Source organism: Tatumella ptyseos ATCC 33301, assembly GCF_000735525.1.
In the GTDB taxonomy this organism is placed as follows: domain Bacteria; phylum Pseudomonadota; class Gammaproteobacteria; order Enterobacterales; family Enterobacteriaceae; genus Tatumella; species Tatumella ptyseos.
Genome location: NZ_JMPR01000038.1, coordinates 169209 through 221858, shown reverse-complemented (window position 1 = coordinate 221858; position 52650 = coordinate 169209). Strand labels below are relative to the sequence as shown.

The window sequence follows — 52650 nt, the reverse complement described above, 5'->3', positions numbered from 1 at the left end:
ATTTTTGTACTTTATTGCCGACTGCCGTCGGATCTCCCGCTTATTTCAGCCGTCCGTTGAGCCGTGAACTTCCGTCAGGTCCGTATCATTCAGTAGCGTCGCGCTCAACGGGCTCGCCTGTCTGTATAGCCACCGAAACACCTGTGGCCCTGCGTTTCTGAGCTTAACCGGCGACACTCACTATCGTTTCTGTGTTAGCCAGTCCGGAATAACCCTGTAGTAGCTCCCGGGTATCTCAGAAGCCGCCCGCCTGTATATCATCATTTCCGGACCGGAATACCTCCCCGTGTTTGTCAACAGGACCGCAGCGTTTCGTTGCCGGGCTTTTATAGTCTGACCCATTTGTACAGACCTGCCTGTGGATCGTTGTTGAGCACTTATCTGCCCCCGGCCGTGCCCCCGGAGACCTGGCCTGCGATGGTACTACAGGAGTAATGCACTCTGGCCATCTGGCCACTGTGCACGTTACGATGCTTACCGGGTTAAGGCAGCCCGCATGTATGCAGTCAGTGTCTTAGGGCGGAGAAATGGTGTGTTTTGTCTGAGATGACCGGAACAGGGAAAAACAGAGACTCTTCGCCCGGAACTGATTGAATATACGCCATTAGCTTCACGCTGACGGGGCTCTTTGTACGGTGTGCTGTTGACGTGTCCGGGAGCAGGGGAGTAAAGCTCAACGGAGAAGGGGTTTACCGTCTGAGTGTGGGGCTGTCAGTACCCTCTATGCCCAAAGTTTAGCTCTTTATCTCTTTAAATCAGTTGGTTAGTGGTGATAAATTCAACATCTCAGCGCGAATATGTTCGCTCACTGAACAGGTTGATGAATTTTCAGTCATTCAGTCGGTTTTATTAGAAAAAATAGGGGATAGCACTTGCCAAGGCCGGGGAACCAGTCCATAATAGCCGCCATTCCGGAGACGAAAGAGAAATTAAGTCTTTCGGAATCAATAAGTTAGGCCGGCGTTTTGCCGGTGCTAAACAAAAAATCAGAAAGATAACATCTTTTAAGGTGTTGTGATTCAAAGAATTAAAGGCGCGTTGGCAGAGTGGCCATGCAGCGGATTGCAAATCCGCCTACCTCGGTTCGACTCCGGGACGCGCCTCCAGATTTGCCCGGGTGGTGAAATCGGTAGACACAAGGGATTTAAAATCCCTCGGCTGTAAGGCTGTGCGGGTTCAAGTCCCGCCCCGGGCACCACCGATTCAAATGAACAAAAATAAGCACTTATGTGCAATGTCGTTTAACCGCCGTCAGGCGGTTTTTTTATGTCTGAAATTCATGCCCTGTGCCCACAGGTAGCAATAAGTTGATCCTACCCACGTAATGTGTAGACAGCTCTAAGTGGATGGTGATGGCTGAAAAACCAAAACCTCAAAAAGTATCCGGAACTCATACAGATATGCTTATACTGCCAGTGACGTATCTGCGTGTCCGTCCGCGCTGGACTCAGGACGATAGTTACCGGATAGGGGGCAGCAGTCGGGCTGAACAGGGAGCCTGCACACAGCCTGGCCTGGAGCGAACTGTCGAAACGGAATCGCGGTATCCTTTTCCCATGAACCGGTAACGCTCGCCGCAGCCTCATGACTGAACCTGAGTGATCGGATGAGCGGGGAGGTGTCATTTCATCTGACCGTACAGAGTACTGCGGTCACTCCTGAGCTACATATCACAACTGCCACATGAAGCACTTTACTGACTTCTGCCCCCATGCCAACATATTAAGCAATGATACACACCGTTAGTGCTACCTGACTGGTTCAGGGCTGCGCACCGAAACCCGCTAAAACCACTGACGCACAAGTGCCTTGTTTCTTCCCACCCGGCGCGGTGTTATCAGGGGGCCTGATTTCCGGGAAATGTACCCAAATGCTCACCCTGTGGGTGACTGAAGACGAGCACCGACGGCTGCCTGAGCGCTGCGACGGTAAACAGCTTGCAGCCGCGATGTGCCAGACTTACCTGGCCGCGAAACCGGTCCGTGCAGGCATACTTCCCTCGATCTCGCCGGCGTTGCTGCGTCAGCTGATCGGGGGGCGGAACAACCTCAATCAGACAGCCCGCAGAGTGAACCGCGGGCAGTGGTCCGGAAACGCGCGTGTGCAGGTGTTGCATGAGCAACAACAAAAGGATCGGGTTAAAGGCGGGCGCATCCGTAGCTGTAGCGGACGGATTTAGGTTAAGTTTCGTTCGGCATATGATGCTGACATTAACTTTTTAACATGCAAGGGATTAGCATGGAAATTATTGGCGACAATACCTGTTTCACCAGTATCAGGCCTAACAATAAAGTCGTTCAGTGTCGCGGAGAACAGCATAAATACTGGCTTGAACTTCGGTTCGTTGATGAAAACAATACCCCGGTTTCCGGGCTAAACGTGAGGCTGGAGTACCATCCGCTGGCGTCAGCCCGGGATGTGGAGATGTGGCGGCAATCCGGCTACGACTATAATCCGACACCGCCGCCCAATCCTCCGGGGGGCATGACCGATAGTCAGGGCGTGGTGCGCTTCGATAACCTGTACTGGATAGCGGTTGACGTGAAGACCGACGCCCGGCAGCTGGCAGATGAGATGGAAAAGCGCCCGCTGGGCCTGCGGCGTAACCCGAACAGCCAGCCGGTAAGCAACAATATATTCCGGCCGGAAACCCGCGACCCCAAATGGCGCTCAGACGTGCAGGAAAAAGCCGGGATAGCCGGATACATCCATCACTATGTGACCATCGGGGAGCTTTGCGACCGGCTTCCGGAGATCGATGGCTGGGCTGAGCCGGAGCCGCCGAAGTTTCATTTCCCACCGGGACGGTCACTGAAAGGCACCGAGATAGCGCGGGAGGCGCTTGATAAGCGGCATGTTATCGAGATCTGTCCGTTCCGCGCGTGGGTGCTGTCGCTGCACGACACGAAAGAGTATGACCTGGCGAACGCGCTGAACCTGGGCATTATGGCCGATCTGGTGTATGCCGCCGAAGCGAAGAACCCGACCATCGATTACTTTTTCCGGCAGAAGTGTCAGGATCTGTCCTGTCTCCCGCAGCTTGCAGAATTCCCGAATTATTTTCATACGCTGGCGGTGGACGTGCCGTTCCGGGAGCGGTATCAGCCTCCGCTCTATATGAATACCGGGGAGGGGGCGCAGGGAGAAGGTGATACCCGCCTGTTTACGGTGGAGTGTGCCTCGCACGTTCTGGTTGCCTGGTGCGGTACCGACAGTCTGCTGAATTTCCGGACCGACGTGTCCTTCGGCCCGAAACGGTGCCCTGCAGAGCTGGGCGGGATGGGGAATGTGCACGGCGGTTTTCTGGAAGCGTATCAGCTGGCTAAACGGAAGTTCGGGGATAAGTTTAATCTTCGGGCACTCAGAACATCTTTAGACAATAGAAAGTCATTATTTATTTGCGGCCATAGTCTGGGAGGCGCGCTGGCGCTGCTGTATGCCGCGGAGATGAAGGCATTTAACCCGGTGCTGTCCACCTACGGAATGCCGCGAACGTTCAGCCGTCTGGCCGCGTACATGCAGAGGGACATCACCCACTACCGTCACGCCAATGATAATGACATGGTGACACAGATCCCGCCGGAGGTGGATCTCGACAGCGAGCTTTACGAGAAACTGGGGTGGCTGGGTGACAAACTGGGCTTTGACGGGGTGATCACGTCGGCCATCGGTCTTTTACCGCGAACCTTCGGGGGAAATGCGGGCGTGGATATGGGGATTACACAGGAGAGAGATCCCTACTGGCATCACGGAAAAACGGTCCTGTTTTTACGCGCGGAACAGAGCGTAATGAAGTCCGGTGAGCGAAATACGCTGTGGATAGGGGGCGGAACGGTAAGCTATACGGAGAAGGCGGCGGTCAAACTGTATCTTGTGCCTGCCCTGAATGAAGAATACCTGATATCCACCAAAGAGCATCAGGCGGCATTCATACAATGTCTGGCGCCGGGCGAGCTGGAGAAGCGGTTCCCTAAGGGGGAAAATACGGCATCATCCGGCTGGTTCAGTAAGCTATCAAACCACTCGATGGCGCACCGCTACCTTCCCTATATTCATAATCAGGTGCTGGAGCTTGCCGATCCGGCGCGGGATATGGACCGGAAAGCCATGCGGGCTCGGTTCCGGAAGGGCGTTGAACAAAAGGCGAGCTTCAGTCATCCGGATGAGGTTGAACGTAATCGTGAGTTTCTGGCCCTTCAGGACATGCTGCCGGTCGCTCTGAGGCTGACACAGGCAGAGGAAACCGGGAAAAATGCCCTGCTGCGCTTTTCGGCGGTAACGGAGGAAGAAGTTGAACTTTCTCAATAAAACCACCGTCATTGCGTGTGCGGTGACGCTGCTTTCCGGGTGTGATAACCGGCCTGACAAGACGCTGTCTCCTCCGGCTGATGCAAAATGGTTGGACGTCACTTTCCGGGTACCGGAAGGGATTACGCTGCAGCCCGTCGGGTTGCTGTACCGTTCGGCACAGTGCAAATCTGTGCGCTACAACTCAAGCAGTGAACCGCATGATATACCGGGCTACAACGATATTGAGCAGCTTAAGGAATGCCATAAGTCTGTTTAACCGGCTCCACAGAAAGGGCCGCCCGCAGCCGGGCCGGTGAAATGACAAAAAAGGCCTGACAGATCTTAATCCGGCGATAGGGTGATTCAGTAATATTATCGGCTGTTATTTCTTATGCTCATCAGGTCATAAATATAAACCGCTATTTTTCACCACTCACCCAATAAGTATCTGTTCCTTTCCTAACGCCTTCTATGAATAAATAATCACAATCCGGACGCTCCTGATATTGCATAATATCCATAATAACAACGCGGAATATTCAATCCTCAATAAAGAGAATCCCGAAAAATAAGGCCCTGTTTTTTTCGGGGTTGTCGTTATTTTTTGATGACTATTATTAATCACAACGATCATTTTTTTAAATGGCAGGGGCGGTATTATTTATTCATTGTCATGAAGATGTAATAAAAATGATTTAACAGCAGTTAAATATACTTTGGTTACAATTTATCCCGAAAGGAACTGTTAGTTAACTAACATAGTATTAAATTTTGTATAAGGATCGTTATGTGATCCTTTTCTCTGGGTGAAGTTGATAAATTACAGTAATTAAGTATAAATCACTTAATTTCCTCTCGTAGTAAAGATTACGTAAATTTCTGTTTGCTTAAGTAAATTCATCTCTCTATGATTAATCTCATTCGTTAGCATTTAGTGCTATTTAATAAATCTACCGATAAGAGAAAATAATAGGTGGCCAGAAAAATATTATATTGCCTGGTGTTATTGTTTGTATTTTCAAGGCAGGATTTGGCGGCAGAGGGTTTTCTGGCTTCCCGGGCAGGCAATTCACCGGAAAACGGTCTGTCTCAGATTTATGAAATATCGTCAGGCACAACGTTGAAGGAGGGATTACAGCAATGGTCTGCCACGAGCGGGTGCAACCTTGCAGGTATTCCTCACTGGAAATTGATTTGGGAAAGCCATGTTAATTATCCGGTTGATGCCCCCCTTATTTTCCATGGGGATTATCTGTCGGCTATCGCAAAGGTCATCGATTTGTACTCAGCGGCTCAGATCCCGCTCTATGCACATATTTATCGCAACCAATGTCTGGTGGTCATCGATACCCGTTAAAGGATGACTTATGTATTACTGGTTACTGTCATTTTTTATCGGTGGATTATTATTTATGGGGCTGTTTCCTCAGGCGCAGACTCAGCGTCAGATTGATGATGAAAACTGCCAGCGAGAGGCGATATTTTTTCTGAACAGCTCAGTCAGGTGGCAGCATTCAGACCAGACACTGCCTGCCAGTGCCGGATATTCTGAAATCCCGTTACATTTTGAACGGCGGGGGTCACAACATTATATCTGGACTGCTGAAAAGCCGGGACTGGCAGGTTGTCTGATGGTGGTTAGCGAACATAGCCGGTTATTTTATATTTTTCGGCATCACCGCTTGTATGACATGTACGGTACAGCGGTAAACATAGAAATTCCTAATGACATGACTGACGACAGTATTCTCTATTATTACCAGGGATAAGATGGTTTATGAAATTCAATAAAAACACCACGCTGAGCCTGTTATCATTCATCTTTATTCAGATATCAGGATGCAGTAGCTGGCAGAGAATTAATGATATTGAAAAAGATAATAGTCAGCTGACATCACAGGCAGATGCCATGATGCCATTCAATAAATCACATCCCTATGTTATTAACGAAAAAACACAATGGATCAATCCTGAGCCGATAAGCCGCGACTTACAGAAGGAGCAGGATGAACTGCCATCCTGTAATATGACATTGAACCATCCGGGAAATATCAGCCTTGAGGCGGTTGCTTCACTGATTACTTCTCAATGTCATATTCCGGTGAATATCAGTCAGGATGCACTCAGTCAGCAGGAAAATAACCCTGGTTTCAGTAGTCAGGACCCGTCAATGAATGACCCTTTGCCGGGGAACGGCGCGCCGGTGAATACCGTTTCCTCCGGTACATCACTGAATCATCTTTTCTGGCAGGGGCCGGTTGCTGGTTTGCTGGATGATATTACCGCACGTCAGGGCCTGAGCTGGGAATATCAGGATCACCGGGTCATTATTTCTTATATGACCACGAAAACCTTCCCTGTTTTATTTATGGATAATAATGCCAGTTTTTATTCCCGTACGGTCAGCGGTACAACTTCTTCGCAAAACCAGAATATTAACGGCGTAGCAGGGGGCCAGAGCGCGTCTGACAATAGTGATAAAAACTCAGGCACGACTTCTCAGGCTACCACGATGGAAATAAAGTCCGGACTGTACCGTGATATCGCCAGCACCATCTCTATGATGCTGACTCCGGGTAAAGGACGGATGGATCTGACGAACGGAGAATTGACCGTTCGGGATACACCGCGAGTATTGAGTGATGTGGCGCGATATATCGATGATCGGAACACTCAACTAAACCGGCAGGTTGTTCTGAATGTGCAGGTTTACAGCATCGATAACAAAGATAACGACCAGCTAGGTATCGACTGGAAAGCGGTATTCAACAACAGCAACCTGGGGTTATCACTGACATCGCCGTATGCGGATGCGGCCAGTGAAATGATGAGTAGCGGTATCTCTATTCTGGACGGGAAAGGGCAGGGCAGTACGGCATTAGTGAAAGCGCTGGCAGAACAGACGCATCTGACCGTCGTGACCCAGCTCTCCAGCATGACGACTAACCTTTCAGCGGTTCCGGTTCAGGTAGCGTTACAGCAGGATTATGCCTCTGATACCAGCACAGAGAATACTGCCAATGTCGGTTCTTCCAGCAGTATCAGTAAGTCCACCATCACCACGGGCCTGAATATGACGATCCTGCCATATCTGATGCCGGACTCAACCCGTATGCAGTTGCAGTTTGCCATCAATATGTCCGATGACCCGACCTTCAGAACCTTTACCAGCCAGAATGCGTCGATTGAACTGATGAAAACCAGGATGAAAATTTTCACTCAGCGGGTATTGATGAAATCCGGACAGACGCTGGTGTTAAGCGGTTATCAGTCGGTAAGTAACAGTGATGATCATCAGGGCGTTGACCACTCTCATTTCTTCCTGTTCGGCGGGGGTGACGGCGGCAGCCGCGGGAAATCGGCGCTAGTGATCCTGATCACCCCGGTTCTGATGGGATAACGGTAATGCAACAGAACAGACCCTACAGCATCCGTCAGGGCGGTCGCCAACTGGTGGCCGGGCTTTCCTGGCGCTATCTGCCGGTCCGTGGCCGCAGGAAGATCCGCCAGCGCTTACCGGCGGTTCAGCACACTTACCATGTTGTGCTGACAAATGACCGCACGGGTGATCCGGGATGTCTGCTGGGCAGCGTACAGCTGCTACCGGCAAAACAGGGGCGAGAGAAACGTTATCCGCTGGCCCTGGTGGCTCTGCAGAAAATGCCACCAGACAGCTACGCCGTCTGCCGGCTGGAAGAAGGACTTTACTGGTTTATAGCCAAAGAAGGTCACGGGCTATCACCGTTCAGCGATATTCCCGGTACCCGTGAGGAAACAGAGCACTATCTGCAGCAGTTTTTGTTACTCCACCGCTCAGATAGCCAGTGGCAGGAATTTCGCAGCACCAGCGCGTCAGAAAAAAAAGAGACTTTCGCTGGCCTGACGCTGGACGAGTTGCTGCAAGATACGCCACCGCTGGCCCGTAAATACCGGCTGAAAGGAACAGATAACCGTTACCGGCTAAGGCTGGCCGGCGGGCTGCTGGTGGCCGGGGCTGCACTGCTTTCAGCCGTTATGTGGCGGAATAACTACCAGCAACAGCAGCGTATTGAAGCGGCCCAACGCTATTTGTTACTAAAGCAGCAAAGTGCGGCAGCCGATGCGGCTCCGCCCTGGTCCCGTCAGCCTTCCCTTAGTGAGGTGTTGTCTGCCTGTCAGCAGCGTACCGGTGTTTTACCGATTATGATTGCCGGCTGGGGATTAAGTCATGTGAGTTGTACGGCTGATCCCGCCAGGATAACGGCGAAATATAGTCTGCAGGGCAGCGGAACGGTCGATGATTTTTCCCGCCAGCTAAAAGAGCATGGTTTGTCCGGGCTGCCTTACCGGTTCAATCTTCCGGGAGCAGGCGATGAAGCTGAGCTGCTCTTGCCTTTTGTTATGCAGAAACGCCCTGGCCCTGGTGTGGCCTCAGAGCCTGCGTCGCTCACCTCGCTGGCGAGTCTGGCACAACGGACGCACAGTGAATTACAACTTTCGGACGTCGCCGGGACCGGGTCAGATCCGTTCAGTGTGCGGACATTTACTCTGGTGACGCCGATCAGTCCGCGTTTATTACTCTCAGGCCCGGTCATGCAGGCCCGGAACCTGGGGTTTACTCGCCTTGACATCAGCCTGACCGCGGGCCGGTTACTTTTTACGCTTGAGGGACGCTTATATGAAAAGCAGTAATTTCAGGGGAGGTTATCTGTTGATCCTGCTCACCTGTAGCCTGAGAGCGGTAGCCGGAAGTCAGGATGACGGATTTACCCTTGGCTCTCTTGAAAAGATCCAGGAAGAAACCTTATTTGACCAGGCTCAGCTGGAACATGTCCGGGCACGGAATGAGCTGGATAAATACCGGCAAACGGCTCAGCCACAACCGGCAGCAGAGCCTGCAGAAATCCCCGGCCATCAATCGACGGGTATGCACGGCGGGGCGGCTTATGCTCCGGCGCCTCTCAGCACGCCATCAGAAAGTACTCCGCCGGCAGAAGCCGCTCTGCCGATGGTTATCCAAATCTGGGGGAGTCGCCGGCATCTTAATGCACAGTTGCAGATGCCGGATGGGAAACGACTGACGGTGGATGAAAACACGATCCTGCCCGGCGACTTGTATCGCGTCATCGCGATCACTCCCCGTGAAGTCAGGATAAGTACCGGCCATGGCTCACCGAAGAACCTCGCATTTATCGGGGGGAGTGATGATTAATCGTCAGGACAGTTCGGCATACATTTATATTGACCGTTCTGCGGATGAGCCCACGGTTTACTTCTCCGAAGCTCACCGGCATGACCCGTTAACGACCTCGGTGCTGGCCGGCATACTGCGACAGACACCACAGGCCAGGTTTGAACCTGTCCAGCTCGATGAGCTGCGTCAGTTACAGAGTGAACAACAGAGTGGCCAGGTCACTTCGGAGATCAGCCGCTCTGAGCAGCAATCAAGAGTGATCCGTTATTTCCGGCAGGCCGTGACTCTCGGAGCTTCAGATATTCATCTGCTGATAGGGTACCAGGAGGTCACTCTGGTGCAGTTACGTATCCACGGCCAGTTGCGCACCATCGCGCAACTGGAGCGCGAAGAAGGTATGCAACTGGCGGCGACCATTGTGTTATCCATGTGTGATGTAACGGAAAAAAGCTTTAATGCTAACCGTGCACAGGATGGCAGGTTACGCAGTGAATTTGTCCGTCAACTGGGGATTTTCGGTGCCCGTTATGCACATACGCCTGCCGAATTCGGGCTGTATGTTGTCATGCGCGTTTTGCCCGATGACAGTAGTTCATTACCCACCCCGGACCAATTAGGTTTTCTGCCGGTGCAGCAGCAACAGATCACCCGAATGCTGACCCGTCCCGAGGGGATCATCATTATTTCAGGGCCTACCGGCTCAGGAAAGAGTACCTCTCTGCGCTGTTTCAGCCGCTGTTACCTGGAACAGACGTTACACAGTAAACGGCTGTTCACCATTGAAGATCCTCCTGAAGGGATGATCCCCGGGGCGGTTCAGACGCCGGTGATCGCTGATCGCACCGATCCCGAAGCGCTGAGTCAGGCCTGGTCCAGAGGCATTTCATCGGCGTTACGTCTGGATCCGGATGCGATGATCATCGGTGAGATCCGCGATACTAACTCGGTCCGGGCCGCACTCAGTGCCGCGAAGTCAGGGCATCTGGTGCAGACCACTCTGCATGCTAACGATGCTATCGGTATTCTGGATCGCCTGACCGATACCCTGCAAATTCCGTTGCCGGAAATTGCTGATGCTCAGTTAGTGATTGGCCTGATTGCACAGCGTCTGGTCCCTGTGCTGTGTCCGTCCTGCAAGCTGAGCTGGCAGCAAAAGCTACCTTCCTTATCAGCGGAACAACGGGAATTTCTGACACGGCATTGTGATGCAGAAAAACTCTGTTTCCGGCATTCGTCCGGATGTTCAGCATGTTTCCATGGCACGGTTGGCCGGAAAATGATTGCCGAGGTGATCCGCCCCGATGCCCGCTTTATGGAGCTGTACCGGCACGAGGGTAAAATTGCTGCCCGCAGATACTGGCTGGATACCCTGAACGGCATTACCCGAACGGCGCACCTGAAAGACTATCTTCATCAGGGAGTTGCCGACCCGCTCGACGCCGATTTGATCAGCCCGCTGGATGAAGATGACCTGATGCAGCCTTCTCTAAGGAGTCAGGCATGACGGAGAAACGGACGTGGCGGGAATACAGCGAATCTCTCAGTCGCCAGCTGGCATTGAGAACCTTCTCAGGGAATGACCGGATCAGTTTGTATGATGACCTGGCTTTCCTGCTGGAGAATCAGTTCAAACTCGCAGATGCCATCAGCACGCTGATTATCAGCGATCGTTCGGCAAACAGCCCGCGGGTCTATTGTCTGCAGGATATTGCTGCCGCACTGACCTGCGGCATGTCACTGGATAAAGGATTACGTGGCTGGGTCCCGGAGCAGGAACTCTTATTGCTCGGTGCGGGGGTCAGTGACGGTGACCTTGCTGCCGCTATCCGACGCGCCATGACCATCGCGCGGGCCACAAAAGAGATGCGCTCAGCCTGCAGTGCTGCGCTGGCGTATCCGTGCCTGTTACTGATCTCTTGTCTGTTTATGGTGCAACTGGTCAGTCATCGCTTTCTTCCGCGACTGGCGGTTCTGGTCAGTGAAGACCAGTGGCAGGGCTCGCTGCAGGCACTGGCCATTATTTCCCGCGGGCTGAGTGAACACCTGATCCTGATCTCTGTCAGCGCTCTTGTGCTGACGGGCTGGACACTCTGGTCACTGCCTAATCTGACCGGACGTGTGCGTTGCCACCTGCTGGACCACATATTGCCGTGGAAACTTTACCGCGATATCCAGGGGGTGAGTTTCCTGCTGAATATCTCGGCACTGCTCCGTGCACAAGTGAAAACCGAACAGAGCATCAACCAGTTAATGCAACGCGCTTCGCCCTGGCTGTATGAACGGCTGGAGGCCACTCTGCAGCATGTCTGGCAGGGAAAGCATCTGGGGGCAGCATTGTTTGCCAGCGGATATGCCTTTCCTTCAGCGGAGACCGTTAAAAAACTACGGGTACTGACTGCCGCGGATAATGCAGAAAATATTATAGAAAATTTCGCTAATGACTGGCTGCAAAAAACCGTACAGCGGATTAAGCAAACCGCGACGATGGCCGGGTATGTCTGCCTGGGCCTGAACGCCGGTTACATGGTACTGATCCTGCTCTCCACGCAGGACCTGAATAACCTGATTTCCGTTCATCAATAACCCGAGGAAACTCATGACAACTGCAACACGAATACACCGGGGCGCTATCTCCCTGTTTGAAGCCGGTATCTGGATCACCATTTCCCTTATTGTGCTGGTGATTGGGATCAGTGTCGGAGGGGGATTATTCAGCCGTAATGATACCAGCACGGAGATGGGGAATATCAGTGAACTGATCACCAATACCCGTAATATGCTGAAAGTCGGCGGGAGTTACCAGTTTGCATCCGACCGGGAAATGACCGGGGCGTTGATCCGTTTCGGTGGCGCGCCGGGGAATATGACCATCCGCGGGGATAAAAACTCCGGTCAGGCCATCCTCAGTAATGTCTGGGGCAAAAATGTCACTCTGGTTCCGGATAACGTGCAGGGAGAGGGCAGCGACAGCGGATTCATACTGCGTTATGAGGGGGTCCCGTCGGAGGCTTGTACAACTCTGGCGACCAAACTGGGTAGCACCAGCCTGATCGATCATATCAGTATTAACGGTCACCGCTATACCAGCAGTCAGGGGGCGGGAGAGGCCGCTGCGGACTGCCAGTCCGCCGGGGGCGGTAAAGATGATAACCGTCTCGAATTTTTCAGTGCGAACTGACACGATGGATCGCGGGCTTCTTTGTTTTCTGCTGCTGTTATCGTGGCCAGGCTGTGCCGCAGATTGTTTTGAGCAGGCAGCCCGCCACTATCATTTGAATGCTGATCTTCTCAGGGCCATCAGTCAGGTGGAAAGTCAGGGAGAGGCGGGCAGTATCGGACTGAATCGTGATGCACAGGGGCGGGTGATCAGCAGAGACTACGGACTGATGCAGATTAATTCGACCCATATCGCCGCATTGATTCGTGAGCACCGGATACACCAGGCCACAGATTTATTGCGGGACCCTTGTCTGAATATCGATACAGGCGCAGGGATCCTGGCCCGTCATCTGAGCTATTGCGGAAATAACTGGGCCTGTCTGGCCACCTACAACACCGGTTTTCTGCAGGGCCGGGATCAGGCACGCCGCCGTTATATCCATAAGGTTTACCTGGCTTATATGATGTATTCGCAGCGGAAGGCAGGATGATGGCAGACAAGATAGTGCTGTTTATGGTCGCCGGAATGCTGATGGTCAGGCAGGCCTGTCAGTTTATCGGTGATCATCAGGGGAATACCCCGGGCAAGCCAGTGCCTGTGGCAATTATTCTGCTGGCCACAGCCGCTTTTGCTCTGGCACTGTGGGTGCCAGGCATGTCCGCACAGCCTGTGGTACTGGCAGCGTTTCTGTTATGGGGAATTTTATTCACCGTGATTGATATCAGCAATTTCTGGCTGCCCTGGCGCTTTACTCTTAGTTTTACAGTGACCGGTGCATTGATACTCTTTCTGATAAAGGGCAGTGCCGCCGTTATTACCGGAATAATTACCTGGGGTATTCTGTTTTTATTATTCCGGGGAGTCGAAAAAATTTCGCTGAGGATCTGCGGAACCTCGGTAGGTCAGGGGGATGTGTATTTTATCAGTGCATTGAGTTTCTGGATGCATTGGCAAGTCATTTGTCTGGTATCCGGCGTGGGTTTTTTATTATTATTTTGTCACGCACTGATAATAAATAAAAAAACATTACCGTATGCCCCTTATTTTTATGTAGCGTTCTTACTCTGTCAGGTAACGGATGTTGCCGGATTAATTTAACAATAGTGTACCTATGGAAAATATACATCGCGGAGATACGCTGTTTTCTCTGAGCCTGGTGCTGGCGTTAATATTAATTGCAGCGCCGATAGGGTATCAAAGATACAGTGACTATTTACAACTGCAGGAATGGACAGTCACCGCCAGAGAAACTGACATGTTTTCCGGTGCGGCTGAGCGTTACCTGAAAGATAATTATGGTGAATTACAGAAACATTTGCTGGCAGAGAAATTTATTGCGATCGATGCAGAGCAACTCCGGCAACAAGGGTATCTGGATAAAAATATCTCGCTTATTAATAACGAGGGGCAAAGCTATACCGCGTATTTCACTCTGGATAACCTGACGGATAAAAATATTACAGGGTTATTACTTTCCCGGCAGGGCACTGTTCTCAGTGAAAAAGGGATGCGTTATATCGCACGACTGATGCACGGAGAGTCCGGGTATATCAGTAAAGATAATCAGGCGACCGGGGTGGATGGCAGCTGGAAACTGAATACCACGGAGTCCGGCATTCCGGCGGCCCGTGGGCATCTGGTCACGCTGTTCTCCGCCGACACGATGCAGAGTGTATTCAGTGAAAGTGACCGCCTTTACCGTTATACGGTACCAGGCCATCCGGAACTGAATCAGATGCATGCCGATATGGATCTGACGCAGCACGGGATACGTAATGCAGGCGAGATCACTGGAAAAAACATATCGCTCAGCGGCAGTCTGGCGGCAGACAGCGTATCGGCCAAAGCCGGGCTGTGGAGTGACGGTACGATCACCGGTGAAACGGATATCCGTACCGTGACCGGGTCATTGGTGACCCGCGGGGATAAAGGATGGATCAACAGTACCCATAATGGCGGCTTTTATATGGATGATGACCAGTGGGTAAAAGTCTGGAAGGACAAAGGGATTGAAACCGGGGGTGAAATTAAAGGCGGGAAAATATCTTCAGATGGCCGCATGACGACCCGTGAATATTTGGAGGTTCAGGGCAGTGCCTCACTGAATTCTGCCTGCAATGAAGATGGCCTGATGGCTAATGGCGGCAATTCAGGGATTTTATTTTGCTACAACGGCCAGTGGACGGGATATATGAAAAATTCGGTTCAGCTTTCCAGCCTCGGTGGCAGAACCGGAAGCTATCAGGGCGTCAATGGCACGGGTGAAATGGTCTGGATGTCGGCAACCGGGGGGAATTCTTCACTGAACCGGAGTGCAGGAGATGGCTATTGTTATAATTTTGCGGATTTAAGCGCCGCAGTTAACGGAATTATTGTCGCTCACAATAGCAGTCAGGGTAAAAATATTACGCCTTCAACTTCGGTGTTATTTGCTATTCCGCCGGGAGCGAGTTTTTCCGTGTCTTCCCGGCCAGGCCAGTTATATGGCTGCGGATCCGGACAGTTTTCTGTTTCTGCTTATCAATAATCGTTATCGGAAAATCAGGAGGTGAATTAAAAACAAAAAACCGTGTGTATTCCTTATTAAATATAACTATGGAGTCTGTAATGAATAAAATGATGAAAAGCATTCTGGCTTTCCCGCTGGCAGGGTTATTTGCAGCTAATGTTATGGCAACAGATACACCGGCCGATCAGGAGCCGGTGACCACAGTCACCACAACGACCTATTATGCGTTAGGGGATACTGATGGTGGCGTTTTAAATTATTTTAAAACGAAATACACCGCCGGCAGTGCCAGTGATTACGATATTTTATTATTAGGTGATTCACTCAGTGCTGACGCGTCCTTAAAAGCGACTGTAACTCAGGCATTAACGCAGGGAAAAGAAGTGATTTTTGATGGCAGTGCGGGCGGTAAAAAAGCGGCAACACTGGCAGGAGAAGTCCTGGGTTCTTCGGTTCAGGCGGATGCTGTGATGTTTAAAACGGCACCGGAGGGTGATGGTTATCTGATGACCCCGGTGGATCTGAGCTCCGGGCAGTATTCCACAGAGTTATTCTCGGATGAAAAAACAACATCCGCTGTGAATTCAGACAATACGCCGGATCAGATCTTCCAATAATTCAGGGGACAGACAATGAAAAAGATTTCACTAACGTTGTTAGCGGCACTGATTCCGCTGTCGAACAGTTTTGCAGGCACCTGCCTGGTGGGCCATACCGAGGATGTTATATTAACCGGCAAATCTGCCGCCTTTGCCCAGACCCAGTCGCGTACGACCTGGGAAGACTGGATCTGGCGCGGACCTATCTATCTGTGCCCGCAAGGGTCCGGCGGGGTAACCAGCTGCACCTATATCTGGGGGCAGACTAAAACCACCGGGTATCAGTGGGGCGGCACGGTCGGTCTGAATCTGAGTAAAATTCCGGTGATCGGTGGGGCATTGAGCCTGTTCTCGGTAAGTGCGAACTATAGCCACCAGCAGAGCTTCAGCACTAACTATAACTGGAATATCAGCGTTGAGCCTGGCTATTACGCGCAGCCGATCCAGGTGGTAGTTCGTCGCTGGACTCAGGGCAGTTACCGCGGCGGATACGTTCATAACCCGACCACCAGTTGTTCTACCGGTATAGCCTCCACACCAGCACCTAACTGGTATGGCTGGGATAATAGTGTTGTTGCAGGACGCTGGACGGCGAATATCGAGCAATCACGTTACGCGAGTTATTACGTTCATAAATAATCCGCGTCACTGAAGTTAACCACCCCTTACCGGGGTGGTTTTTTACTTTTGGGTTACGCATAACATTTCTGTCTGCGGGGAGGCCCGACTTGCCGCAGAGCGGAAGCCCGTCACGGACGGCAGATCAATGGGTGACGGATTTGGAAAATAACTGGATGACTACCACGCCCATCACTATCAGCAGGATGCCGAGGATGGCTGCAAGGTCCAGCGTTTGCCGGAAAAACACCCAGGAAATCAGAGACACAAGACAGATGCCCACCCCGGCCCAGATAGCATAAGCTACCCCGACATTCATGACCCGCACCACCTGAGATAATCCCGCAAAAGAAATGATATAACCGGCGATGACTGCCAGGGAAGGGAGCAGGCGGGTAAAGCCTTCGGAGGATTTGATCATCGAGGTGGCAAAAGTCTCAGCAACGATAGAGACCAGAAGGATCAGCCATGTTTTTAACATAATATCATCCTTAAAGTGCACCCCGGGGAAGGACCTCTACGCAGCAGTATCAGGAAGCGTACCGGAGTGGCTAAAACCGAAGCCAGACAGAGAACAGGTTGTTTTAATCAGCAAAGACCTGGCGATAAGTCCGGCAAATTGTACCTTTTTTGTGCCGGAAATGACAGGTATCCTGCCTTTAACGGCTGTCGGTGATCATAGCTATTTATGGGGTCCGCGGATGCTGACTTTCCGGGGAAGGATCACCCGCATCCGGAGGTCCGGGAAAATGCTTGTTTGCCTGAGACACCGGGAATACTTAACTTCAGAAGTTTTAATGAGAAACTGCGTTAAAAGCAGCGATTCCGTACCTGTTACAATTTTAGTCGTTAGCGAGTGACCGGGTGTACTATACTCGCAATGCGAATCAGAGCTCCCCATAACTGACTGTAACCTATGAAATTTTTAACAAAAAGTGCGTTTACATTTTCATTAAAAACGGCACTGGCGGCTTTCCTGGCGTTGTATCTGGCATTAGAACTTAATCTGGAAAAACCCACCTGGTCATTAACGACAGTGTATGTCGTTTCACAGATCTATTCCGCCTCCACGGTGTCAAAATCCTTTTTCAGGCTGCTGGGCACTGTGCTGGGCGGTATTTTTATTTTTGTTATTTACCCGGCCACCGTGATGTCACCGGTGATGTTCAGTTTTTCTGTATCGGCCTGGGTCGCGGTATGTCTGTATCTGTCATTACATGACCGGACACCGAAAAGTTATATTTTTATGCTGGCCGGGTACAGTGCTGCGATTATGGGGTTTCCGGATGTGACGACGCCGTCAGCCATCACTTATACCGTGATCTCCAGGATCGAAGAGGTGGCGCTGGGGATCCTCTGCAGTAGTCTGGTGCACGTGCTGATTTTCCCGGTGAGTATGAAATCGCTACTGCAGAACAGTATCGATAACTGGTATCAGCAGGCAAAAAAAGTCTGTGCTTCTCTGCTTAGCCAGCAACCCCGGTCGGCAGAAATGCCCGAAAGAGAACAGATCCTGATCCAGATGGCGAATTACCCCGTGAGTGTGGAAGTCCTGATGACTCACTGTGCCTATGAGCCCGATCAGGTGAAGCGGCTGGTACGGATGGTATCGGCACAGTATCAGCATCTTTCCTATCTGGTGCCGACCCTGACGGCGATAGAAAAACGTCTGAGCCTGCTGTCTGCAGAAAATATCCTGCTGCCTGAAATCATGATGCATGCTATGGGCCGTTTTCTTGACTGGCTTGAACAGCCAGCCAGCACTGAAGATGTGGCTTCGGTGAATCGGTTACTGGAAGAGACGCAGCAAAATATCACAGAAAACTTCCATTCCGGTGCGTGGGGGACTGAAGAGTGTTTACTGTTTACCGGACTGACCCGACGGTTACAGAACTTTGTCCGCATTCTGAGTGCGTATCACGGGGTTGAGGTCAGGATCTCCCGGCTCAGAAGACGGGGTAAATCCTCCCCTGTGATGCACCGTAAACGCTACTTTGACCACGGAATGATCTCTCTGTCGGCGTTTACGGCGTTTGCCGCGACCTTTATCGCTTGTCTGTTCTGGATTGGCTCGGGCTGGAAAAGCGGCAACAATGCGGCAATGATCGCTGCCGTCACCTGTTCGTTTTTCGCAACCCACGACAGCCCCATTGGCGGAATGCGTGTATTCTTCAAAGGTATCGCCATTGCTATTGCCATCAGTATTTTTTATTCCCTGGCGATCCTGCCGGGCGCAATTACCTTTGAAGCCCTGATCATTTGTTTGTTACCGGCACTGCTGTTGATGGGGCTTATTATTGCAAACCCGGCCACTAATTTTATCGGGTTGATTGTCGCCACCCAGCTCCCTGCCTATATCGGCCTGAGCCATGATTTTGCGCCTAATCCTTTCGCGACAATCAACGCCGCGATTTCCACCTTTGTCGGGATTGTGATCTCTCTGGTGGTCACACTGATGATCAGAAATAAACGCCCGTCCTGGACCGCAAAAAGAGCACTGCGGGCAGGAATTAAAGAATTGTTACAGCTTATCAATGATATCCGGCTACAGAAAGCGTCATTATTGCAGCGTCAGCAGTTCGTGCAGCGAATGCTGGACCGAATCAACGTTATCCTCCCGAGGAATAAAGCCGACCCGGGGAACAGTCTGATCGTGGAAAATAATCTGATCACGGAAGTATGGCTGGGAGCAAATGTCTTCGACTTCTGCGCCCGTGATCCGGAAATTCTCCGTTTAAACGGACTACGGACAGAAGCGTTGCTTTATGAAATTAGTTTGTATCTTAAAAGGCGATTAAAAAATATCCATGAGCAACCCGGCAGCAGGTTGTTACATGAACTGGAGCAGTTGCTGTCCGTCATGGAGCCTATGGCGAAGAATAACCCGCAGTTATTTATGCCATTTTATTTTCTGTTCAACATCCGGTTATCCCTGTTTCCACGTATCCGCTGGAATACCGCGGCAGGGAAAGCCTGGTTTCCGGGTGATGACAGCTAAATGTTTACCGGAAGAAAAAGCAGCATAAGAGGAAAAAGAGTGAAAAAAGTACTGGCAGTGATCGGCGTATTTTGTATCTTTCTGATACAACCGGCGGTCCGGGCAAGTGAACTGACCTATTTATTTATGCCGGCCGTCCGGCAGGATAAACCGCAATCGATGCTGGTCATGATGCATGGTTATGGTGCGAATGAACAAGACTTTAACGATTTTCCGGTCATTGTCCCGGGCAATATGATTGTGGTTTCACTCCGGGCGCCGCTACCGGTCGCCGGAGACAGCTATCAGTGGTACCGGGGGTCAGATAAACAGAAGAATGTTGCCGCCGATCAGCAAAGCAGCAGTGATGCAGTGGTTTCGACGGTGAAAACCCTGCAACAGCAATACCACGTCGCCGCCAGCCATACCTATCTGGGGGGATTCAGTCAGGGGGCGGTGATGACCTACAAGGTCGCACTGATGTATCCACAATTGTTCCACGGTGTTGCTGTTTTCAGCGGCCATTTACCGGCAAATTTTTCAGTGAACAGTATTCCGCGTCATCAGGTCAGTCAGCTACATTTCTTTATCGGCCACGGGGATGCTGACCAAAGGATCCCGTTAGCGCTGGCAAGGCAGGCGGTGGATCAGTTAAGCGGCGTCACGCCGGATATCACCTTTAAGACGTATCCGGGCATGGGGCATACCATGAGCCTGGATGAAATTAAGGACTTCAGACAATGGCTCTTCAGTCAGGAAGTTCAGTAAGGCGGCTGGCGAAGCATAAAAATGTTTTTATATCACGGTGCCTGAGGAAATCATCGGTTATTCCCTGTGACAGGCTACGGGCCGTCCTGTGGCTATTTCGGTCACAGAGATCGTTTTGTTCTGCAGGATGACCGCCTGTTATCCGTGCTTAGGGTAAGGGATAATAACGGACTTCCGGGCATTAGCCCCTGAGTGCGCAGACAGGGTGGGTCAGACCGGCCGGGCGGCAGGACGCATTGAGTAGCTGACTGAACTCAGCCTCTGCCCGGGTTACGGCCTGGAGAAATTCCGCCGGTGACAGGGATTGTTGCTGACCATTGACGTAGGCCAGTGCCAGCTCTTTACTGTTAAAACGATTCAAAGAAAACATAGTGTTTGCAGACTCCGCAGAGAGATAAGATTCAGGGGAAACTATAACCCTGATGGCAACCGCCGTGGATCCGGAAATCTGTATCAATTCGATAGGTGATCCCGTTCCCGGAGATGTGGAATTGTCACTTTTTATTTCCCCTCTTGTCAGGCTCCGGTATGTCGTCCGGAGTGGTTCCGGTATCTTTGTGGAGTGTCGGGGCGGTCTCTTCTTCGGGCAAAGCCGTGTTATTGCGACGATATCGCGGTTGCGGAAGGGGATGATTTATTAACGTCACCCTTATGAATTATTGGCAACGGCGGATGACACGTCTGCTGAAATATGGCGTTAACGTTATTAACGCAGAGATATCCCCGTACAGATATATTGCGGGGATGAGCACGGGCATAACCTGAATCAATGCTCTATGCTTTTTTTATGTCAAAATTGCGGTTAGCGATGATGGAACACTTTTACTGTGCACAGGAGCAGTTTGCATGAATAAAAAAATAATACTGACTGTATTACTGATGATAGTGATTATTTCACTGGCTGTTTTCTTTCGTGCCAGTAATCAGGGATTGTTATTACAGGGCGAGGTGGATGCGCCGGAAGTTATCGTCACCTCTAAAGCGAAAGGCCGCGTTATTGAACGTGAAGCCCAGCGGGGCGATGATGTCCGTGCGGGTGAAGTGTTGATGAGGCTGGAGGCCCCGGAACTGATTGCACAGCTGAAAGCGGCTGAAGCTGCCCGTGACCAGGCAAAAGCCCGGCTGGATCTTTCCCTCAGTGGTACCCGCGAAGAAAGCCTCCGTAACCTTCGTGCCGTACTGGCCTCATCCACATCAGACTACCAAAATGCCCGGGATGAATATAACCGGCAACTGAAGATTGCAGCGAAGGGATATATTTCTGCGCAGGCGCTGGATGATGCGCGTAATGCCCGTAATACGGCATTGCAATCTATGCAAAGCGCGCAGGCCAACCTGGATGAAGGGTTACATGGCGACCGCGCACAGCAGCGGGAAATTTATGCCGCACAACTGGATGAAGCAGAACAGCAATTACTGGAAATTAAAGCTCAGACGGATGACCTGGTGGTCAGAGCCCCTGTGGATGGTGAAGTCGGCCCCATCCCGGCCGAGGTCGGTGACCTGCTGACAGCCTACAGCCCGTTGCTGACATTAGTTCGTCTGCCGGATGCCTATTTTGTCTTTAACCTGCGTGAAGATATTCTCGCTCATGTCAGAAAAGGTGACATTATTAACCTGCGGGTTCCGGCATTAAATAATGAGATGATCAAGGCTGAAGTGCATTATATCGCCCCTCTGGGAGACTTTTCGACCAAAAGTGCAACACGGGCAACCGGCGATTTTGACTTAAAAACCTTTGAAGTTCGCCTGCGGCCTCTGCAGCCGGTGAAAGGATTGCGACAGGGAATGAGTGCATTATGGCAATGGAAGTAAAATATGGACGTCGTTGCTTCAGGCAGGCATTTAACCGCGAGCTGAGAACGGCCTTCAGGCGGCCCATGATCCACTGGCTGACCTGGATTTTCCCGTTATTACTGTTCTGGCTGCTGAGCAGCAACTTTTCGGCCGGAACTCTTCTGAATTTACCGGTAGCGGTGGTGGATAATGACCACAGTGAGCTGTCACGGCAATTAATCCGCGACCTGGATGCCAGCCCCCATGCCTCACTGACGGAGTGGCCGGGCGGTCTTGAACAGGCGGAACAGAAATTACGTACTGCGGCAGATTACGGCATCGTTTATATTCCGACGGACTTTGAGGCCGATGTGCTGGCCGGTCGTCAGCCGCAGGTGGTTTTCTATTATAACGCGCTGTTTTATGCCTCGGGGCTTTACTCCACGCAGGACTTCACCGGCCTGATGACGACCTTAAACAGTCAGTACCGCAGTATTATGGCGGCGAAAATCGGTAAGCAGGTTCCGACGCTGGCTCAGGTATCATTAACCTACCAGAGCCTGTTTAATGCCAGTGGCAGCTATATCTATTATCAGCAGTTTGCCGCGACAATCCATCTGATGCAGTTGTTTGTCGTTGCCTGTATGATCTATGTGTTATCCCGCAGTAAACCGCTGATCTACTCTAATTCCTTCACGATGTCGTTACTGGGGAAGATGGCTCCCTATACTCTTATCTATACCACAGTGCTGATGGCGCAGATTGCGTTGCTGGTCTGGGCGTCAGATGCCAGAGTGGTGGGTAATGCGTTTTATATGTACTGTGTCGCTTTTTTCTACATCATGGCAGCGCAGAGTATCGCCGTGTTTTTGTTCACCTTTACCCGCTCGGCCATTACGGCCTATACGCTGATGGCACTACTGGTGAGTATTGCCATGACATTTTCGGGACTGGCGGTCCCTGAATTATCGATGCCGTTACCGGCTCAGATTATTTCTAATCTGGAACCCTTGACCCATGCATTGTATGCCATGTTCGATCTGTTCCTGCGACAGGCCCCGGCACAACCGGTTGCCAGTGTCTGTGCTTTATTACTGGTTTACCCGCTGGTGGTCGGTCTGCTGGTCCGGAAACGATTACCGGCCCGCCTGAAAGCACAGGAGGCGATGACATGACGGTTTTTTTTCAGACGTTCCGCAAAGTTCTGACCGGCATGTTGCAACGCCCGATGTGGGGGATTTTGCTGATATCGCTGTGTGTTATGAGCCTGGTCTATGCGAACCACACGGTCTGGAACCTGCCGGTGGCGGTGGTTGATCAGGATCACAGTACCGCCAGCCGTTTATTGATCCGTAACCTGGATGCAACTTCCAAGATTGATATGATCAACTATGCGGATCTGGAAACCGCAAGACGTGATCTGGGCTGGCGTAAGCTATTTGCGATCATTATTATGCCGGTCGATCTGGAACAGAAAATGCTGGCCGGAGAATCCGTGGCGATCCCGGTGTTCGGGGATGCGACAAATCGGTTGCCCAACGGGCAGATACAGCAGGCTGTGGTCGCCGCTTACCAGCAGATGCTGGCCCACTATAATAACGAAATTCTCCTGAACCACGGTTTTACCGCCCCGGAAGCCAGTGTGGTGTTAACGCCCATTAAGGCCGTGATACAACCGCTGTTTAACCCCGGCATTAGTTTTGCGGCTATTATCTTTCCGGGGCTGCTGGTCATGTTATTACAACACTCCCTTTTGATCGCCAGTGTACGGGTCAATCTGACCATCAGCGCCAGCGGTAAACCTTCGATGCCGGTCATTCTGGGGGCGTATTCAGCACTATTGCCTATCTGGCTTTTTCTGTCGATAGTCCTGTTTGTCCTCTGGCCGTGGGTCCTGGGCTACCGGCAAACGGCCAGTATGGCCGAAATATTACTGCTGACCTTTCCTTTCCTGCTGGCAGTGATCAGTCTGGGGAATTTACTGACGGAATGTATTCGCCGTGTGGAAATTGTTTATCTGACGCTGTCATTTATGACCATGCCGGTCTTTTACATTTCAGGCACCATCTGGCCGGTACAGGCGATGCCCTGGGGCGTCAGATTACTCTCTGACCTGCTTCCTTCCACCTGGGCCGTGAAAGCCATCGCCGGGGTAAATCAGATGGGGCTTTCCTGGAAAAATGCACTGCCCGATGTGGTGGTGTTGTTGTTACTTTGCCTGTTATTTAACTTGCTGGAGTTTCTGATTAACACTTTCCGCAACCGTCAACGCCGGGAGGCATTTCTCCGGTTTTTCCGCGTAAAACCGGCCAGTGCGGCTAAATAACCTGCCGGAGGCCCGCCGCTCAGCGGGCAACTCTCCGGCCGCATAAACCGTCACTGTTGCGGGCGATACTTCATCAGGGAATTTTTGCTGCCCGTGTTGCTCAGGATCCCGCGCAATGATCTGCGGGCAGGGCAGGCGGTAATACCCGGAGCTCATAAGGTAGAGCCACTCTCCTTCACAAATCTCTCTGCATCAGTCCGGGCCAGGCGGTTACGGATCTTCCCCTGAAAGAAAAGTAGTGGCTGAACAGACGGTTTTCTGAGGAACGCCGGGTTTCACTGCCTCCGCCGATCGGCAGCACTCTTTTTGCACGGTTGCGCCATTTTTTTACCTGTTGATCACACTCCTGCGGTGAGGCCGTATGACAGATGCTGATCATTCCGGCCATCAGGTCACCGGATCCTGACGGCCGTCATGGCCGGTATTCACCGGCGGCAAACGACGGTGGATAGGGAGTGGCGAGGTCACCCGCAGTATTTTTTGCCGGCTGAGGCAACCTGGCCTGAAAATTGTATGCTGATAACCGAAGAGATGAGTTTACCGGGTCACGAATGACCCACAGGTTACCTCAGAAGTACTTTTCAGCCCGCCTGTGTCAGCAGGTCTGAAGACAGGACAGACGCCGGAATATTGTATTTAATCGCTCCCGGTCACCGTCCGGGAGATAAAAGATGCGGAGCCGTATGAAAAAATTACTGACTTTTTCCGCACTGGCTGCCGGCACGAAAGCAGCAGGGGACGGACGTTACCCGGAAAAACAGGCTGTGGCCGCATTGCACCGCGCGATAGATTGCGGGATCACTACTCTGGATACCTCTGCAGTGTACGGGCGCGGCCGTGCGGAACGTATGGCGGGTAAAGTGATCGCGACACGCAGACGGGAGGTCTGTCTGGTGTCGGAAATTGCTTCCGGTGCGGCCAATCGCTTGTTATCCCGACGTTATTGCCAGGCATCTCTGAAGCGATTACAAACAGATCATATTGATTTTTACCTTCTTCACAAACGCTATCCCGGTCTGCTCGCGTCTGCGGTACGCAGCCTTGAAAAATTGCGCCAGGAAGGGCTGATCGGTGGCTGGGGTGTTGCGGATTTTGATGTCCGTGATCTCGTACAACTGCTTGCGTTGCCGGGCGGTGAAAACTGCGCTATTAACCGGGTGATGTACCACTGTGCGGCACGGGGAATTGAATACCGTTTACTGGATCAATGCCGGCAGGCCGGTATTCATATCATGGCTTATTCACCTTTCGGTGGCACCGGGGACCCGTTACTGACTGCCCCGGTACTGGAGATGATCGCCCGTGACCATCGCTGTCAGCCAGCGGAGGTCGCACTGGCCTGGATCCTCCGTCAGCCGGGGATGACCGCGATTATCGAAACTGACAGTCCGGTACACCCCGGGCACCTGGCCCGGGCGAAAACCCTGATGCTGACTGCGACAGACCTGGCTGCGATCAACGGCGTATTTCCTCCGCCGGTTATCCGTCAGCCCCTTTCCCGGCAGGGATAGACGGCCGGCGAAGCACTGGCAGACTGACGACATTGACATCACGGCGGATGCGCGCCTGACATCATAAGATGCACGGCGATACTCCTCTCGCGGGAAACCCGGCGGATGACCTGCCCGGGCATCCTTCCGGCTCCTCATTACAGACCTGGCGGTCAACGACTCAGTAATTCTCCCCGGTACTGAAGGAGCAGTTTTTGCAGGTCATTGACGACCAGGGTTATTTTTTCCGGGTCCGGCAGAATACGGATAACCAGCAGATATTCATGCAGCAATTGCTGAAGCTTCAGGTAGGCACGTTCCCGTTGTATAGCCATCCGCTGGTGAGACAGGTCATGAGCAGCCTCGCGGATTTGCTGGTGGAAATCAGAAAGTGTCTGCAGATTAGGAATATTCAGTGCGGTAATACGACGGTAAATAATGATCAGGTTAATACCCAGCCGGTAGCGCATCAGTTTACGGCTATCCATGGTGATCAGCAGCAGCAAATCATCATATAACGCACTCAGTCGGCTGATTTTACGACGTTTAGGGTTAGTCGTCAGCGTCTGTAATGACGTGGTCAGAATACTCCGCAGCAGGGCATTCGACAGGGTGCTCTTACTTAAATCCGGGATCAGCCAGATGATGGTCAGGGTCACTACCGCGCCAAGGATCTGCCCCAGAGCGCTGTCCATATAGTTATTAAAGTTGAATGTTTCCGGGTTAGTGATCGGGATCAGGTTAAAAATAAACATCAGGGAAGCCGCGCTGCCAGGAATTTTCCATTGTACGCAGAGGGAGAAAAAGAAAACCAGCAGACTGATGGCCATAATCAGCAGCAGAAAACTTTGCTGAGTGGACGGTACCACGACCAGGTAATAGAACAGGCTGACGGGCAGGATGTAAATCATGCCGTAGATAAAGTCCATAGCCAGTTTACGCGGGTTTTCGGCGCGCATCGCCAGGGTTGACACGATGCTCGAAATAATCAGAAATCCGGTGATCGCCGAAGAGGTAGTGGTCAGCCACAGGCAACATCCCACCAGTCCGGTCAGAAAGGTACGCAGACCGTTGACCAGTGCATGAGACTTCTGCACCGAGGCAGCGGCATTGATCGCATAGCGGCTGATGATCTCTTTTTCGACCTCATGCAACGGTACTTTCGACTGCACGCCGGTGCACAGAATACGTAACTCTTTCAGGCCTTTTATCCAGGAGGAGAGCGCATAAGGCGTCTGGCCGGGAGAAAGCTGAGGAATAAGCAGGCTGAACTGATGAATTTTTTGGGCCAGGGCAGCATTATTTGCGACGGGATGATTAAACAGTAAATACCAGCTGGTGCTGCGCTTTTCCGGCTGTTGCTGAAAGTATTGCCAGGTTTCATAGGTCAGGGTACACAGATGGAACATCAGACCATTAATGCCTTTTAACCGCTGATGCACTAACGGATTATTATGGGTCGACTCCATTTTTAAAACCTGGCGCATGGCATTAAATTTTTTGCATTCTTCCAGCATAAGTTTAAAACGCTCTTCAAACTCCTGCTCATTACTGGCAGTGAAGCAGCAACTCATTAAGCGGAATAAAGCCAGCGGGCATTCATCAATAAACCGCCGGATCTGCGGTTTAATACTGCGGGGGAGAAACAGTAAGTCGGAAAATATAATGCACAGCAGTCCGAGCGATATTTCCAGTGAACGATATATTGCGATTTGCGGTGCGGCTTGTGGGTCCTGCCAGGCAGTCACCAGAATAATAAAGACGGAGTACCCGGCCAATCCGAAGGCGTAAGAAACCTCCTGTTTAACGACGGTATACACCCAGGAGAACACCCCCGCCCAGAGGCAGCAGGCCAGTAGCATCAGCACCGGTGCCCGTGAAAGGCCGCAGATAATCACCACTGCACCGACAGAGCCGATAGCGGTCCCGATAAGGCGCAGAAAGCCGCGGAATCTCAATACTCCGGTCATGGGTTCACCGCCGGAGGCAAAGGCGGGGGATGCCGCAATAATTGCCACTGTCATCATCGACCATTTCGGGGTGTCCAGTTGCAGGACAAAACTCATGACCAACGCCATCACAAGGGCAAATGTCGTTTTGCAGGCAAAACGAAGCCGGAAAAGTAATGAATTATGCATTTTTTATATTAAATCGTTATTTAAAATAATTGCAGGCCGCCCTGAGGGCGCACGTCGTCTGTTGTCACCTGAAAACAGGTAACCCTTGGGGTGTTTGAATTAACGGAGCATCCGGGATATTTCCACACAGGAATTGGGTGATAAACACCATCTTACGCCTTTGCGGAGAAACACAAAAGTGTGATTTGCATCAAAGTAATAAAAAAAATTTACGACTGTATTGCCGGGAGAGGGCATAATGGCGGTGAATACCGGCGATATTCACCGCGGATTTACTACAAGGTACTATGCGTTACGGATCCTCTCCGCCCACTGACTAATCTCCTCACCGCTTCCCATATCTGCCTGAATTAATCCATTGATCATAAATGTCGGCGAGACATGAATACCGTTCTGACGGGAATATTTACAGTGCCACTTAATTAATTGCTGCAGTTCCGGTTTATCAAAAGCGTCACTGACACGGATACCGCTGTATTTTTCGATACGTTCAATAATCTGTTGCGGCGTGGCCGTCATATTCGGGCCACGGCAGTGGTCTTCAAATTCGAACTCTTCACGATGTTCACCGACGGCCTGCATGATTTTCAGGGCCGCGGCGTTACCTTCCGGCAACGTTTTAGCGGCCAGAATGCAGCGGACAATGACGCCGGAAAACATATGCCACGGCTGGGATTGCAGATAGATCCTGACGGAGAGCTGCTCTTCGCCTGCCAGGCTGACTAATCCTGCCAGCTTATTGAATGCACGGACAGAGAACGGGCAGGTGGGTTCCAGAAAAACTTCAAGTAATGCCGGGCCATGGCCCAGAGTCAGGGCTTTTTCAGAGAGAGGTGATGCAACCATGATGATCCTCATTTATCAGAACAGACGCGGTAAGCCGGTCCGTATCACTGCAAACATACCCCGGAGTGACCAGGGCGGTGATCGATAAGTTAAGCATAAAGTGGCGATGGGTCTGACGCAACCTCCGGCGCCTGACCTGCTCAGAAAGGATTCAGGCCGGCAAACATGCCGGTTAATGGTTTTTTCAGGGGATAGGCTAAATCTCCGTGCTTGCTGGTGGTCAGCCCGAGTGCCGCCAGGGCCCCCACCAGTCTGACTGCGGCACTGACGCCATCAATCACCGGCACACCTGTTTCCCGTGTCAGTTCCCGGGCGATACCGGCCATGCCTCCGCAGCCCAGAACAATCGCACCGCAATGGTCATATTTGATGGCTTCAAGGCACTGGCGACGGGTTTCCTCCCGGGCCACCGCTTCCTGTTCTTCCAGTGCCAGCACGGGGAGTTCGATGGTACGGACAGAGGCACAATGATCACTGAACCCGTATTGCTGTAACAGGTGTCTGGCGATGATCACCGTGCGGGGCAGGGTAGTGACAATACTAAACTTCGTCGCCACCAGGGTGGCCATATGCATCGCGGCTTCTGCAATGCCGACGACGGGGGCCGTAGCCAGTTCTCTGGCAGCCCGCAGCCCGGGGTCTCCGAAACAGGCGATGATATGCCCATCGACACCTTGCTGACGTCCCGCCGCTATCTGTTGCAGCACGCCGGTGACCGCAACAGCTTCGTCAAAATGCCCTTCAATAGACGGCACGCCCTCCTGCGGATTCACCGCGAGGATCCGGGTGTCTGCCGGGGCGGCTTGACGGGCTGCCCGCGCCATTTTTTCTGTCATTGCCTGACAAGTATTCGGATTAATTAATTGTATACAATAATCTGACATAGTCTCTCCGGCACTAATGCGAAAATAATTTACGGAAATCCGGGGTCGGGGATTTTTTGCGATTAAAATTCAGACGACTGACGATATTATCGAAGTGTTGCTGCATCAGTGCCGATAGCGTCATCAGATCTTTATCACGCAGTGCATTGAGCAGTTGCTGATGATCTGACTCATTACACCCCTGATGCCACTGATCTCCCCAGGCGGCGATCACCAGAGAAGATCGTAACGTCAGGTTGGTGATGATTTCGCTGAGCACCGTGTTTCCGGCTATCGCATGCAGGCGGGTATGGAACAGAGCGGAGTAGCGGATCGCGGCAGCCATATCCCTGTCATGGCTGGCCCGATGCTCCTGCACCAGAATCTCTTCCAGCTCTGTGACGTCTTTTGCCTGCAACCGGCTGATCACGTCAGGGAGGTTTCCCAGTTCAATCAGCGTACGGCTTTTGAAAATCATGCCGGACTCTTCCGCCGAAGGGTTAGCGACATATGCCCCTTTTTTGGGCGTCATATTGACCATTTGCACTGTGGCAAGGCGCGTAAGCACTTTCCTGATCCCTGTCCGGCTGATCCCGAATGCGTCGGCCAGTGCTTCTTCCGGAAGTTTACTGCCAGGGGGCAGCTGATGTTCCACCATCGCTTTGATTAATGCTTCGCGGATCTGCTGCTCTTTTTCCTGTCCGTCTGTACCTTCACGGTAAAGAGTGGTGTTTGACATCGTCTTCTCCTGAGTCATCGTCCCTGACAAGGTATACTTATTTTTCCATTTTTGTATACAAAAATTAAAACTGGTCCGGATCCTGCAGGCTGTCAGAAGACATTTCTCATCAGTATCTCGACAGGGGACTTCAGCTATGCCGAAAAAAAAGGAACCACACCTCACGGGGCACAGCAAACCGGGCTACAGCCCGCGGCTGACCAATGATGATCTGGCACCGGTCAGGGAACAACACTGGAACTGGTATAATATTTTTTCTTTCTGGATGTCCGATGTCCACAGCATGGGGGGCTATGTGGTTGCTGCCAGTTTCTTCACTCTGGGGCTGGCGGGATGGCAGGTTCTGGTGTGTCTGCTGGCAGGGATCTGTATTGTCCAGTGGTTTGCTAATCTGGTCGCGAAACCCAGCCAGATGAGCGGCGTGCCTTTTGCGGTTGTTTGCCGGCAGGCATTTGGTGTGTTTGGTGCCAATATTCCGGCGGTGATCCGCGGGCTGATTGCCTTTGCCTGGTACGGTATTCAGACCTGGCTGGCTTCCAATGCTCTGATGCTGGTTTTACTGAAATTCTGGCCTTCGCTGGCCCCGATGACGAAGGTGCATTTCCTCGGGTTATCCGCCTTAGGCTGGTGCTGTTTTGCCGTTATGTGGGTGCTGCAGGCACTGGTCTTCTGGCATGGCATGAATGCTATCAAACGGTTTATCGATATTGCCGGTCCGGCGGTGTATATCGTGATGCTGTCCCTGGCTATCTGGATTATTTCCCGCACCGGTTTCTCGGGGATCTCACTGACTCTGGCAGAAAAACAATTATCCGGCGGAGAACAGGTCTGGCAGATGGTGTCTGCGGTGGCACTGGTGGTCTCCTATTTCTCCGGCCCGTTACTGAATTTTGGAGATTTTTCCCGCTATGCCGCCAGTATGAACGATATCCGCCGCGGAAACCGTTGGGGGTTACCGTTTAACTTTCTGCTGTTTTCTATTATTACGGTGGTTATTGTTTCGGGGACACATTCATTATTCGGCCGGATGATCACGGACCCTATCGAAACGGTAGCCCATGTGGGAAGCGGACTGGCGATGGCGGTTGCTTTACTGACCATGATCATTGCAACGATCGGTATTAATATTGTGGCAAACTTTGTCTCACCCGCCTTCGATTTTTCAAACTGCTCACCGCAGAAGATCAGTTTTCGCATGGGGGGCATGATTGCCGCTATCGGATCTGTGGTTCTGACGCCGTGGAATCTGTTCCACTCACCGGAGCTTATCCACTATACCCTGGATGTGCTGGGGTCTTTTATCGGGCCGATATTCGGTATTCTGTTATGCGACTTTTACCGGGTCAACCGTCGCCAGATTAACACCGATGAACTCTTTAATGACTCGCCCTCCGGCAGTTATTGGTATGTCCGCGGCGTCAACCCGAAAGCTATTATTACGCTGTTACCCTCCGTCGGCTTATGTCTGCTGATAAGCTTTATTCCGGCGTTACATAATATTGCCAGTTTTAGCTGGTTTATCGGCGTGGGGATGGCTGCTGCAATTTATGCCGGTATTTCACGTCAGCCTTCCCCGGCCGTGAGCGGTCATATCTCTCCTTTAGCTTCGGAAGAATAACTTCAATCCCGTGACGCAGAAGAATCAACTCCCGGCGGCCTGACAGGGCCCGGGGGCTTGCCCGATAGCGGCTCTGCCACAATCAGCCGCCACCGGGTGCATTATTGCCTTCTCTCTGCCCGTGATATCGTGCGCCCGGACAGTGGATCCTGTGGTTGAGCGGTGATCACTCCGGTATACTCTTGCCACCGTTCAGTATGAGAGATAGCAGGGGCGCTATGCCGGATTATCAGGCGTTAATACAACAACTTTGTGACCAGGGCTGGTACTACCAGCAAAATGTTCTGGATCCGCAGTGGGTTTCAGAGCTGGCTGCGCTTTGCCATAGCCGGACGTTCCTGCAGGCCGGCATTGGTAATGGCTTAAAAAATATTATTAATGAATCTATCCGGTCTGACAGCATCAGCTGGATTGATAAGGATGAACAGGATCCTGCTGTCCGGCGTTATCTGGCTCTGGTGGAAGAGATCCGTGTTCTGCTGAACCGGGAATTTTATCTGGGTCTGAATGATTTTGAGGGGCATTTTTCCCGATATCCGCAAGGAGCATATTACAAACCTCATTATGACTGTTTTGCCAATGACCGGCGGCGGGCGATCACCTTTATTGTCTATATTAACCAGAACTGGCAGACGCAGGACGGCGGGCAACTTTGTCTGCATTTGCCCGACGGGGAACATATGATAGAGCCGGTGGCCGGCAGCATGATTTGCTTCCTGTCTGAACAGATCCTGCATGAAGTTAAACCGACCCATTCCGAACGTATGGCATTGACCGGCTGGTTTATGCGTAATAACGGACGGGATTACTACTACAGTTAATCGCTGCCGGAAGCGGAAAGGGAAGGCCGGTAACTCCGCTCAACCCGGCCGGTCTTTTTTCCCGGCCACCTGGCTTCCCGCCTTATTTTCCAGTAACAGAATATCCGCCATGGCCACCAGGCAAAGCAGGGCCAGGGCAACAAAGGCGAGCCGGTAGCTGACCGCCGGCACTTGTGAAAGATAAGCCGCGGTCTGACTGAGCTTATCTGCCAGATAAAGGCAAAGGGCGCTAAAAGTAATACCTGCCCCCATTGAGAGCTGAGATGAGGTACTGAACAACGCATTCGCGTGGCTCATTTGTGTCTTCGGGACGTCACAATACACCAGCGTATTAATCGCGGTGAACTGCAGAGAACGGAACATCCCGCCGGTAAACAGTATCAGGATCACCAGCCAGTGGGGCGTTTGCGGTGTAAAAAATGCACAGGCCAGCATTCCACTGACGTTCAGGAAACCGTTCACTGTCAGTACGGTTTTGAAACCAAACCTTCGCAGGAGAGGGGTGGTGAACGGTTTGATCAGCAGGTTGCCGGCAAACACCGCCAGTACCAGCAGTCCGGAATGGAAGGCATCCAGATGAAAGCCCATCTGAAATAATAAAGGCAGAAGAAAAGGAACGGCTGAAATTGCGGCCCTGAACAAAAATCCTCCGACAAGCATCGCCCGGAATGTGGGGATGGTCAGCGCCTGCAGAGAGATCATCGGGAAAGGAACCCGCGCCATATGTCGAAAGCTCAGCCGGAATCCGTAAAGACTCAGTAGCAGTAAGCCCGCGGGGAGATACCACGGCAGCGATGATGAGGCCATTTCCATACTGCAAACAAACGCGACCATCGACAGGGTTGAAAAAATAAATCCTGTGATATCAAAGGGCCTTTTTTCCGGCTCAGCCTGCACGGTCATTAGTCTGCGGGCCAGCACAACAGCAATGATCCCGATGGGCAAGTTCAGGAAGAAAATCCAGCGCCAGCTGAACCAGGTCGTGATCAATCCGCCCAGTGGCGGCCCGATGATCGGCGCAACCAGCGCAGGCCAGGTCAGGGTGGCAACGGCCGTGATCAGCTGTTCTTTTGGGGTGTTTTTTAACACAGCCAGTCTTCCTACCGGCACCATTAAGGCTCCGCCGACACCTTGCAGGATCCGCATAGCGACGAACAGAGGCAGGCTGTCGGCCAGCCCGCAAAGGACAGAGGACAAGGTAAAAATGGCCAGTGCCAGAGAAAAAACATTGCGGGCCCCGAAGCGGTCAGCTATCCAGCCACTGACCGGGATAAGCACGGCCAGCGTCAGAAGATAGGCACTGATCCCGAGGTTGAGCCGGGTCACGTCTGCGGAAAAAGTGATTGCCATAGAGGGCAGGGCTGTCGTGATCACCGTTCCATCCAGAAACTCCATAAAAAACGCACCGGCGACCAGCAGGGCCACCCCGGAGACGGACTGTGTTCTTTTATTAAGCCTTTCTGACATGGATCTGGCTGACCTGCATAAGATAGCAAAAAGTGTGGCTATAATAGCGAAGTTAAGGTTTCACTTTACTGATGAATGTATGTGAAAATGTTTAGTAAATATTAATAAAATGTATTGGAGTGTTCGTGGAACAACAAAAAAACCTGCATGTCGGCCTCGCATTACTGGCAATGGCCCTCGGGGGGTTTGCTATCGGCACCGGTGAGTTTGTCATTATGGGGCTGTTACCGGATGTGGCCCACGGGCTGGGCCGGTCGGTAACGACTGCCGGGAATGCGATTACCAGTTACGCATTGGGTGTGGTGGTGGGTGCTCCGTTGATTGCAGTTCTGGGTGCCAGAGTATCACGCCAACGTTTGCTGATTTTCCTGATGACACTTTTCGCTGCCGGTAACCTGGCCAGTGCCTTTGCGCCGGGCTACCTCAGTTTTATCGCAGTACGGTTTATCAGTGGTCTGCCGCACGGTGCTTATTTTGGTGTCGCCTCACTGGTGGCTGCCTCTATGGTTCCGGCGGAGCAACGGGGAAAAGCCATTGGCCGCATGATGACCGGCCTGACGGTTGCGACGTTACTGGGCGTTCCGCTGGCCGCCTGGGTAGGACATCATCTTAACTGGCATTATGCGTTCCTGTTTGTCGGGATCTGCGCGGTGGTCAGTGTACTGATGATCATTAGCTACATCCCTTACAGCAAGGGAGATCCGTCAGCGCATCCTCTGCAGGAACTGACCGCACTAAAAACACCGCGCGTTCTGTTGAGTTTACTGACTGGCGCGGCCGGGTTCAGTGGGATGTTTGCCGTCTTCAGCTATATCACCCCGACGCTGACCCATGAGTCAGGATTGCCGGAAGGGGGGATCCCCTGGGTCATGGCGGCCTTTGGGCTGGGTATGGTCGCCGGTATGATGGCAGGCGGACGTTTATCTGACTGGAGTGTGACAAAAGCCATCACTGTGGCACTGGTCTGGAACCTGGTCGTGATGGCACTGTTCCCGCTGATGGCCCATCATATCGCCAGCGGGATCCTGGTGACCTTTCTGATAGGGACAACCTCGTTGCTGATCCCGTGTTTGCAAATCCGTCTGATGGATGTGGCAGGTAAGGCGCAGACCCTTGCAGCGGCAATGAATCATTCCGCACTCAATATTGCTAATGCGCTGGGGGCTTTTTTTGGTGGCATGATCATTAACGCCGGCCTGGGATGGACCTCCACCGCTTGGGTGGGCGGTGCTCTCGGTATCTTCGGGCTGGTGGTTTATCAGTGCTCATTAGTGCTGAAACACCGGGATTAAGCGTTTGCCGGCAGGCTCCTCAGGGGCCTGTCTGGCGAAATATTTTGTCACTTTTTATCCCCTGCTGGCCTCTCTCCGCGCCTTTCCCCGGGTTTACAAAACGTCCCCTGGCTTTTATACCTGGTAAAGACAACGTTACTGCGACACTTCATCTTCAGGTGGCAGCCTGAATTGTCCTGTGATGAATCAGACCCGGGGGGAAAAATGCAGATTGATTCCCGAAGAGATTTTTTACGTGTAATGGCTCAGATAGCCGTCAGTTCGCCGTTGATCCTTGCGGCGGCCGCACGGGGCGAGTCTGCCTCGCCGGTGGTACCGGAACATTTTATGTTATCCGCCAATGGCTGGGTACCCAATAACCCGCACCTGCCGGTTCTTCTCTATCGCCAGGCACTCTCGCTGTCCGGCGATGTGACGCAGCAGTCGGAACAGGCACTGACGCACAATGGCTGGCCACCGCAATGGGTTGCCGGGGTATTTAACTTCCATCATTACCACAGTACTGCCCATGAGGTTTTAGGGTTTGTCGGCGGTGAAGCCCGGCTGATACTGGGAGGCCCGGGCGGGAAGACCGTGACGGTTCACGCCGGGGATGTGGCCCTGTTGCCCGCCGGTACCGGCCATTGCAATTCAGGCAGCAGTGACGATTTCCTGGTGATTGGTGCCTATCCGCCGGATCAGCACTGGGATATCTGTCGCTCGGCACCTACCGCCGCGATGCGCCAGCGGATTGACACCTTACCTTACCCGCATCAGGACCCGGTCAGCGGTCAGCCACAACCCTTAATGTCACTCTGGCAACAAGCATAATGTCATCTTAACAGGAGGTCCCGTGTCAGGAATTAAATCGTTACTGAGTGCAGGTCTGTTATTTATCGGTTCTCTGGCAACCGTCCAGGCGGCGTCGTTACCCTCCATCGGTATTATTGGCGCCGGGCAAATGGGCGGTACACTGGCCTCACTCTGGAGTAAATCCGGTTATCCGGTGATCCTCAGCTCGCGTCACCCTGAAGCCCTGAAAAATCAGGTTGCTGAACTGGGGCAACAGGCCAGTGCCGCCAGTGTCGAACAGACGGCACAGAAAGCCAGCATTATTGTACTGGCCGTCCCCTATGGCGCTTTACCTTCGCTGGCTAAGACCATTGATGCCAGTGTGAAAGGCAAAGTGGTCCTGGATGTCAGTAACCCTTATCCCGGCAGAGACGGGCAGGTGGCCAACGAGGCTCTGAAAGAGGGGGTCGGACGATACAGTGCCGGGCTGTTCCCGGGGGCGCATCTGGTGCGCGGCTTTAACTCAGTAGCTGCCTACACCCTCAGCTCTGAGGCACATCGCTCCGGCGCGAAACTTGCGATCCCGCTGGCAGGAGATGATAAACAGGCGCTGAATGTCGTCTCGCAACTGGTGGAAAAAGCCGGTTTTGATCCGGTTATCGCGGGCGGGCTGGATAAAGCACGTTTATTCCAGCCAGGCAGCAGTCTGTTTCTGAGTAATCTCACCCGGCAGCAACTTAAACAGCAACTGGGGCAATAACCTTTCTCCCGACCCCCGCCCGGGGATCCATTAGTCCGCCTCACCCGGGGCGGACCTTCCGGGATCAGGCGGCAAAACGTCCTTCCCCTATGCAGAGTTTACGGGATCACATGTTTCCGTCATTGCCTGCCGGTGACAGCTTCCGTCATTGCCTGCCGGTGACAGCTTCCGTCATTGCCTGCCGGTGACAGCTTCCGGCTTTACCCATAAGGTGTATTCACGTAATCTGCATACTCCGCCCGGGCCAGCCTGTCGTTCCGGCAAGGCACAAACCCCACTGCCAGGCATGGGCGGGCGGCTACGTGCTGTTCAGCGACCTTTCCACCCGCAATGATACTGAGCGAATAATGATACCTGACACTTTCCTGCCGCTGACCGATCTCGGGCCTCGTATCTGTATTTTGGGGCCATCAAACAGCGGAAAATCCACCTTAGCTCTCGCTATCGCCGAAAAAACAGACTCACCGGTCGTACATCTGGATCAGTTATTTCACCAGCCGGGGACCCGCTGGCAGGAACGCCCTGAAGCAGAGTTTTTAGCGTTGCATGAGTCCGCGGTGCAGCAGGAACGCTGGGTGATGGAAGGGAATTATACCCGTTATCTGGGATCCCGGCTTGCGCGGGCGACCGGACTCATTATGTTAGATATTTCCATGCCGGTCATGCTCAGGCGCTATTTTTACCGGACACTGATACAAAAGGATCGTGCCGGGAATGTCCTGCCCGCGGGTCTGCGGGACAGGCTGTCAAAAGAGATGCTGAAATATCTGCTGGTCGTGACGCCGGGCAAAAGGGTACAAAACCGCACCCTCTATCACCATTGTTCGTTACCGAAGGTTTTTCTGGCCTCGCCGGCGCAGACAGCAGCCTGCAGGCAACAGTGGCAACTGACGAAGAGTTAAAAAAGAGGGGGGCGATAGCCCCCCGAAAAAGGATGATACTAGTGTCGGCGGCTGCGTCGTAATCGTAAACCGATAATCAGCAGGATAAAGATCACCAGAACGACTGCGATGGCGGGCATAACATAAGGCTGTAAAGACACCAGCGCCGGCGGGTGCCCCCCTTTACGTACCCAGGCCACATCGCCGGCCTGTACAGTGACCGACGGATTACCAAAATTATGCAGGACATAATTACTGATATCGGCGACCTGCTGGTCGGTCAGGTGATCCACATAAGAAGATGTTGATCCGAAACCTGGCATCAATACTTCATGGCCCCCGGTTGTCCGCTGAACACCGTAAAGGATAGTGGCAATCAGGTTTTGCGGATGGATCATGCCGGTCGCCGTATTATGGAATAACGACGGGTAAGCCTGGTTCTGACTTCCGGCACCGTCCGGTTGGTGACAACTGGCACAGTTACCACTGAATAAGGCTGCGCCGGAGATCACCGAATTGCGGGCATTATCGGGCGCTTTACCGCGAACTTCATCGTCCACATTCACGGGCGTGGAACCATAACTGTAAGCGGCCTGCGTCTCACCTTCTGTGCGTATCGGTGTTGTCTGTTTCAGGTAGGTTGCGATAGCATGCAGATCACTGTCCGGCAGGTATTGCAGGCTATGTTCAACGGCTTCAGCCATCCCTCCTGCGGCCTGGTTTTTCCCGGCAGCCCGGCCGGTTTTCAGGTACTGCACGATCTCGTCATCGCTCCAGCCGCCGATCCCACTGATTTTATCGGAGGTAATATTGGGTGCATACCAGCTGCCCAGCGGGGCACCGGCCAGGGCCTGGCCGGTCTCTTCATTCATCATAAAACCGCGGGGCGTATGGCAGGTATCACAGTGGGCCAGGCCATTGACCAGATAGTTACCACGGTTCCATTCAGCGCTCTTTCCGGGGTCGACCTGATAATCTTTGTTATCGGCATAGAGCAGATTCCAGATCTTCATACTGAAACGGATATTGAACGGAAAGGGCAGTGCGGTGACGGTGTTTTTCTGGTCGACCGGTTTTACACCATGCATAAAGTAATAATACAGTGCATGTAAATCGCTGTCGGTCATCATCCGGTAAGAGGTATAAGGCATCGCCGGATAGAGTTGCGCGCCATCCGCACGGATACCGTGTCTGACGGCGTTAGAGAACTGAGCCTCTGTATAATGACCGATCCCGGTGACCACATCCGGGGTAATATTGGTGGAGTAGATAGCGCCCATCGGCGAGGCGATGGCATACCCGCCGCTAAAGGCTGTTGTGCTGCCTGGTGCGGTATGACAGGCCTGGCAGTCAGAGGCGGTAGCCACCTGCTGCCCCTGGTTTAACAGTGACTGATCGATATCGGCCGCGCTGGCTGTCATCATATGGCATCCGGCATAGACTAATGCCAGCGCACTCATTTTGACGGAGAAGGAACGTTTCATGCAAACTCCTTCATACGCAGAGAAATATCGTGGGCCGCTTTCAGACCTAATGCCGCCATACTCAGGGTGCTGTTGACGACGCTGGCAGAAGGGATCGCACCGCCACCCGGCAGCCATAAATTTTCATGGTCAAAGGTACGGCAGTTGCCGTCTACGACCGCGTCTTTAGCCGATTTACCCATAATGGTTCCGCCCATAATGTGGTTATTCGCATTCAGGCTGGTGGTGATATTGAATTCTTTACCATTAAACAGCGAGCCGATATGTTCTAACTGCTCATGAGCGGCAGTCGCCCCTTTACGGACATAATCGCCGACATCGTAATGGATGTCCGGGCAGGCGAGGCCATGCGGATCTTTACGCGTTTTGCTGAGCGTCAGTCGGTTTTCAGGATCCGGCAACGGCTCCAGACTGATGGAGATATCTACCCCGTGGATCGACCGGTAACGGATTTCTTCATCCAGCGCCTTACCGACCAGACCTTTCGCCAGTGCCTGTTTGGTGGCCGGGACCACGCGGGAAATATTATTCAGGATCATTTTGTTAGCCGAATACTGGCTGCGGAAAGCACCATCACGCGGACCGACCATGCAACTGCTTTGTGCCGGGCCGCGGCCGAGCCATACCGGCTCTTCGGTCAGGAAGCTACAGTGGAAGCCGGAGTGGTCCATCATGTTGCGTCCCACCATATCTGAGCTGTTAGCGATCCCGTTCGGGTTGGCTTTATTGGCTGCCTGCAGTAACAGACGAGGGGTTTCTATGCCGTTACAGGCAAGCGCAAAGGCTTTGCCTGTGGCTTTATGGGACGCGCCCTGGTTATCCAGCCAATGGACGGCCGTCACGCGGTTATTACCATCGGTATCTATCTTATACACCACCGATTCAGCCAGAACGACGGCCCCTTTTTGCTCTGCACGTTCAATATGATGAATACCGTTATACATCGCGCCGATAGGACAAATAGGCTGGCAGTTATTATTACCGCAACAGACCGGACGACCTTCCCACGGGCGGGTGCTGCGTCCCTGCGGAATAGGCACCAGATTATAGCCATGCGGGTTCACCACACTGGCAAAATAGGCATCTCCGTGGGCAAACGGAACCATCTCCATCGGGTAGGGTTTGCTGCGCTCGCGCGGGGACTGCATGGCAGGGTCACTGGGGCCGGCGACCCCGATTTCATATTCTGCCTCACAATACCAGGGCTCCATTTCATCATAGGTAATTGCCCAGTCACGGCCGACACCATACTTACTCTGCATCACGAAATCACTGGGCATATGACGCCAGCAGGACGCAGCCCAGTGCCAGGTGGTGCCACCGACGGTTCGCAGATAGCCCTGCTGGAAGCTCCCGGCACTGGGGCCGGTAACATTCACATAGTTATTCGGCGGAAAATAGAGCGGCGCAGGGGCCAGCGGAGACTGAGGGTACAGCCCCTGAAAATCTGAACCGGCACGGTTAGCAAATGGCATATTTCGCCAGTTTTCAACAGCCTGAGCACGGCTGATACGCAAACCGGCTTCCAGTACCAGTACCGAATACCCCTGGCTGACTAATCTGTCTGCAATCATCCCGCCAACAATACCGGAGCCCACAATCACAATATCTGCAGAGGCATCGCCACCGGCAGTAAATTCAGGTTTTTTCATCGTATGCATTCTTTTTTTATCAGGTCACAATTACAGGTTGTCGATTAATTCAGGATCCAGCGGGTCCGGTACCGGAGCAGTCCACCATAGGGGGCCATTGCCACAATAGGTAGGGACCACCAGTCCGTCACTGACCGTGGCATACATCAATGCCTCTTTATAAGCGACCAGGGTGCCCTTATAGTCATCGCCGAGGGTTCCGGTATACCAGGCGGTAACAATGTCCTGCAGAAAGTTACCCAGGCCGGCAGCAACGGCTCGCTGTTTGAACGCGACGGCCGTGTCTGATGGCTGGATCACAGCGGCCAGACGGGAAATTTTGCTGTTGAATTGCGGGTCTCGCTGGCTGAAAGCGCTCAGAAAGTGTGAGGCCAGTTGCGGACTGATATGTTTGTGTTCAGTAATGGTTTGCGATACCCGGATAAAATCACGCGCTGCGTCGCTGCCACGGATGACGCTATCAGCGAAACTTTGTAATGGCAGTGAGGCAGCAATGCCGGCGACAGAGATAACCAGTGCGGAACGGATAAAGTCCCTCCGGCTGGAACCGGTTCCATTCCCGATAACATTAGACGGCGATTGCTCAAAATTTTGCTTCATAGAAATTCCACATCCGTAGAGCCATATGTGAGTAAAATCACATTCTATAGCTAAAAGAAACGTAAATGTTAAATAAATTAATGTAGTTTGACTTGTTTGTCGCACTTTTTGTTAAGATGATAACGATTTTCATTACTGGTTTTGCAGTGAAACCCTCATCAGCCAGTGGCTGAGTCCCGTTTACCGCGGGGAAATCCCCATGAAAAACAGCCAGTCATGCCACTCCTGTAACATCGTTCTGCCAAATCAGCGACAGAAACCCTTCCCTCTGCCAGCAACCGCCGGAACGTGGCCCCGGAGTAGTGTCCTACGCAACAGAGTATTCTTATTAATGTTAGACCGGTATTCAGGTATTTCCGGAAAAAATGTGTGGATTTGTATCTGAGCCAACGGTCCGGACGGCCAGCATGAAAAACCGGGGACAGGGATGCAGACAGGCGAGGCGGTAAACAAAGAAAGACAGCGCAGTACAGGCAAACTGAAACGAAGAATATTGGCAGGGCGGATTAAAAAACAGAACACGCCGGGGAAGGTCGGCCCTGAAGGCCGGTGCCGGGGAGGGCACCGGTACAGAAAACGTATCAGTCCAGCTTACCGGTCAGCCGCTGATGAATGACTTTGCTTTGCCCCCCGAGACCGGTGATGGTCACCCGGGTCTGGTAGCGCTGGTAACGGAGTTCGATGGCATCCAGTGCGGCGACCGTAGAAGCGTCCAGGATCATTGCTTCGGACAAATCTATCTCCACATGTTCAGGATCATTGGCGTAATCAAAATGTTCATACAGGTCATTACTGCTGGCAAAGAATAGCGGGCCATAGATTTTGTAATGCGCTGTGTTGTTATCGGCCGATAGCTGGCGTTCTGCTGTGATCACATGGCTCAGACGTCGTGCAAACCACAGAACGGCCAGCAGCACTCCGCTGACGACGCCAAGCGCCAGATTACTGGTCCAGACCGTAATGGCGACGGTGGCCAGCATAATCAGTGTCTCAGATAACGGGATGCGCCGTAAAGTGGCCGGTTTTACGCTATGCCAGCTCAGTGTTTTGACAGCGACGACCATCATGATTGCGGCCAGAACAACCATCGGAATATGTGCCATGACCTGACTCAGAACACTGACCAGTAACAAGAGTACAACCCCGGCGACCAGTGTGGAAACGCGGCTGCGTGCCTTGCCTAATTCCACGTTAACAATTGTCTGACCTATCATCGCACAGCCGGCGATACCGCCATAAAAACCGGCCAGAATATTGGCGATGCCAAGGCCGGTGGCTTCTTTTCGCTTTGACGAATGGGTATCGGTCAGGTCATCGACCACTTTTGCCGTCAGTAAGGATTCAATCAGTCCGACCAGCGCAACACTGACGGCCGTCGGCCAGATAATTTGTAACGTCTGCATGTTCAGCGGCACCTGTAACAGTGTCAGCCCGGGCAGACCGCGACTCATCGGGCCTTCATCACCCACATTCGGCAGAGAATATCCCATGCTCCAGGCGATGGTGGTAATAGCCACTATCGCCACCAGCGGTGCCGGGATCCGGGTCGTCAGTCGTGGCAGCAGGAGCACAATGCCCAGAGTCAGGATAAAAAAGAGCAGTACCAGCGGTGACTGCTTCCAGACATGGGGAACCTGGGCGAAAAATATCAATATGCCCAGCGAGTTCACAAACCCTGTCATCACCGGGCGGGGAATATAGCGCATCATCCGGGAAAGACCGGCAATGCCGAAGATTATCTGCAATATGCCCGCCAGGACGACCGTCGGCAGCAGGTAGGGAATGCCGTGCTGATGAACCATCGGGCCAATCACCAGGGCAACAGAGCCTGCGGCCGCACTCACCATTGCCGGGCGACCGCCAATCACCGATAAAGTCAGGCAGATCACCACAGACGCGATCAGACTGACCTTCGGGTCAACCCCCGCGACCACGGAAAAGGAGATAACTTCGGGGATTAAGGCCAGTGCCGTGACAATACCCGCCAGCGATTCACGGGTCAGCAATGCGGGCTGGCGGAAAACCGACATCATGCCGGGGGAGTCCACGGCATGATGTGTCGCAGAGGAAGAATGTTGTTCCTGATTCATTATAAAACTCTTTATGGTTGTTGCAGGTGATAGAACTATCCGGCGTCAGTACGTCTTTATACAGGGTATTGACCAATGCGGTAAATCGTAACGTTATTGTCTGGCGGAGTCTGTTGCCTGTCTGCCGGCAAGGCGGACAGGCAACAGGGGCACTATTTTTTACCTGAGAATAAGAAACGCAGTACCGGAATACGGCGATGAATTTCGTAGAGCAGGAACGACAGGCCGAAGACAAACAGCAATCCGATGCAGAAACCGACGGTGTCACCCGGGATATGTGGCATCAGAAACAGGCCAAATACCAGCGTCAACGGATGGTGTACCAGGTAAATAAACAAAGACGCATTCACCAGATAGGAAATCCGGGGGGAGGCGCGGTTCAGAAAACGGTGGCCGCAGCTGTAACATACATTCAGCATACAGAGCCCCATCCCGGTAGAGATCAGGGCATCCAGTTCATAAAGCCAGCCATCGCCGGCACTGTATTGCTGGTTAAAGTGGTAGGCGATAAACAGCACGATAGCACCGGTCCATAACACCGGGTGAGGGCGAACAAACAGGGCTTTTGCTGCCGGGTTTGTCCAGGCAATGGCCCCCAGCACAAAGAACGGCAGATAAAACAGCGTCTGCATCACCGCGATATTAAATAATCCGTCCATCAGCAATGCCGGAGCCTGCCACAGCAGCAGACGACGGAACAGTCCCCACACCACCACAGAACAAGCCAGTGCCACAAAAATACGCGGCCAGGTCAGTGTAAGTTGTGAGAGCCGCTGCTGGTGCTTCCTGAGGACAGCAAATATAAGCATTCCGCTGGCGGTGAGCAGAAGTAATACTAACAGGAACCATAAATGTGAAATCAGTTCCCAGACCAGAGTGTTATAACGCTGATAAGCGGTATATTCTGCCCAGCCAGTAAATTTCGGCGACAAACTTTTTAACATATAAAATTGCGGCAATGTGATTAACGGAATGGCTGCCAGAAAAGGAATTCCGACCCGTTCACCACGGACTTTCAGCCAGCGTAAAGGCTGATAGCGTAAATAGAGCATGTAAGAAAAATAACCTGAAATAACGAAAAACACCTGCATACGAAATGAGTGTATAAATTCATTAAACAGGGTCAGCCAGAGTGAAGCGTTAGGACTATTTACTGTCCATTGCTGACTGGAGTAGATCAGTGATACATGAAATGGCACACCCAGTAGCATCAGCCATGCCCGGATAGAGTCCAGAAAATACTCGCGTTCAGGTTTTTCGGGGGTCATATAAGCACTCGTCTGATAAATTGGAACTTTCCGGCAGTATGCCTGATAAAAGTCGTACTATAATTCTATCAGACATGTAAGAACCCTGACGGGTTTCGTTAAAGATTCTGAAAAAAAGCTTTTCAGGAAGATAATACCTACATTCTTTCGGGGTCGCTGTCAGAATCTGGCAGAATCCATTACTATGACAGTGATTTCTCAGGCACACGCACGCAAGGGGGAGATGTGCTCAATCAAGAACAAAAAAAATCAGGGTTGATGAAAATGCAGCTGGCAAGTGCCGCAGTGATGCTTGCCATGTATGCCAGTAATAGCTGGGCATTTGATCTTAATGATGTCGCAAAAGAAGCAAAGTCCCTGGCAGGGCAAAGCTATGAAGCACCCAAAAGCAATCTGCCCTCACAGCTCCGGGATTTGAAATATGCTGATTACCAGCAAATCCAATATAAACGTGATAAAGCGTATTGGGGAAAATTACGTACCCCTTTCAAACTCGAATTCTATCCGGAAGGAATGTATTTTGATGTTCCGGTAAAAGTAAATGAAGTCACGGCCAATTCTGTGCGTGAAATAAAATACAGCCCGGATGATTTTACTTTCGGCAATATTCCGCATGATGCGGATTCGTTCAAAAACCTCGGCTTTGCCGGGTTTAAAGTGCTTTATCCGCTTAACAGCAAAAATAAAGAAGACGAAATTACCAGTTTCCTGGGCGCCAGCTATTTCCGTGTGATCGGGGCAGGGCAGGTCTATGGTCTGTCGGCGCGTGGTCTGGCCATTGATACCGCATTACCGTCCGGTGAAGAATTCCCACGCTTTAAAGAATTCTGGATCCAGCGTCCGAAACCTCAGGATAAACAGCTGGTGATCTACGCATTGCTGGATTCCCCGCGGGCGACCGGTGCGTACCGGTTTGTACTGCATCCGGGCAAAGAGAGCACCGTGGATGTGAATTCTAAAATTTTCCTGCGTGATAATGTCGGTAAACTGGGGATCGCTCCGCTGACCAGTATGTTCCTGTTCGGAGCGAACCAGCCGTCGCCAACCCTGAATTACCGTGACGAGTTGCACGATTCAGATGGACTGTCTATTCATAACGGTAATGGTGAATGGATCTGGCGTCCGCTGAACAATCCGAAACGCCTGGCGGTCAGCACTTACACGCTTGAAAACCCTAAAGGTTTTGGTTTGTTACAACGTAACCGTGACTTCAGCCATTATCAGGACCTGGATGACCGTTATGACGAACGTCCGAGTGGCTGGGTAGAACCGCTGGGTAACTGGGGCAAGGGCCATGTTGAACTGGTTGAAATTCCGACCAATGATGAGACGAACGATAATATCGTCGCTTTCTGGTCTCCGGAAAAAATGCCTGAGCCGGGTAAAGAAACCGACTTTAACTACCGCTTACATTTTACCCGCGATGAAGCTCAGCTGCATTCACCGAATGTCGCCTGGGTGGCTGACACACTCCGCTCTGCCGGGGATGTGAAGCAGTCTAACCTGGTCCGCCAGCCGGATGGTTCCATTGCCTTTATCATCGATTTCGCCGGCAAAGCCATGAGTAAACTGCCACAGGAGACTCAGGTCGCGCCTCAGGTCAGTATCGGTGATAACGGTGAAGTGGTGGAACAAAGCGTCCGATACAATCCGGTCACTAAAGGCTGGCGCCTGGTATTACGTCTGCGGGTCAAAGACCCGAAAAAGACGACAGAAATGCGTGCTGCTTTAGTCAGTGGCGATAAAACGTTGACGGAAACCTGGAGCTATCAGTTACCAGCCAATGAATAAATCAACTTTTACCCCCGAAAAATATGTCGATGCTCTGCCGCTACCTGCGGCGGAGCAGGCGGCGCTACGCGCATCAACCGATACTGATTTTGCCGGTTTCCAGCACCAGTTGGGCCAGGATACGGCGGCCAGCAGTCGTGAGGATGATGCCCCTTTAACCTCTGTCTCTTCCCGTATTGAGATGGCCTGGCCTGAATCCCTGGATGACGGCAAACAGTTCGGGAAAGATGACCTTGATCGCACCACACTAAAGGCGATGCCGCCGGTTAAACGTGCCGGCATGTACCCTGATGCGTGGGAGACCAACCCGGTGACCCGTCTGTGGAATAAGATGATGGGGCGCTCAAAAGCACACCACCCGCACGATCAGGCAAGCATTGATGCCCGCATCGCTGAAGAAAAATGGCGTTTTGTGGGGTCTGTTCGTCGCTATATCTTGCTGTTCCTGACGCTCGCGCAGACAGTCATAGCGACCTGGTACATGAAAACGATCCTGCCGTACCAGGGCTGGGCACTTATCGATCCTTCAGAGCTGATGAGCCAGAACTGGCAGCAATCGGTGCTGCAGTTACTGCCGTATGTGCTGCAAACCGGGATACTGATCCTGTTCGCTATCCTTTTCTGCTGGGTTTCGGCCGGGTTCTGGACGGCATTGATGGGCTTTGTCCAGCTGATGATGGGTAAGGATAAATACAGTATTTCTTACTCTACCACCGGCGATGAACCCCTGGATCCGGAGCACCGTACCGCACTTATCATGCCTATTTGTAATGAAGACGTAGAGCGTGTCTTCGCGGGGCTGCGGGCCACCTGGGAGTCGGTGGTACGTACCGGTAATGCAGAGCACTTTGATGTTTACATTCTTAGTGACAGTTATGATGCCGATATCGCGATCGCTGAACAGAAAGCCTGGATGGAACTGGTCAGAGATGTGGGCGGTGCCGGTAAAATTTTCTACCGTCGTCGTCGTCGCCGTGTAAAACGTAAAAGCGGTAACATCGATGATTTCTGCCGTCGCTGGGGCAGCCAGTACAGCTATATGGTTGTGCTGGACGCTGACAGTGTGATGAGCGGTGAATGTCTTACCGGGCTTGTCCGCATGATGGAGGCTAACCCGAATGCCGGCATCATCCAGTCATCGCCAAAAGCCTCGGGGATGGATACGCTGTATGCCCGTTGCCAGCAGTTTGCTACCCGTGTCTACGGACCGCTTTTTACCGCAGGTCTGCACTTCTGGCAATTGGGGGAATCCCATTACTGGGGGCACAATGCCATTATTCGCGTAAAACCGTTTATCGAGCACTGTGCACTGGCTCCACTGCCAGGGGAAGGGTCGTTTGCCGGCTCTATCCTGTCCCATGACTTTGTGGAAGCTGCGCTGATGCGTCGTGCCGGCTGGGGTGTGTGGATTGCGTATGATCTGCCCGGTTCGTATGAAGAACTGCCGCCGAACCTGCTGGATGAGCTGAAACGCGACCGTCGCTGGTGTCATGGTAACCTGATGAACTTCCGGTTATTCCTGGTGAAAGGGATGCACCCGGTACACCGTGCGGTATTCCTGACCGGGGTCATGTCTTACCTGTCGGCGCCACTATGGTTTATGTTCCTGGCGTTGTCCACGGCACTTCAGGTCGTTCATACCCTGATGGAACCGCAGTACTTCCTGCAGCCCCGGCAGTTGTTCCCGGTCTGGCCGCAGTGGCGTCCGGAACTGGCTATTGCCCTGTTCTCCACCACCCTGGTATTGCTGTTTTTACCGAAGCTATTAAGTGTCATCTTAATCTGGTGTAAAGGTGCTAAACCTTACGGAGGAGCGGCCCGCGTCTTTATTTCTCTGATGCTGGAAATGCTGTTTTCGGTGCTGCTGGCCCCGGTACGTATGCTGTTCCACACGGTCTTCGTTGTCAGTGCCTTCCTCGGCCTGAAAGCTGTCTGGAACTCGCCACAGCGTGATGATGATGCTACCCCCTGGAGTGAAGCCTTTGCCCGCCATGGTCTGCAAATGTTGCTGGGTATCGTCTGGGCCACCGGGATGGGCTGGCTGAACCTCAACTTCCTGTGGTGGCTGGCCCCGATTGTCTTCTCGCTGATCCTGTCGCCATTTGTGTCGGCGTTCTCCAGCAGAGCAACCCTGGGCCTGAAGTCACAGCGCGCAAAACTGTTCCTGATCCCGGAAGAGTATGCGCCGCCGCAGGAGCTGGTGGATACGGATAAGTATCTGACACTGAACCATCGCCGTGCGTTAAATAATGGCTTTATGCATGCAGTGTTCAACCCGGCCTTCAATGCACTGGCGACAGCCATGGCGACGTCGCGGCATAAACAGAGTCAGCTACTTGACCATGCCCGTGACCGTCAGGTCGATCTGGCACTGAGTGAGGCTCCTGAAAAACTGGGACGTGAACAACGTTTACAGTTAATCAGTGACCCTGTCGTACTGGCCCGGGTGCACAGTCGTTTGTGGCAGTCCGGTGAGAAATATCATCAGTGGCTGAGCAGTTATCAGAAAATGGCACTCTCCCCGGAGGTATTGCCTCAACGGTAATCGCTTTCCTCCTGAAAACCTCCCTCATGATGATGGAGGTTTTTTTTACCGGTATAACAGTCCCCGGGTTGTCAGAGAGAACCGGCAGGAGGCGTCAGATCGGGGGGAATTTTGCGCACCGGCAGAGACTTAACAAAAAACTGACAAAAAACGGCGGGATCCTTATCCGTAGTATGACTAAAAACAAGCTAGACTAGGCACCGGTTTGTTAACGCGCACAGGTTGCAGAAACAATGAAATTTTTATTATTAACCGCCAGCGTGATAATGCTGACGGGTTGCGGCAGCATTATCAGCCGGACGGTTCCCGGTCAGGGAAACGGCCATCAGTATTATCCCGGTGTTCAGTGGGATATGCGGGAGGGGGCGTGGCGCTATCTGACGGTGCTTGACCTGCCGTTATCCCTCATCGTCGACACGCTGTTGTTACCGGTGGATGCGAAACATGGCAGTTATGACTGAGTAAAGTGACGCCGCAGTTACCAGCGTTCAGTTTCGCTGTCATCATCCGTCCATTCTTCGGCGGCACGCAGTCCTTCTTCGGTATCGGTCGGCGGAGAGAGCTGAAATTCACCATCATCCCATTCGTGCAGGGTATCTTCTTCTGACCACTCCTGGAGCAGTTCCTGCGGGTCAAAATCCCCGTCCCAGACGGACTGAGCGGCTTCATCGAACAACAAGGGCAGACACTCACCCTCTTCTGTATCTTCTTCGCCAGAAAACTCTGCCTGCCAGCGGGGTTCGCCTTCCTGCATTACGTATTTTTGCAGGGAAAACTGTCGGATATCCGGTTCGCTCTCAGCATCCGGAGAGTTAGCCAGAAATGCTTCCCGGGCGGCTTCAATGGCTTCCGGCAATGTGGTGTATAGATCCATATAGTGAGTGCTCCGGTTATGTCGGCAGAAACCTAAAGCATAGATCAAATCAGTCAGGGATAAAGGGGAAGGGGAAAATTAATATCGCCCCCGGCGGGTCAGGAAAATACCGGGGGCCGTGGGAGATCAGTAGAGTGACGGTTCCCCTTCAGGGCGTGTCTTAAAGCGGCGGTGCAGCCACATGTACTGGTCAGGTGCCAGCAGAATGCCTTCTTCCACAATCTGGTTCATACGGGCAGCCGTAGCCAGTTCATCGGCCAGCGGCATATTATCGCTGGCGTCGGGTAGGATCACCATTTCATAACCCCGCCCGTTGGGTAGTCGGCGGGGAACAAACGGGATCACCGCCGGATGGCTGGTGCGGATCAGCATATAGCTGCCACGGGTCGTCGCGGCTTTATCCACGGCAAACAGGGGCGCAAACACGCTGGCGCGGGGACCATAATCATGGTCGGGGGCATACCAGATAATGTCGTTACTTTTCAGCGCGCGGATCATCCCTTTAATATCTTTGCGGTCCAGCATCGATTTATTGGAACGCATCCGGCCATAGGTCTGCAGCCAGTCCAGCAGCCGGTTATCGTGTGGCCGGTAGACACCAATACCCGGGTTGTAGATACCAAAAATACGGGCGCCCAGTTCCAGCGTCAGAAAATGAATACCAATCAGTAATACACCGCGCTTATCGTGAAGTGCCTTATCGATGTGTTCCAGGCCGGAAACGGCGAACCATTTTTTAATCCGCCAGTCCGGCCAGAACCAGGCCATTCCGGTTTCCATCAGCCCCATCCCGACCGATTCGAAATTATGCCGCAACAGCGCCTGGCGATCAGCTTCCGGCATTTCAGGAAAACAGAGTTCGAGATTACGTCGGGCAATGGCAACACGGCTTTTCAGAAAGCGCATCGACATCCGTCCCAGATTCGTTCCCAAAAAGTTGAGCACAGGATAGGGCAAAAGTACGATCAAATAGAGCAATCCAATACCCAGCCATGTAAGCCAGTAACGGGGATGAAGAAGGCTGCGATTAAATTCAGGCAATTGTGTCATTTTATTGTTTTTCCCACATTCCATTTCCCGGGCAGAGAAGGTTCCTCTCTACAATTTTCCTGTTATTGTGCCATTTTTTAACATTATCTAAAATGTTATATCCTGTTTGCGGTGATTTTACGCTGTTTTTTATCCTGTGCAGTGAAAACACTGCAGAGCTATCGTTTTTCCGGGGAGATAATTCGGGTATGATATTGCCCCTTCAGAATTCAGTATAACTCACAGGAATGAACACCATGCCAGTGTTACACAATCTTGTTTCCAATAAAGAACTTAAAGAGCGGATGCTCGCCGAAACCGAGCCACGCACTACGGTATCCTTTTACAAATATTTCCGAATTGAAGACCCGCAGGCGTTTCGCGATAAGCTCTATCTGATGCTGACGGAGATGAAGGTTTTCGGTCGTATTTATGTCGCCCGTGAAGGCATTAATGCTCAGATCAGTGTTCCGCAAAGCCGCTATGAAGCGATGAAGCAGGCGCTGTATGATTTCGACCCGGCCCTGAATCAACTGCGTATGAACATCGCTTTGGATGATGATGGTAAATCCTTCTGGGTTTTGCGCCTCAAAGTGCGTGAACGTATTGTGGCTGATGGTATTGAAGATGAATCCTTTGATGCGGCGGATGTCGGCGAATACCTGAAAGCAGATGAGGTCAATCAGATGCTGGACGATCCGGATGCGGTTTTTGTAGATATGCGTAACCACTATGAGTTTGAAGTGGGTCATTTCGACAATGCGCTGGAAATCCCTGCAGATACCTTCCGTGATCAGTTACCGATGGCCGTGGAGATGCTGGAGCAGCAAAAAGACAAAAAAATTGTCATGTATTGCACCGGTGGAATACGTTGCGAAAAAGCCAGTGCCTGGATGCGTCACAGTGGTTTCGATAATGTCTATCATATCGAAGGGGGTATCATTGAATATACCCGCCGTGCTCGCGAGCAGGGGCTACCGGTCCGCTTCAAAGGTAAAAACTTTGTCTTTGATGAGCGGATGGGCGAGCGGATCTCTGACGATGTTTTAGCCCATTGTCATCAGTGTGGTGCTTCCTGTGATACGCATGTGAACTGCATTAATGACGGTTGCCATCTGCTGTTTATTCAGTGCCCGGCCTGTGCAGAAAAATATCATGGCTGCTGCAGCCCGATGTGTATGGAAGAATCGCAGCTTCCGCCGGAAGAACAGCGGTTACGCCGTGCCGGCCGTGAAACCAGTAACAAAATCTTTAATAAATCCCGCGGTGTGTTACGGATGACAATCCCACAGCCGGTCAAAGACGGCGGGGAATAACAGAAAAAGCCTGACATTGTCAGGCTTTTTTCCATCACCGGCAGGTTCAGGCTGGAAACTCCAGGACTTCGGTCAGGTCACCCATTGGCGGATGTCCGTGTTTCTGCAGCGATTCATCA

At 52.3% G+C, this 52650-nt stretch carries 47 protein-coding genes and 2 tRNA genes (1 of these 49 cut by a window edge); 34 read left to right on the top strand and 15 right to left on the bottom strand.

Going from position 1 to position 52650, the window contains the following annotated elements; genetic code table 11:
- The first annotated feature begins 1032 nt into the window (after positions 1-1032).
- The 18 genes from GTPT_RS12945 to GTPT_RS16765 all read left to right on the top strand — a co-directional run bounded on the left by GTPT_RS12945 (position 1033) and on the right by GTPT_RS16765 (position 16370).
- Positions 1033-1106: transfer RNA gene (locus GTPT_RS12945), tRNA-Cys, on the top strand.
- A gap of 5 nt (positions 1107-1111) precedes the next feature.
- Positions 1112-1198, top strand: a tRNA-Leu gene (locus GTPT_RS12940).
- Positions 1199-1870: 672 nt separating this feature from the next.
- A complete protein-coding gene (locus GTPT_RS12935; protein ID WP_244875077.1) occupies positions 1871-2179 on the top strand; it encodes a MobC domain-containing protein in 309 nt (102 codons plus the stop codon).
- 59 nt (positions 2180-2238) lie between these two features.
- Entirely contained in the window at positions 2239-4308 is a 2070-nt protein-coding gene (locus GTPT_RS12930; protein WP_029989366.1) for a lipase family protein, read from the top strand.
- Positions 4292-4567, top strand: a complete 276-nt coding sequence (locus tag GTPT_RS12925) for a hypothetical protein (RefSeq protein ID WP_029989364.1) — start codon at positions 4292-4294, stop codon at positions 4565-4567. Before GTPT_RS12930 ends, GTPT_RS12925 begins: the two co-directional genes overlap by 17 nt.
- Positions 4568-5263: 696 nt before the next feature.
- A complete protein-coding gene (locus GTPT_RS17665) occupies positions 5264-5647 on the top strand; it encodes a toxin co-regulated pilus biosynthesis Q family protein (protein ID WP_025901711.1) in 384 nt (127 codons plus the stop codon).
- Positions 5648-5657: 10 nt separating this feature from the next.
- A complete protein-coding gene (locus tag GTPT_RS12915; RefSeq protein ID WP_025901712.1) occupies positions 5658-6059 on the top strand; it encodes a type IV pilus biogenesis protein PilM in 402 nt (133 codons plus the stop codon).
- Between the two features lie 8 nt (positions 6060-6067).
- Positions 6068-7690, top strand: coding sequence for a PilN family type IVB pilus formation outer membrane protein (gene pilN / locus GTPT_RS12910; RefSeq protein ID WP_038011518.1), 1623 nt, complete (start codon positions 6068-6070; stop codon positions 7688-7690).
- 5 nt (positions 7691-7695) lie between these two features.
- A complete protein-coding gene (pilO2, locus tag GTPT_RS12905) occupies positions 7696-8961 on the top strand; it encodes a type 4b pilus protein PilO2 (protein ID WP_025901714.1) in 1266 nt (421 codons plus the stop codon).
- Positions 8948-9481, top strand: coding sequence for a type IV pilus biogenesis protein PilP (gene pilP, locus GTPT_RS12900; RefSeq protein ID WP_025901715.1), 534 nt, complete (start codon positions 8948-8950; stop codon positions 9479-9481). Before pilO2 ends, pilP begins: the two co-directional genes overlap by 14 nt.
- Positions 9474-10967 carry a GspE/PulE family protein gene (locus GTPT_RS12895; protein WP_029989360.1) on the top strand — a complete coding sequence of 498 codons (1494 nt, stop codon included), beginning with the start codon at positions 9474-9476 and terminating at the stop codon, positions 10965-10967. The genes pilP and GTPT_RS12895 overlap by 8 nt, the downstream gene beginning before the upstream one ends.
- Positions 10964-12046: a type II secretion system F family protein gene (locus GTPT_RS12890; RefSeq protein WP_051170678.1), complete on the top strand. Its 1083-nt coding sequence runs from the start codon at positions 10964-10966 to the stop codon at positions 12044-12046. The genes GTPT_RS12895 and GTPT_RS12890 overlap by 4 nt, the downstream gene beginning before the upstream one ends.
- Before the next feature lie 13 nt (positions 12047-12059).
- Complete coding sequence (locus GTPT_RS12885) at positions 12060-12641, top strand: type 4 pilus major pilin (RefSeq protein ID WP_025901718.1); 582 nt, start codon at positions 12060-12062, stop codon at positions 12639-12641.
- 4 nt (positions 12642-12645) lie between these two features.
- Positions 12646-13113, top strand: coding sequence for a lytic transglycosylase domain-containing protein (locus tag GTPT_RS12880; protein ID WP_029989355.1), 468 nt, complete (start codon positions 12646-12648; stop codon positions 13111-13113).
- On the top strand, positions 13110-13721 hold the full coding sequence (locus GTPT_RS12875) for an A24 family peptidase (RefSeq protein ID WP_029989353.1): 612 nt from the start codon (positions 13110-13112) through the stop codon (positions 13719-13721). The genes GTPT_RS12880 and GTPT_RS12875 overlap by 4 nt, the downstream gene beginning before the upstream one ends.
- 13 nt (positions 13722-13734) lie before the next feature.
- Positions 13735-15150 carry a shufflon system plasmid conjugative transfer pilus tip adhesin PilV gene (pilV, locus tag GTPT_RS12870; RefSeq protein ID WP_029989351.1) on the top strand — a complete coding sequence of 472 codons (1416 nt, stop codon included), beginning with the start codon at positions 13735-13737 and terminating at the stop codon, positions 15148-15150.
- Positions 15151-15230: 80 nt separating this feature from the next.
- Positions 15231-15749: a hypothetical protein gene (locus GTPT_RS12865; RefSeq protein ID WP_025901722.1), complete on the top strand. Its 519-nt coding sequence runs from the start codon at positions 15231-15233 to the stop codon at positions 15747-15749.
- A 15-nt stretch (positions 15750-15764) separates the two neighbouring features.
- The gene (locus GTPT_RS16765) at positions 15765-16370 is read left to right on the top strand and encodes a hypothetical protein (protein WP_051170677.1); all 606 of its coding nucleotides are present in this window, start codon (positions 15765-15767) and stop codon (positions 16368-16370) included.
- A gap of 124 nt (positions 16371-16494) precedes the next feature.
- Here the strand turns inward: GTPT_RS16765 and GTPT_RS12855 are convergent, their stop codons facing one another.
- The gene (locus tag GTPT_RS12855; RefSeq protein ID WP_025901724.1) at positions 16495-16830 is read right to left on the bottom strand and encodes a DMT family transporter; all 336 of its coding nucleotides are present in this window, start codon (positions 16828-16830) and stop codon (positions 16495-16497) included.
- 435 nt (positions 16831-17265) lie between these two features.
- On the opposite strand from GTPT_RS12855, the gene GTPT_RS12850 reads away from it, so the two are divergent.
- Positions 17266-19347 carry an FUSC family protein gene (locus tag GTPT_RS12850; RefSeq protein WP_051170676.1) on the top strand — a complete coding sequence of 694 codons (2082 nt, stop codon included), beginning with the start codon at positions 17266-17268 and terminating at the stop codon, positions 19345-19347.
- Positions 19348-19386: 39 nt separating this feature from the next.
- Positions 19387-20094 carry an alpha/beta hydrolase gene (locus tag GTPT_RS12845; protein WP_025901726.1) on the top strand — a complete coding sequence of 236 codons (708 nt, stop codon included), beginning with the start codon at positions 19387-19389 and terminating at the stop codon, positions 20092-20094.
- Between the two features lie 181 nt (positions 20095-20275).
- Here GTPT_RS12845 and GTPT_RS12840 read toward each other — a convergent pair whose 3' ends face one another.
- Positions 20276-20464: a hypothetical protein gene (locus tag GTPT_RS12840; RefSeq protein ID WP_025901727.1), complete on the bottom strand. Its 189-nt coding sequence runs from the start codon at positions 20462-20464 to the stop codon at positions 20276-20278.
- Positions 20465-20940: 476 nt separating this feature from the next.
- On the opposite strand from GTPT_RS12840, the gene GTPT_RS12835 reads away from it, so the two are divergent.
- From GTPT_RS12835 to GTPT_RS12815, 4 genes are all read left to right on the top strand, one after another.
- The gene (locus GTPT_RS12835) at positions 20941-21909 is read left to right on the top strand and encodes an HlyD family secretion protein (protein ID WP_025901728.1); all 969 of its coding nucleotides are present in this window, start codon (positions 20941-20943) and stop codon (positions 21907-21909) included.
- A complete protein-coding gene (locus GTPT_RS12830) occupies positions 21894-23045 on the top strand; it encodes an ABC transporter permease (protein ID WP_029989346.1) in 1152 nt (383 codons plus the stop codon). Before GTPT_RS12835 ends, GTPT_RS12830 begins: the two co-directional genes overlap by 16 nt.
- Positions 23042-24196, top strand: coding sequence for an ABC transporter permease (locus GTPT_RS12825; RefSeq protein WP_025901730.1), 1155 nt, complete (start codon positions 23042-23044; stop codon positions 24194-24196). Before GTPT_RS12830 ends, GTPT_RS12825 begins: the two co-directional genes overlap by 4 nt.
- 683 nt (positions 24197-24879) lie before the next feature.
- On the top strand, positions 24880-25707 hold the full coding sequence (locus GTPT_RS12815) for an aldo/keto reductase (RefSeq protein ID WP_029989343.1): 828 nt from the start codon (positions 24880-24882) through the stop codon (positions 25705-25707).
- Between the two features lie 152 nt (positions 25708-25859).
- On the opposite strand, the gene GTPT_RS12810 is transcribed toward GTPT_RS12815, so the two are convergent.
- The 4 genes from GTPT_RS12810 to GTPT_RS12795 all read right to left on the bottom strand — a co-directional run bounded on the left by GTPT_RS12810 (position 25860) and on the right by GTPT_RS12795 (position 30272).
- Entirely contained in the window at positions 25860-27824 is a 1965-nt protein-coding gene (locus tag GTPT_RS12810; protein ID WP_055725588.1) for an FUSC family protein, read from the bottom strand.
- Positions 27825-28109: 285 nt separating this feature from the next.
- Positions 28110-28670, bottom strand: a complete 561-nt coding sequence (locus GTPT_RS12805; RefSeq protein WP_029989342.1) for a DsbA family protein — start codon at positions 28668-28670, stop codon at positions 28110-28112.
- Positions 28671-28810: 140 nt separating this feature from the next.
- A complete protein-coding gene (locus GTPT_RS12800; RefSeq protein WP_025901735.1) occupies positions 28811-29554 on the bottom strand; it encodes an aspartate/glutamate racemase family protein in 744 nt (247 codons plus the stop codon).
- Between the two features lie 13 nt (positions 29555-29567).
- Complete coding sequence (locus GTPT_RS12795) at positions 29568-30272, bottom strand: GntR family transcriptional regulator (protein ID WP_029989341.1); 705 nt, start codon at positions 30270-30272, stop codon at positions 29568-29570.
- Positions 30273-30408: 136 nt separating this feature from the next.
- On the opposite strand from GTPT_RS12795, the gene GTPT_RS12790 reads away from it, so the two are divergent.
- Together GTPT_RS12790 and GTPT_RS12785 are read left to right on the top strand one after the other, a co-directional pair.
- Complete coding sequence (locus GTPT_RS12790; protein WP_029989340.1) at positions 30409-31890, top strand: NCS1 family nucleobase:cation symporter-1; 1482 nt, start codon at positions 30409-30411, stop codon at positions 31888-31890.
- Between the two features lie 218 nt (positions 31891-32108).
- The gene (locus GTPT_RS12785; RefSeq protein WP_025901737.1) at positions 32109-32711 is read left to right on the top strand and encodes a 2OG-Fe(II) oxygenase; all 603 of its coding nucleotides are present in this window, start codon (positions 32109-32111) and stop codon (positions 32709-32711) included.
- A 39-nt stretch (positions 32712-32750) separates the two neighbouring features.
- On the opposite strand, the gene GTPT_RS12780 is transcribed toward GTPT_RS12785, so the two are convergent.
- Positions 32751-34178 (bottom strand): MFS transporter, encoded by a 1428-nt coding sequence (locus GTPT_RS12780; RefSeq protein WP_029989338.1) that lies wholly within the window; start codon positions 34176-34178, stop codon positions 32751-32753.
- 125 nt (positions 34179-34303) lie between these two features.
- On the opposite strand from GTPT_RS12780, the gene GTPT_RS12775 reads away from it, so the two are divergent.
- From GTPT_RS12775 to GTPT_RS12760, 4 genes are all read left to right on the top strand, one after another.
- Complete coding sequence (locus GTPT_RS12775; RefSeq protein WP_029989337.1) at positions 34304-35470, top strand: MFS transporter; 1167 nt, start codon at positions 34304-34306, stop codon at positions 35468-35470.
- A 204-nt stretch (positions 35471-35674) separates the two neighbouring features.
- Complete coding sequence (locus GTPT_RS12770) at positions 35675-36280, top strand: cupin (RefSeq protein ID WP_029989336.1); 606 nt, start codon at positions 35675-35677, stop codon at positions 36278-36280.
- Between the two features lie 22 nt (positions 36281-36302).
- Positions 36303-37001 carry an NADPH-dependent F420 reductase gene (locus GTPT_RS12765; protein ID WP_025901739.1) on the top strand — a complete coding sequence of 233 codons (699 nt, stop codon included), beginning with the start codon at positions 36303-36305 and terminating at the stop codon, positions 36999-37001.
- A gap of 347 nt (positions 37002-37348) precedes the next feature.
- Positions 37349-37903, top strand: a complete 555-nt coding sequence (locus GTPT_RS12760; protein WP_029989334.1) for a P-loop NTPase family protein — start codon at positions 37349-37351, stop codon at positions 37901-37903.
- Between the two features lie 38 nt (positions 37904-37941).
- Here the strand turns inward: GTPT_RS12760 and GTPT_RS12755 are convergent, their stop codons facing one another.
- The 5 genes from GTPT_RS12755 to mdoC form a co-directional block, all read right to left on the bottom strand.
- Positions 37942-39306 (bottom strand): c-type cytochrome, encoded by a 1365-nt coding sequence (locus GTPT_RS12755; protein WP_235501104.1) that lies wholly within the window; start codon positions 39304-39306, stop codon positions 37942-37944.
- A gap of 56 nt (positions 39307-39362) precedes the next feature.
- Positions 39363-41018, bottom strand: a complete 1656-nt coding sequence (locus tag GTPT_RS12750; protein WP_025901742.1) for a GMC family oxidoreductase — start codon at positions 41016-41018, stop codon at positions 39363-39365.
- A gap of 30 nt (positions 41019-41048) precedes the next feature.
- Positions 41049-41618 (bottom strand): sugar dehydrogenase complex small subunit, encoded by a 570-nt coding sequence (locus GTPT_RS12745; protein WP_025901743.1) that lies wholly within the window; start codon positions 41616-41618, stop codon positions 41049-41051.
- A gap of 581 nt (positions 41619-42199) precedes the next feature.
- Positions 42200-43651, bottom strand: coding sequence for a SulP family inorganic anion transporter (locus tag GTPT_RS12735; RefSeq protein WP_244875078.1), 1452 nt, complete (start codon positions 43649-43651; stop codon positions 42200-42202).
- Between the two features lie 209 nt (positions 43652-43860).
- Positions 43861-44976, bottom strand: a complete 1116-nt coding sequence (mdoC, locus tag GTPT_RS12730; RefSeq protein WP_025901745.1) for a glucans biosynthesis protein MdoC — start codon at positions 44974-44976, stop codon at positions 43861-43863.
- Between the two features lie 255 nt (positions 44977-45231).
- Here mdoC and GTPT_RS12725 point away from each other — a divergent pair, with 255 nt between their 5' ends.
- The 3 genes from GTPT_RS12725 to GTPT_RS12715 all read left to right on the top strand — a co-directional run bounded on the left by GTPT_RS12725 (position 45232) and on the right by GTPT_RS12715 (position 49773).
- Positions 45232-46767 (top strand): glucan biosynthesis protein G, encoded by a 1536-nt coding sequence (locus GTPT_RS12725; RefSeq protein ID WP_174371891.1) that lies wholly within the window; start codon positions 45232-45234, stop codon positions 46765-46767.
- Entirely contained in the window at positions 46760-49312 is a 2553-nt protein-coding gene (mdoH, locus tag GTPT_RS12720; RefSeq protein ID WP_029989330.1) for a glucans biosynthesis glucosyltransferase MdoH, read from the top strand. Before GTPT_RS12725 ends, mdoH begins: the two co-directional genes overlap by 8 nt.
- Positions 49313-49545: 233 nt before the next feature.
- Positions 49546-49773, top strand: coding sequence for a YceK/YidQ family lipoprotein (locus GTPT_RS12715; protein WP_025901748.1), 228 nt, complete (start codon positions 49546-49548; stop codon positions 49771-49773).
- 17 nt (positions 49774-49790) lie between these two features.
- On the opposite strand, the gene GTPT_RS12710 is transcribed toward GTPT_RS12715, so the two are convergent.
- Both GTPT_RS12710 and GTPT_RS12705 read right to left on the bottom strand, forming a co-directional pair.
- A complete protein-coding gene (locus GTPT_RS12710; protein WP_025901749.1) occupies positions 49791-50186 on the bottom strand; it encodes a MysB family protein in 396 nt (131 codons plus the stop codon).
- Positions 50187-50312: 126 nt separating this feature from the next.
- A complete protein-coding gene (locus tag GTPT_RS12705; RefSeq protein ID WP_029989329.1) occupies positions 50313-51236 on the bottom strand; it encodes a Kdo(2)-lipid IV(A) acyltransferase in 924 nt (307 codons plus the stop codon).
- 236 nt (positions 51237-51472) lie between these two features.
- On the opposite strand from GTPT_RS12705, the gene trhO reads away from it, so the two are divergent.
- Entirely contained in the window at positions 51473-52531 is a 1059-nt protein-coding gene (trhO, locus tag GTPT_RS12700; protein WP_025901751.1) for an oxygen-dependent tRNA uridine(34) hydroxylase TrhO, read from the top strand.
- A 46-nt stretch (positions 52532-52577) separates the two neighbouring features.
- On the opposite strand, the gene acpA is transcribed toward trhO, so the two are convergent.
- A protein-coding gene (acpA, locus tag GTPT_RS12695) for an acid phosphatase (protein ID WP_029989328.1) crosses the window boundary here: on the bottom strand, positions 52578-52650 show its 3' end. The gene runs 1661 nt beyond the window's last position; 73 of the gene's 1734 nt are visible here — the last part of the coding sequence; its start codon lies off the right edge, out of view — the gene reads right to left on this strand; the stop codon is at positions 52578-52580.

Coding starts and splice junctions, on each gene's coding strand:
- GTPT_RS12935 (WP_244875077.1), top strand. CDS start 1,871: ATGCTCACCCTGTGGGTGACTGAAGACGAGCACCGACGGCTGCCTGAG.
- GTPT_RS12930 (WP_029989366.1), top strand. CDS start 2,239: ATGGAAATTATTGGCGACAATACCTGTTTCACCAGTATCAGGCCTAAC.
- GTPT_RS12915 (WP_025901712.1), top strand. CDS start 5,658: ATGTATTACTGGTTACTGTCATTTTTTATCGGTGGATTATTATTTATG.
- pilN (WP_038011518.1), top strand. CDS start 6,068: ATGAAATTCAATAAAAACACCACGCTGAGCCTGTTATCATTCATCTTT.
- pilO2 (WP_025901714.1), top strand. CDS start 7,696: ATGCAACAGAACAGACCCTACAGCATCCGTCAGGGCGGTCGCCAACTG.
- pilP (WP_025901715.1), top strand. CDS start 8,948: ATGAAAAGCAGTAATTTCAGGGGAGGTTATCTGTTGATCCTGCTCACC.
- GTPT_RS12895 (WP_029989360.1), top strand. CDS start 9,474: ATGATTAATCGTCAGGACAGTTCGGCATACATTTATATTGACCGTTCT.
- GTPT_RS12890 (WP_051170678.1), top strand. CDS start 10,964: ATGACGGAGAAACGGACGTGGCGGGAATACAGCGAATCTCTCAGTCGC.
- GTPT_RS12885 (WP_025901718.1), top strand. CDS start 12,060: ATGACAACTGCAACACGAATACACCGGGGCGCTATCTCCCTGTTTGAA.
- GTPT_RS12880 (WP_029989355.1), top strand. CDS start 12,646: ATGGATCGCGGGCTTCTTTGTTTTCTGCTGCTGTTATCGTGGCCAGGC.
- GTPT_RS12875 (WP_029989353.1), top strand. CDS start 13,110: ATGATGGCAGACAAGATAGTGCTGTTTATGGTCGCCGGAATGCTGATG.
- pilV (WP_029989351.1), top strand. CDS start 13,735: ATGGAAAATATACATCGCGGAGATACGCTGTTTTCTCTGAGCCTGGTG.
- GTPT_RS12865 (WP_025901722.1), top strand. CDS start 15,231: ATGAATAAAATGATGAAAAGCATTCTGGCTTTCCCGCTGGCAGGGTTA.
- GTPT_RS16765 (WP_051170677.1), top strand. CDS start 15,765: ATGAAAAAGATTTCACTAACGTTGTTAGCGGCACTGATTCCGCTGTCG.
- GTPT_RS12855 (WP_025901724.1), bottom strand. CDS start 16,830: ATGTTAAAAACATGGCTGATCCTTCTGGTCTCTATCGTTGCTGAGACT.
- GTPT_RS12850 (WP_051170676.1), top strand. CDS start 17,266: ATGAAATTTTTAACAAAAAGTGCGTTTACATTTTCATTAAAAACGGCA.
- GTPT_RS12840 (WP_025901727.1), bottom strand. CDS start 20,464: ATGTTTTCTTTGAATCGTTTTAACAGTAAAGAGCTGGCACTGGCCTAC.
- GTPT_RS12835 (WP_025901728.1), top strand. CDS start 20,941: ATGAATAAAAAAATAATACTGACTGTATTACTGATGATAGTGATTATT.
- GTPT_RS12830 (WP_029989346.1), top strand. CDS start 21,894: ATGGCAATGGAAGTAAAATATGGACGTCGTTGCTTCAGGCAGGCATTT.
- GTPT_RS12825 (WP_025901730.1), top strand. CDS start 23,042: ATGACGGTTTTTTTTCAGACGTTCCGCAAAGTTCTGACCGGCATGTTG.
- GTPT_RS12815 (WP_029989343.1), top strand. CDS start 24,880: ATGAAAAAATTACTGACTTTTTCCGCACTGGCTGCCGGCACGAAAGCA.
- GTPT_RS12810 (WP_055725588.1), bottom strand. CDS start 27,824: ATGCATAATTCATTACTTTTCCGGCTTCGTTTTGCCTGCAAAACGACA.
- GTPT_RS12805 (WP_029989342.1), bottom strand. CDS start 28,670: ATGGTTGCATCACCTCTCTCTGAAAAAGCCCTGACTCTGGGCCATGGC.
- GTPT_RS12800 (WP_025901735.1), bottom strand. CDS start 29,554: ATGTCAGATTATTGTATACAATTAATTAATCCGAATACTTGTCAGGCA.
- GTPT_RS12795 (WP_029989341.1), bottom strand. CDS start 30,272: ATGTCAAACACCACTCTTTACCGTGAAGGTACAGACGGACAGGAAAAA.
- GTPT_RS12790 (WP_029989340.1), top strand. CDS start 30,409: ATGCCGAAAAAAAAGGAACCACACCTCACGGGGCACAGCAAACCGGGC.
- GTPT_RS12785 (WP_025901737.1), top strand. CDS start 32,109: ATGCCGGATTATCAGGCGTTAATACAACAACTTTGTGACCAGGGCTGG.
- GTPT_RS12780 (WP_029989338.1), bottom strand. CDS start 34,178: ATGTCAGAAAGGCTTAATAAAAGAACACAGTCCGTCTCCGGGGTGGCC.
- GTPT_RS12770 (WP_029989336.1), top strand. CDS start 35,675: ATGCAGATTGATTCCCGAAGAGATTTTTTACGTGTAATGGCTCAGATA.
- GTPT_RS12760 (WP_029989334.1), top strand. CDS start 37,349: ATGATACCTGACACTTTCCTGCCGCTGACCGATCTCGGGCCTCGTATC.
- GTPT_RS12755 (WP_235501104.1), bottom strand. CDS start 39,306: ATGATGACAGCCAGCGCGGCCGATATCGATCAGTCACTGTTAAACCAG.
- GTPT_RS12750 (WP_025901742.1), bottom strand. CDS start 41,018: ATGAAAAAACCTGAATTTACTGCCGGTGGCGATGCCTCTGCAGATATT.
- GTPT_RS12745 (WP_025901743.1), bottom strand. CDS start 41,618: ATGAAGCAAAATTTTGAGCAATCGCCGTCTAATGTTATCGGGAATGGA.
- GTPT_RS12735 (WP_244875078.1), bottom strand. CDS start 43,651: ATGATGTCGGTTTTCCGCCAGCCCGCATTGCTGACCCGTGAATCGCTG.
- mdoC (WP_025901745.1), bottom strand. CDS start 44,976: ATGACCCCCGAAAAACCTGAACGCGAGTATTTTCTGGACTCTATCCGG.
- mdoH (WP_029989330.1), top strand. CDS start 46,760: ATGAATAAATCAACTTTTACCCCCGAAAAATATGTCGATGCTCTGCCG.
- GTPT_RS12715 (WP_025901748.1), top strand. CDS start 49,546: ATGAAATTTTTATTATTAACCGCCAGCGTGATAATGCTGACGGGTTGC.
- GTPT_RS12710 (WP_025901749.1), bottom strand. CDS start 50,186: ATGGATCTATACACCACATTGCCGGAAGCCATTGAAGCCGCCCGGGAA.
- GTPT_RS12705 (WP_029989329.1), bottom strand. CDS start 51,236: ATGACACAATTGCCTGAATTTAATCGCAGCCTTCTTCATCCCCGTTAC.
- trhO (WP_025901751.1), top strand. CDS start 51,473: ATGCCAGTGTTACACAATCTTGTTTCCAATAAAGAACTTAAAGAGCGG.